Raw genomic sequence first — 57,671 nt, 5'->3', positions numbered from 1 at the left:
TAAAATACTCATTATTTTTTCTTTAATCATTATAATTCCTCCATTTGTTTTTTATATTAATATTCAAATAAAATTGATCCCCATGTTAATCCACCACCAAATCCAATTAAGAGTATTTTATCACCCTCTATTAGATTATCTTCTCCATACAAATCATCTAAGGCCATACCAATGCTTGCAGCAGAAGTATTCCCGTAATACTCAAGGTTCATGTAGAATTTTTCTAAAGGAATTTTCATATCTTTAGAAACTTTAGCAATAATCCTTTGATTTGCTTGATGTGGTACGATATATTTAATGTCTTCTATAGTCAGATTAGATTTGACTAAAATATGATCTATAGAATCCTTAATGGCGTAGGCTGCAAATTTGAATATTTCACTGCCATTCATTTTCAAGTAATTATTACTATGGCAATCCAGTTCTTTTAAGCTAAAAGGACTACCTAGGGATACTGCGGGTAATGTAAGTGATAGGTTATCATCTCCTGATGAGTTTGTGTAATCAGCCAAGATACCTTTATCACTTTGCTCTAGTATAACTGCGCCTGCACCATCTCCAAATAATACACAGGTGCCTCGATCTTCCCAATCGAGAACTTTAGAAAAAATTTCGGCTCCGACAACGAGGGCTTTTCTTACAGAACCTGATGCTATAAATTTATCGGCAATTTGAATACCATAAATTAAACCTGTACACGCTGCAGAGATGTCAAAACATGTTACGTGACTATCATTAAGACCTAATCTACTTTGTAAAAGTGAAGCAGTAGAAGGTATAAAGTAATCTGGCGTGGTAGTTGCGACGATGATTAAATCTATTGTAGATAAATCAATATTGTTTTTTTTTATAGCGTCTAGTGATGCTTTATATGTCAAATCCAGAGTGGATTCGTTTTGTGATATTCTTCTTTCTTTTATACCAGTTCTACTATATATCCATTCATCATTAGTGTCGATGACTTTTTCAAGATCAAAATTGGATACTGCCAGTTCAGGAGAGTATTTTCCTGTTGCAATAATCTTAGATTTATTCAAATGATTCTCCTTTCATGTTGTTTAAACACCTATGTTTCTGTACTTATTATACCTTTTTTTCATAATATTCTTCATGGGTGTTGATTTTAGACTTTTTACAGTTTGAATTAAACTAGCTTGCAGATGACTCATAGTTCTATCAGAATTTTTTTCTATATCTGATTCTTCTGGTATAATTTTATCTATTATTTTTAAGTCTAGTAAATCATATGATGTTAACTTCATCAATTCAGCGGCTGTTTTAGCCTTGGAACTATCTTTCCATAGAATAGTGGCAAAGCCTTCAGGAGACAAAATTGAATAGATAGAGTACTGCATCATCCAGATTTCATCAGCTATGGTGAGAGCTAAAGCACCACCACTACCGCCTTCGCCTATAACGATTGAGATAATAGGTGTTTGTAGGCTAGAAAGTTCAAATAGGTTCGTAGCTATTGCATGACCTTGACCTCTTTCTTCGGCGCCTATTCCACAAGCAGCTCCTGGAGTGTCGACAAAACATATGATGGGACGTTTAAATTTTTCCGCTTGTTTCATCAAACGCAAAGATTTACGATACCCTTCGGGATCAGCCATACCAAAATTTCGCTCAATATTTTCTTCGACATTTCTACCTTTTTGCTGTCCAATTACAGTTACGGGCATACCGTCTAATAATGCGATACCACCAACAATAGATTTATCGTCTCTGTAGTTTCTGTCACCATGAAATTCTATAAAATTTGTAAAGATACTATTTATATAATCAAGAGAAGTTGGTCTATTTACACTTCTTGACTTGGTTACATGTTCCCATATGTCATAAGTCGATGTTGAGTCTGTTTTTGATTCTTTTATATTCATGGTTTCACCTCATGGATTACTAGAATATTATGTAGCATTTCTTTCATTTTCTTTCTAGGTACTACAGCATCTACAAATCCATGTTCTTGAAGGAACTCAGAACTTTGAAATCCTTCAGGTAGCTCTTGTCTAATAGTCTGCTTGATAACTCTAGGACCGGCAAAGCCTATTAAAGCACCTGGCTCAGCAAGTATGATATCTCCAAGCATAGCAAAGCTTGCAGTAACGCCGCCAGTAGTAGGATGGGTAAGAACACTTACATATAATAAACCTTGATCATGATGTTTTTTTAATGTACTACTGACTTTTGCCATTTGCATTAGTGAAAAAATACCCTCTTGCATTCTTGCTCCACCAGAAGCTGTAAAGATAATCAGGGGTAATTTGTTCTTTATTGATCGTTCTACAGCTTGTGATATTTTTTCTCCAACTACAGTACCCATGCTACCCATGAAGAAATGACTATCCATAACTGCAACTACACATCTTTTACCATTGATTTCACCGTAGCCTGTAACAACAGCCTCACGAATATCAGTTTCTTTCATAACTTTATTTATTTTCTCACTGTACTTAGGAAACTTTAGTATGTTTTTAGTCTTCATTAGTTTATTAAATTCTCGAAATGTGCCAGGGTCAAGAGTGAAATCAAGCCTCTGCATTGCATTTAAACGAAAATGAAAATTACATTTTGGACAGATGTAATCATGGTTATTTAAATCTTCATGGTATACTAATGTAAGGCAACTTTCACATTTGGTATATAAGTTTTCGGGAATTTTTTTTTCCTCTTTATCAGTTACCTTAAATTTTTTATAATTATTTAAAAAGCTAAACATAGAATCAACCTATCTTATGATTTTATTTAAAAATTTAGTATCAATATTTCCAACTAAAAAGTCCGGATGTTCAATAATTTTTTGTAGTAATGATACATTTGTTTTAATATCTTCTATAATTACTTCACTTAAAGCCATGTTCATTTTGCTTATGGCTTCTTCTCTATTATCTCCCCAAGTAATTAGTTTACATATCATAGAGTCATAATACAAGGGTATTTTATAATTTTGGTAGATATGTGAATCGATTCTTACTCCTTTGCCGCCAGGTAAGTGTAGCTCCTTTATTAACCCAGCACAAGGTGTAAAGTTATTATCTGGGTCTTCAGCATTTATTCTGCATTCGATAGCATGACCATGTATTTTTATATCTTCTTGTATAAAAGGGAGATGCTCACCTTCCGCTATCTTGATTTGTTGTTTTATTAAATCGACGCCTGTTATCATCTCAGTTATAGGATGTTCAACTTGTATTCGAGTATTCATTTCCATAAAATAAAAATTATTATTTTCATCCACTAAGAATTCGATGGTACCGGCATTTATATAACCAATTGCCTTCGCAGCTTCTACAGCTGTGTGACCCATTCTAGCCCGTAGTTCATCATCAAGACACGAGGCAGGAGCTTCTTCTAAAACTTTTTGATTATTTCTCTGTATGGAGCACTCTCTATCATTTAAGTGAACCACATTTCCGTATTTATCAGCTAAAATCTGAAACTCTATATGTTTAGAAGTAGTTATATATTTTTCTATATAGATTGAAGCATCTCCAAAAGCATTTGATGCTTCGGCTCTAGCTTGATCTATAAATTTTTCCATTTCATCTGAGCTATTTATTATACGCATTCCTTTACCGCCACCACCAAGAGACGCTTTAACAATTACTGGAAAACCTATAATTTCAGCAATTTTATTTGCTTCTTCAGGAGTTTCTACTATACCATCGGATCCAGGAATTACCGGTACATTGTTAGCAGCCATAATCTCTCTTGCAGTAGATTTGTTTCCCATTAGTTTAATAGAATTAGATGCCGGTCCAATAAAAGCGATGTTACACTCTTCGCACATTTGAGCAAATTTGCTATTTTCTGAAAGAAATCCGTATCCAGGATGTATCGCGTCGACAGCTAGAGCTACAGCGGCACTCATAATTCGCTCTAAATTTAAATAACTATCTTGTACAGCACCTGGACCAACGCAAATTGAATAATCAGCAAGGGCAACGTGTAGACTTTCTTTATCAGCTGTAGAATAGATGCTAATGGTCTCTATGCCAAGTTCCTTACACCCTCGTATAATACGCACGGCAATTTCGCCTCTATTAGCAATGAGGATTCTCTTAATTTGTGCCATTATATATCTTCTCCTATAACAATAAGTGATTGATCATATTCTATTACTTCTAAGTTAGAAGGGAATATTTTCTTCACAATACCACTACATGGACTTTTAATTTCATTAAATATTTTCATAGCTTCTATAATACAGACAACATCTCCTGCATTAACCTTTTGACCTATGCTGACAAAGGGTTTTGCATCTACAGATGCAGCCTCATAATATATTCCTACTAAAGGTGATTTCACTATTATGTCTTTTTCATTAAAAGTTTCAATAGTCTGATCATTAGTAGATTTTTCTATAGTTAATTTAGGTGTGACAATCTCTGGCACATGTGATACAGAAGTGTTAGCTATGTTTTTAGAAATGTGAAGACTAAAGCTATTATCTGTTAAATTTAATTCATTTATGCTAGTCTCATTTAACTTATCTATTAATACTAATATTTCATTAATATTCAAATTAGGTACCTCCTACCATTATGCAAACAGTATTTGCATTAAATCCTTTGACAATCAAAGTATATTTGAAATATAATACAAATATTAATGTTTGTCAACAAAAAAAGTACACTGGGAGGCACAGGGAATGATAATAAAGCCCGTAATTAAAAACAACATTTGCATCCGGGTACATCCTTTAGGGTGTAAGGAAAATGTAAAGAGACAGATAGAATATGTAGAGAGCCAAGAAAGCTTTAAAGGACCTAAGAATGTACTTATTATAGGAGGATCATCAGGCTATGGCTTAGCAAGTAGAATAAGTTTAGGATTTGGATGCAAATCAAACACAATAAATGTTTCATTTGAAGTTGAACCTAAAAAGAATAAGACTGGTACTGCAGGTTGGTGGAATAATGTGTATTTCCAACACTATGCTAAAAAAGCAGGATTAAAGTATAAAGATTTTGTCGGAGATGCTTTTTCATTAGAGATGAAGGATCAAGTTATGACATATATTAAGAAGGAATACGGAAAAATTGATCTTCTTATATACTCCTTGGCATCAAATAGAAGAACTGATCCTTATACAGGCGAAACATATATTTCAACGCTAAAGAGCATTAATAAAGAAGTAAAAGGATACACAATCGATATAAACAATGAATTACTCAAAGAAGAAAAGATGGAAGCAGCTACTCCAGAAGAAATTCAAAACACAATAAAAGTTATGGGTGGAGAAGATTGGAAGATATGGATAGACATGCTTGATGAAGCAGATTTATTAAATGAAGGATTTAAAACTGTGGCTTATACTTATTTAGGATCACCTGCCACATATGAAATATATCATCATGGTACTATAGGTATGGCTAAGAATCACCTTGACGAAACAGCAGCTGTAATGAATCCTATTTTAAAGAAAAAATATAATGGTGAAGCATTAATCTCTGCTAGTAAAGCTATAGTTACGAAGGCTAGCGTTTATATACCTATATTTCCAGTATATGGTGCAATTCTCTATAAATTGATGAAAGAAGCAGGAACTCATGAAGGTGAGATAGAGCAAAAATATAGATTGTTTAAGGATATGATTTACGGAGAACAGCCAATTATAGATGAAGTCAACAGACTTAGACCAGATAATTTAGAACAAGATGAACAGCTACAAGAAAAAGTTAAAGAAATACTAGCAAACATAAATAATGAAAATTTACACGAATTATCAGATATAAAAGGTTTTATTAGCGATTTTATGAAGATAAATGGATTTGATTTTGAAAATGTAGATTACAATGAAGATGTAGATATGGATGCACTCAGTGAGATAGAACTTATTTAATAAATTAAGAGAGGAATAAGGGTGATATTTTTTACTCTTATTCCTTTTTTAAATAAAATTCAGATTCTAGCATCTCACCTCTCACTTCTTACCTCTCACTTCTCATTTATGATATAATTTCCGCACTAGCAGATTGGCTCGCAGAATTTAAATCATTTTATGTGCTTGCACAAGAAAAGGAAATGAATTCTATGAGCAAGTGCAAACGACGGTCACCCCAAAGGGGTTGAGGATAATCTGCGTAGGATAAAGCAGACTCTACGTACGTCCACCCAAAATATGATATAATGATATAGTATATTGTAAGCAAAAGCTTATATGGCGAGGTAAAGAATTTATGGTAAAAATTTATGGTTATGTTGACAAAATAATATTTTATAATGAGAGCAATCATTATACGGTTATGGAAATAGAGTGTAATAGTAAACTCGTTACTGTGGTTGGAAACTTTCCTATGTTAAAAAGAGGAGAATACCTATCTGTAACAGGGCAATGGGTAGAACATTCGAGTTTTGGCATGCAATTAAAAGCAAGTCATTTTGAAGTTGAGGTTCCTACCAGTACTCAGGGAATGGAGAGGTATCTCAGTTCTGGAATTATCACTGGAATAGGAGAAAAAAAAGCTAAATTATTAGTAGAACATTTTGGAGATCAGGTTATAGAAGTTATAAGGTATAATCCTTTAAAACTTGCAGACGTACCAGGGATTGGAGAAAAGACAGCACTCTCTATATCAGAATCTTTTAATGAAAATAGAGAAGTTATGGAAAGTATTGTTTACCTAGGTACATTTGGTATAACTTCGACATACGCAATGCGAATATACAAAGCATATAAAGAAAATACTATATCCACTATTAAGGAAAATCCATATAAAGTTATCGACGATGTACCGGGGATGGGTTTTAAGTCTGCTGATACAATTGCTATGAGTATAGGAATTGAGAGTGAAGACCCTTTTAGAATATCTGCAGGTATAAAGCACTCTTTGCAAATGTGTTATAGAGAAGGGCATATGTTTCTTTCAGAAGAAAGTCTAATTAGAAATGGTGCAAATCTTTTGATGGTAGACTTGGATTTAGTAGAGTATCATCTTAGAGAATTGACGTTACATGGAGAGGTCAAGCTTCAAATTATCGACGATCAAAGAGTTTATTATTCAATGCCACTTTTTAAGGCAGAAGAGAATGTTGCAAATTCTATTATTAGTTTAAGTAATTTTCCTTATGAAAAAGAAAGAATCGATATTGACAATATTATTTTAAAGTTTCAAGAAGAAAATAATATTGAATTAGATGAAATTCAGGTCGAGGCAATAAAATCAGCTGTTCTATATGGTGTTATTATTATTACGGGAGGTCCTGGAACAGGTAAGACAACTATTATAAATTGCATCCTAGATATATTCAAAAGGCTCAATTATCAGGTTGCTTTAGCTGCTCCAACAGGAAGAGCTGCAAAAAGAATGAGCGAAGCTACAGGATCAAAATCCACTACAATTCATAGGTTATTAGAATACGGATTTGCCATGGGAGAAGGTAATCAGAGTTTTGAGAAAAATGAAGAAAATCCATTGGAATATGACGTTATTATTATAGATGAAGCATCTATGATTGATATATTGCTAATGAATAGCTTATTAAAAGCAGTGACTTTAGGAACTAGAATTGTCTTTGTAGGGGATATTAACCAACTACCATCTGTTGGTCCTGGTAATGTATTAAAAGATTTAATAGATAGCAATGTATTAGAAGTCGTTAAATTAAACAAAATATTTAGACAAGCCCAAGAGAGTATGATTGTTGTGAATGCTCATAGGATAAATAATGGAGATCTTCCAATATTAAATGAAAAAGATAAAGATTTCTTTTTTATAGAGTCCTTTACTGGGGAAAAAATAAAAAGGAAAATATTAGAATTATGCACTCAAAGATTAACTAAGTTTAATTTTATGGAAGATATTCAGATTATTACACCTGTTAAAAAAGGTCCTGTAGGAGTGCATGAGTTAAACAGTGCCCTACAAAATAGCATTAATCCACCTGCTGAAGATAAAGCAGAAAAATCTATTGCTACCACAGTGTTTAGAGAAGGTGATAAGATTATGCAAATTAAAAATAATTATCAAAAGGAATGGGATTCCATAGAAGGTGGGGAAAAGGGCAAAGGAATATTTAATGGAGATATTGGATTTATAGATAAAATTAATACCGAAGGCAAAAAACTAACTGCGACATTTGACTACGATAAAAGAGTTATATATGATTTTGAAGAACTAGATGAAATTATGCATTCTTATGCTATTACGGTACACAAAAGTCAGGGAAGTGAATTTCCTGTAGTGATTATGCCTATATTTAGTGGGCCTAGTATTTTATTGAATAGAAATTTATTTTATACTGCTGTGACTAGAGCAAAGGATATGGTAATACTTGTTGGACGAAAACAGTTTTTACAGGGCTTAGTTCAGAATGCAAATAATATTAAAAGAAATACAGGGTTGAGACAAAGGATAGAAAACAATATTTTTATAGAGCAAGGCTATGATGATTGATAAATTTCTCGATATCATATTTATCCCAAATGGAAGATGTCCAATATGCAAGCGGGTAATTTTTTTTTCAGATGAGTTTATATGTCACCAATGCAAAAGTAGTCTAGACATGGTTGGTGATGAAAAGTGTAAGAAATGCGGGAAAGAAATAGATGATGGAAAAAATTATTGTAGCGGTTGTATTACATATAATTATAATTATCAAGAAGGGTTTGCTCTCTATAATTATGAAGGATCAATTAAAACAATAATACACAATATTAAATTTTCTAACTGCCCAGAGCTTGCAGTATACATGGGTAAAGTATTAGGTAAAAGCATGAAAAATTGCAGTTGGTTAGAAGAACTAGACTATATAATTCCTATTCCATTACATGAAAATAGATTTAAAACAAGAGGGTATAATCAAAGTGAAAAGATTTCCAATGGAATAATTAATGAATTTACTCAAATGGATAAGGCATTAGATATAAAACTATGTATAAATACACTTATTAGGCAAAAGGATACACCACATCAATTAAAACTTAGTAAGGAAGAAAGATTTTCTAATGTCAAGAATGCATTTAAAGTAACAAATAAGGATGTTATTAATGAGAAAACAATTTTGTTAGTAGATGATGTTTATACAACTGGTGCTACAATAGATGAATGCAGTGCAAAATTATTGGACAATGGAGCACTCAAGGTCTATTTCGCAGTACTTGCAAGCGGAAAAACAAATCAATTATAAAGTGATTTCACTCTATCTAAGACAGACGCAACTGATATCTAATTTTTCATAGATACACCATATAAGCTTAAATAGGCTAGGGTCGGCTCATCAATGAATAACCTATTCAAAAATAATTGACCCTATGATACTAAAATTCTCCTAGTTGTTTTACTTCTGTATCTAGCTTAACACCGAAATTCTCATATACTACTTTTTGCACATGATGAATTAGGTTAATTACGTCACTGGCAGTTGCATTATCTTTGTTGATTATAAATCCACAATGTTTTTGTGACACTTGAGCGCCTCCAAGTTGGAAACCTCTCAATCCTGAATCTTCTATAAGTTTTCCTGCAAAATAACCTTCAGGTCTTTTAAATGTACTGCCTGCACTTGGCCATTCAAGAGGTTGCTTGCTTTTTCGCTTATATTCTAAATCGTCCATTTTTTCTTTAATTTCATTATTAGAACACTCTGATAATTTCACTTTAGAAGATAAGATAATTAAGTCTTGCACTTGTATAGCACTAGTACGATAGCCTAATTGTAAATTGCCGTTAACAATCTCGAATATATTACCTTTTTTATCAATTACATGTGCACTGATTAGTATATCTTTCATTTCACCACCGTATGCACCTGCATTCATTGTTACAGCGCCACCTAAAGTTCCTGGAATTCCAGAGGCAAACTCAAATCCTCCTAGATTGTTTGACAGGGCGATTTGAGATAATTCACTAAGCAATATACCAGACTGAGCATTTAAAATTGAATCCTGTACCTCACAATTACTATAATTCTCGGATAGCTTAATTACGGCACCTCTAACTCCTTTATCAGATACTAATAAGTTTGAGCCATTACCCATTATGTAAAAGGGGAAGTTTTCGTTGTTTAATAGAATAAGAATATCCTTAATTTCTTTTTCCGTTTTAGGAATTAACAAAATATCTACAGGGCCACCTACTTTAAATGACGTGTGTCTTTTCATAGGTTCATCGATTAATATTGAGTTTTTATCTAAAAAAGTTTCTAATTTATTTAGTATATGTTTCATTACGATTTTCCTCCAATGATAAGTATTATTGCGCGCGACCATATGTAATTGCAAGGATATGATTGCAAGAATATGTATATTAGAGAACAATACTTACATTTTTATATATAGTTATATTATTGAGCAAAAAAATTATTCACCTAAGAATGTATTATACAAATTTTATAAGGAATTATCAAGTTTACTTTTTATTATCAACTGTTTGATTAGCACTTTGTTGAATATTATATAATGTTTCTGTAGTACTTTGGTTTTTTATAAACATATTTTTCAACTCGTCTTCTATTGAGTTATGTATGAGTTTACGATCCAAATAAAATGGCATAATGTGTAGAAAGTTGCTATCATCAATGGTTTTTAAGTGTGGATATGTTTCAAAGTCATAAGAGTATCCTTCCACTACAGGTAGTCTACCGATAGACTCGATGCTATTTTGAGATTCTTCATTTAACAAAAATTTCATAAAGTCGTATATAGCCTGATTTTTTTCTTCATTGCCTGTATCCATTATAGCATAGCTACCTACATTCTCAGCAAAAAAGACCGGCATATCAGTTTTGCCCTTCGGGTAAGGCATGATAATAAATTCAAAACCTTCTCCTTGATTAGATTTTCTTAATAGACTGTTTATATCGGTTAGATTTCCTGCTAAGATGGCTGTTTTTTTATTTAGAAAATCATTAACGACTTGGGCTTTAGGTCTAAGGCCATAATTGTCGGGTAAATTATTTATCTGTTTATGAATTGTATTTAATTTTTGTAGACCAGTAAGAACATCTTGGTTATAAAAATCGATACTTTTAGTATTGTCATTAGAAAAAATATTTCCGCCGTCACTTAATAGAAATGGCATGTAGGAATAGCTGTCGTCACCTAGATAGAAATCATAAGGGATAATTTCATTTTTAATATCTTTTTCATTAATGCTTTTCAATAAGGATATAAATTCTTCGAAATTTAAATCTTCAGGGACTTTAACCCCAAGAGAATCAAAAATATCCTTATTTATTATTAACACATTTACAGAGTAGTAAACAGGGATGCCCCATATTTTTTCATCTTTGTAGACTGTTCCGATCAATTCGTCTTTTATACTAATGATACTATCTTCTTCATCTAAAAAATTAATTGGTATAACATGATCGAGAGGTAGAGTTTCGTTGTCTATTGTAAGAGGCATTATGTCAGGATAATTGTTACTTAATGCGGCTTTAAATGCAATATCTTTATTGTCATTATAATGTAATTCCCGTAAAGAAATATGGATATTAGGATTAACTTCTTGATATGCGCTTATTCTACTCTTAATCCAAGCAAATTCGCTGCCATTAATAGTAAGCCTAGGTATATCCCACATGTTAATTACACCAGACCACTCAACTTTAGAAGTATCAGTAAGGTATTTTTTTGTATAAACATTATTCAAATAAAAGGGTGCTGACAATACATATACAAGTATAATGCCGTAACAAAAACTTTTAAGGATTTTTTTAAACATAATAACCTCCTTATACTATATATAAATTTATTCAAAAAGTAACATTTTAGAATTGAGAATTAAAATTTGAACTATATTCAATCGTAAAAATACTCTTACACTCCTCATATATATGAAACAAAATTCTATTCCATGTTTTCTAAGTTTTTTTATGCAATAGCCTCATGAGTTTTAGTGCCTATTAATGGGGGATAAAGTTCATTCTGATATTGTTAGAATAAGAATGCTAAATTAGCATAAGATCTTAAATATTATATAATTGTAAGTAAGTTTACTTATCACTTATTATTTGGCCACTGAATGAATAGCAACAAATCATAAGAATACATCATAAATTAATGTCAAATTTCTACAAAAGTAGCTATTGACATCTTTTGTCGAAAAGAATATTCTTATAACTAATATATGACAATAATATAAATAATTGATAAAGGCAAACCTAGCGAAAGATAGGCGCGAAAAGCATGAAGTCTAAAGTTATTAAAGAACAATGATAGTTCAGCTACAAAATACTATATTTCATATTTACTATTAATGAGTCAGGGATCATATTTCATAATAACATCTTAGATTACATCACAAAATTCATATAATCAACATAGTATTCCAACTTAATTAAAGACAAAACAAATCTACTTATCTATAAATGAACCTGCTCTATTTAAATAATAAATGAATTTTATTTGTTAAGAATAATTATCGTTTACTATAAAACCCAACATCTAATATATACAAGGGAGGATATATGAAATGTTTAGAATTGCAATATGCGATGACGAACATGTTATTTGTTCGCAGATTGAAAAGATTATTTTAGAAAATCAAAAGTACATTACCCAAGAAATTCAAATAGAGATATTTTATTCAGGTGAAAAACTTTGTTGTTTTATGGAAAATGAAAATGATTTTGATTTAATCTTTTTAGATATTGAGATGGAACTGTTAAACGGAGTTGAGGTAGGTAGAAAAATTCGTGAAGAAATGGACAATCAAATAACCCAGATTGTGTATGTATCAGGGAAGAATAGCTATTACAAAGATTTGTTTGAAGTAAGACCAATGCACTTCTTATCAAAACCAATAAAAGCAGATGATATAATAAAAAATATTGAACTGGGAATGAAATTATCTAATAAATTTGGAGGGGTGTTCAGCTACAAAAAATCATATGAAACATATAGGATTCATATTAAGAATATAATATATTTTCAAAGTGTAGATAGAGAAATAAAAATCGTTTCAATCAAGGGAGAAGAATTATTTTATGGTAAACTTGATGACATATTTCATCAAGTTGAAAAGTATCACTTTATGAACATTCACAAATCATATATTGTAAACTATGATCATATAGAAAAATTTAAGTATAATGAGGTAATAATGTCTAATTCTATTCATCTGCCAATAAGTCAATTGAGAAGAAAAGAAATAAGAGGACTACAGATTAAATATGAGAAAGAAAGGTTACTCTTATGAATATAAGTATTTATAATATGATATATATTATATCAAATATTTTTGGAACATATATTATTTGTAAATTTATGAGTGTTTTTTTTGAAAGAAAAGAAGCCAATAAAAAATTAGAATTATTTTCATATACAGTATATTATATTGTAATGACTATAATTTATTTTAAAATAAATATCCCTATAGTTACAATGCTATTTAATATAATTGCTTTTATGGGATTATCCATGCTTTACAAAGCTAACATAAAAAAAAGAATTTTGGCTATAGCCTTGATATACTTAATCTTAATATGTATTGAATTAATCGTTATCATGTTATTATCTGGAATGCATTTCACTATTTTTTCAAAAAATGAATATACATTATCTTATAGTCTTATCGTTTTAAAAATAGTTTCTTATTTGGTTGTTCTGATTTTAAATAAGTATAAAAATATTAAGATGGGTGAAAGGGTTCCATTTTCTTATTGGGTTTGTCTTTTATTAATACCATTGTCGTCTTTATATATTATATTAATACTTTTTCAGGCACAAGGACTTTTGATTGAGCAGGTGATTTTAGGTATTGTTTTTATATTACTAATTAATTTTGCAACATTTCATTTATATGATGCTATTTCATCAACTTTATCTGATAAAATGCATAAAAAACTTATTGCACAGCAAAACATGTACTATGACACTCAATTTAATCTAATGAAATCATCATTAAAAGCTACTAAAATATTTAAACACGATTTAATGAACCATCTTTCTGTAATATACACATTGGTTGCAAATGAAGAAAAAGAAGCATCTATAAAGCATATATGTAATATGATTGAAGTATGTAATGATGAAAATAAGTTTGCAGATTCAGGCAACATAAATATTGACAGTATTCTGAACTTCAAACTTCAAGAATCAAAACAAAAAAACATTCCGATATTTCTTGATTTGTATATACCTGAAAAAATGGATATTCCCTCTTTTGATTTGGCAGTTATATTGGGCAATTTATTGGATAATGCTATAAAAGCTGTTTCTGAATTAGAGGAAGAGCGATATATTAATATTAATATTAAATATGACAAGGGACGGTTTATAGTAAATGTGGAGAATCCATTTTGTGGAAAACTATTAAAAGATGGAAACGAATATCTTACTACAAAAAAAAATAAACATAATCATGGCATAGGACTGGACAGTATAAAAATCGTTTTACAAAAATATGATGGATTTATGGAGATTAAACATATTGAAAATATATTTTTTGTTACAGTATTGATGTTTATATAGAAATTTTAGAGCAATCTTTTAAAAAGATTGCTCTATTTTTTTAATAAGTAGCTATTGATCTTAGTTCACTACAAAAGTATATATGAATTTCAACAATAGTCCGCACAATTAAAGTTTTTATGGTAAATTTAAGTCATAAAAAGAAAATGAAGAAGAGGGAGGAACTACTTTGAAAAAAAATTCGTTGAAATGTTGTAAAGTGGTAGCTGATTTAGCATTGAAGGTAACAACATTTAATGTAAATTCAGCATGTATATTTATAGTTCATCAACCAAAGCTACCAAAGGGTGCGGAAAAACTCCGTAAGTTTAAGTAAGCGTGTCTGTTTGGGATAGAATTTCAGAAATATTTATAAATAATGAAATAATCATTGCAGAGGATAAAGAATTATATTCATATGGTTTGCAACAAGGAATTTTGATGATACTTAATGTTACTACAACCATAGTAATAGGAATTATCTGTGGAATGGTATGGCAAAGTATAATTTTTCTTCTTTCATATATTCCACTTAGAACTTATGTAGGAGGGTATCATGCAAAGACACAGTGGAGATGTTACATATTTTCTATACTAATAATTTCTGTAGCACTTTTAGGAATTAAGCTAATACCTTGGACAAACATTATTTATTTCACGTTAATGTTCTTTGCAGGAAGTATCATTTCGCTACTTGCACCAGTAGAGGACGGTAACAAACATTTAGACTCAATTGAAAAAACTATATACAAAAAACGTTCACGGGTTATATTAAGTGCTCTATGTGGAATAGGAACTTTATTATATATAATAGGTTATCCACAAATTTCAATCTGTATATTAGTGGCACTATTATTGCTTGGTATTATGCTAATATTGGGAAATTGTAAAAATAAATTAAGAAGATTAAATTATGTTTAATGTTGTTAATTTCCAATAATAAACTCTTAATAATGAAACCTTGATGAATTACCTAGTCCCCATACTAGGTGAGTTTGAGTAACAAAAAATTGCCATTTACCTCGACTCCACCGTATCGCAAATTTACTCCATTATCGAAAAAACAAAGGAATATATTATAGAATATAAATTTAACATTTATTTATCATAAAGAAGCAAGGTACTTAAAATTTTTTATATTAGATATATTATTGAAAAATTAATAAGGGGACGAAGTATTTATGAATAAAATTATGTATATATTTATAATATTTATATTTTTTTTTAATATAGAATATATTATTGATAATTTTACTAAAATTGAAAAACGTAAAATAAAATGGAAAAGGATGAAGGATAAAGGATTAGTGTTATATATAATAATCGGGGGAGTGTTCTATTATGGGTTTATTGGTAGCTTAATTGGAATGATAATAGTTCCCTGGATTAACTTTAATTTTAGTTTTGACTTTATTTATTATGAAACATATATAAGTTGGTGTTTTATTATAGGAACTATAATGTTATCATCTGGAATTATATCCAGATATCTTAAGTGGAAAGACTATCAAAAAAAATATGAATCTCTATGATCTTTAATCATTAGCAAATCTTACAATATTAACATATTAACTTTATTTATTCTTTTAGAACAAATGTTATCGTTGAACGTTAATTTATTGCTCTTTTATATGCTTAATTTATTAATGACCCAATTTAATTATAATCTAAATTTGTTATATAGTTGATATTTATATATAGGAGGTACATATGAAAAATAATGAAATTTTGTCGGCAAGAGCTTGGGGGATTATTATTGGTATTGTCGGTATTATAATCGGAGTGATTTTTGCTACTTACAATTGGAGTGCATATGCAGAAGCAAATTTGACTTTTCCTGCTAATACCCAAACGAGATATTCTGATTATTTAAATATTGGATCTAGTGTTGATGTAGCGGCTGCACAAGATTATGGAAGCACATCTTGTAAGTATAATGTTTATTACATGAAGAGAGGTGCTTCTCAATGGACTACCATAAAAAATGGGCTAAATTTTTCACGTAATGATAGTGCAAAGGTTATAGGTTCATATTCCGCTGGGAAGTTTAGAGACGTTAGAATAAAAGGTTATAAAACTTATGGAACTTCAAGCTCTTCTAAACTACTTGTGTATGTTGGATGGTAAATAATTATATAAATTAAAATAGTAAAAAATTTTAAATATCGACTATATATTCAATTTTTGTAAGTGGTGGAGGAATATTATGTTAGAATTTAATTTTAATACAATGACAATTAATGATAAGTTGCTATATAATGGCGGAGAATTAACAATCATTGGAAATGGAATAACACTACTTACTGGAGAAAATGGAACTGGAAAGAGTACACTTTTAAAGCAATTATATTTTACTAATAGATCAAATAGTGTCTATATTTCACAGGATAATGATGAGATGCTTCAAAAGTTATCAGTATTAGAAAATATAACAATGATTCAAGATATATACAGTGATAAAGATTTAATTAAATTACTTAATAGTATGGGAATAGGAGAGCTATCAAATAAAAATATAAATACTATGAGTGGTGGAGAAAAAAAAATCATATCAGTTTTACGTGGATTATTATCTAATGCTGAAATTTTATTTATAGATGAACCAACAAATGATTTAGATTATCGTATAGTTAATAAATTAATAGATATTATTAATGAATATAGAAATAAAAAAATAATTATAATTGTTACACATGATGAAAGAATGTATGAATCAAGTGAGCAAATTTATGAGATAAGAAATCAGTCAGTAGTAAAAATAATTGAGGAAAAAAAAACAAATGAAAAGCAAACATTAATTTTGTATGAAAGAGTAATAATTAATACTTCTTTAATATGCAAACGAATTTTTAACAAAGACTTGTTTGGGATTGTTCTACTACTTATGTTTGTAATGTCTACTCTTTATTTAATTATAGATACAAAAGCTAGTGTATATAATTATAATAGTATCATAAAACAAAATCAAATCAATATTTGTAATACTTTATATAAAAATCCAAAAGAATTAATAAGAGAAGGATATATCCCTACTTATCTTTTGCAATTTATAAAATCTGATTTACCAATAAGAGATATATCAAAAAAAGTAAAGGAGTATACTAATGAAATGATGGAGCAGTCATATAGTGTAAACCTAATATTACCTTATTCAAATACTTATGATGTTTATTATTTATTATTCTACAATACGCGAGAGAATATAGAGATTTCAACATTTGATGTTTTGTTAGAAAAAATTAATAATTATGATTCCAATGAAGTTAATATAGATACAAATGATTATTTTAAATTTAATTTTAATAATAAAAATAATACTACTAAAAATATAAAATTTGAAATTAAAAGCTATAAAGATTCAATTAATTACATATATGATAATTATAATAAAAATAATCTAGAGACAACATTTTGTTCAGTTATATTACAGGATACTACATCTTTCTATGATTTTATTTCTAATAATGAGCTAACTAATTTATGGGATGGAAATTATTATATACAGTCGAATGAAACAATTAATCTTCTTAACGAAGCAAATATTTATCTTACGTCGAAAAGTAACTATCAAAAATATTTTGTAATAATAACTGTATATATATTGTTTGAAATATTTAACAATTTTATTAATATATATATTATAAAAAAAAGAATAAGTATTTTCAGAAATTACGGATTTCATAAACATGAGATAACCTCTGAAATAATAAAAATATATAATCAAAAAAATGCGTGCATTTTTTGTAGCATCCTAGTTGTTCTTATTAATTTTTTTTCTTATTTTAAAGATAATCAGTGGAAGGTAATTAATAACAATATTTTTCCTTTAGTATTTATTGTAGTATTGGTATTAGTTTATAGGTATAAAAAGTTGATATTTAACAATTTAATTAAAGATGAGTTTAATTTTGGAGGAGTTTATGAAAACTAGTATTACATTAAAAAATACATCAGTTGATTTTCAAAATGAATCAATTGATTTTAGTTGTTTTGGCATTTACTTAGTTTCAGGAGATAATGGGGTAGGGAAAACAAGTATTATAAAACAATTAATATATGGTAAAAATGAAATTAAATTTAACACCAAAATACAAGAAGAAAAATATAGATCTGCAAAACATCAAATAATAACATATATAGAACAAGATCCTTTACCAGATAAGAGTACAGTAGAAAATTATTTATTTAGAAATAATAAATATATCGATTTAGAATTATTAGAGGAGCTAATTCATAGTCTTAAGATTAGTGATGCTGATATGAATACAAAGGTTGAAAAATTGAGTGGTGGGGAATTAATTAAGCTAAATATTATTTCTGGACTTATAAAGAAAACTCCATATATTTTTATTGATGAACCTACAAATAATTTAGATAATGAATCTGTTTGCGCATTTATTGAAATTATTAAAAAAATGTCTGTAAATCATACTTTTATAATTATATCCCATGATCCCAGATGTACATTTGAGAATGCTAATATAGTAAGAATAGAAAAAAATAAAATTAATTTTTTTATTAATAAAAATAATAAAAATAAAAATATAGCATTACCTAACAATATTAAAATACCAAAAGTTAAACTAGTAATGTCACACTTTAAAGATAGTTCTATAATTTCAAGTACAATTTTATTATCATGTTTAATCTTGATAAATTTTTTTGTCAGTAATGCATTTATATCAGGCTGGTATAATAATGAAGATTTACCTAATACAAAGGATATTATCGCTACATATATTGTAGATGGAGTTTATGGTAGTCTTAATCAAACATATGCGTCTGGAGCTAATTTGAATATAATCGAATCAGATTATTACAAACATATTACTTATAATGATATAAAAAATTTGGCTGATAGAGAAGAAATAGAAAAAATTATTATTTCGGATGAAAAATATATTAATCAAATGTCTGAATCATATGAAAGTGAGCAGTTACTAGACAAGCTGCATATTGCTTCAATTCCTTATAGTGTAATTAATGAATTTAATGGGATTGTTAATTATGATATAGATGTGCGATATCTAACCGCAGGAAGATTACCCTATGATAATAAAAATGAAGTAGCTTTATCTGGAAAGGTTTTGAAAACTTTTTTTAATTTTAATGATAATGATATTGCTAATGCTACTGGAAAAAGCATAGTAATAAATACTAATAAATATACAATCGTCGGCATCACGCATTACGATATATGTATAATATCATTCAATAATAATAGTGTTTATGGTTTCTTTACTTATAATAATTCAAATTACGATAATAAAATTTCGAATATAATGAATTATTTAACTTCTCTAGATGCGACTAATATTAATAATCCAAGAAATATAATTATATATACTAAAAAAGGTTACGAAAAAACAGTATTAGATTACTTAATCAAAGAATTTCCAGCTAATAATTATTATTCTCATGAGTATGCTGTAACCTTTTCTAAACAGTATAATTCTCAGTTAAGTAAAATTATGATAACCATAAATTTAATATTTTCTATAATAATAGCTATAGCTTTCTTTTTGTTATTTAATAAGCAGATGAAACTTTATCGTATTAAGATGAAAAACATTGACAATTATTATATATTAAATAACTTAACTAACAAAATGTATTTAGTAGCTCATTTATTACAATTTGCCATCACAGTTATTGGAATATTTGTTATAACATATCTCTGTTCTGATTATTTCAGTATAGTTATTAAATATCAACTATTATTTGTTGTTTTTATTACAATTCCAATACTAGTAAATTATTTAAGAAAAGAGGTTAAATAATTCTGTATATATTTTTATTAATCTATCTCGTAAATATAATAATAATTATTATACACGAATTAGCACATTATATAGTTGCAAAGATATTATGGAATGAAGTAGAAGAAATTGTGATTGGTTCTCGTATTTTGTCAATTAAATTATATAAAGTTTCATTATCTCCAATCATTTTTGGAGGACGTGTTGATGTTAAATGGAATAAAGTGGCTAATTCAAATATATATCAAATAATATTATTCTTTTTAAGCGGGGTATTTGCAAATTTTATTACGTTAATTATATGCTGGTTATATATAAAATCCATATATGGAAATTTATATATTATACTAAGCGGTTTTACAATAGTAATTAATTCAATTCCTATTTACAATACAGATATGTCTATTTTACTAAAGGTCATAAAAAAGTTAAAAAAATACAAATGAGAGGTACTATGTCTTCAACTAAATTTAAATTTTTGCGTTAATATTTATGATAATTGATTATATAGCACAATTCATTCCTTATATTCCAACATGGTTTCATTGGATTAGTCGGTTATCTGAACCTGTTTTTCTATGCATGGTATGGATAAAAAGAAAAGGCTTAAAATATTTCTTTTATATCTTTTATCCAGCAGACATAGTTGTATTATTTTTTTAGCAAAATTATTTTTATAATAATTTTTACCTAATTTAGTGCATAACCATTTATTATATATCATGTATAAAAGGAGGTATAAAGATTAAAAAATTATATATTAAAGGATGTATAGTAATTTTTACTTTAATACTATTTACTACATTTGCATCGGTATACGCTGGCAATAGTTATTCATCCTACGCTACTGTTACCGTTCCAGGTTTTGCTACTGTAGAACCTCACCCTATGAAACAGACTAAATCTCAAAGTGGGATTGCTGGTGATATAAAAGTAGATTATGTTTCTAATAATTATGAGATGTATACGTACATGGGAGGTAAACAAAATAATGAATTGATGACCTTTGGTAGTAAGATTGCAATTTCAACAGGTGATCAGCGAAAAATTCCCGCAACATCTAAAATGGTTAAAGATTCGAGTATGGGATGCTATTTTCGAAGTAAGTTAAATCAATATGTGAGAGTTAATTGTAGAACTAGTTGGAGATCTAACTAGAAGTACTTATTAAGTATTACAATAAATGGTTGTGCAATAATTTATATTTTAAGAGATATATTTAATTAGTCAGGGGAGTTTATATGTCATTAATTACGAAGAATATTTTGATTTTTTTTTCATTTAAGTTATTAGTACTAGTTGCAGTCGTCTCATGTGTTTCATTAACCTATTTGAATGAAATAGATGGAATTTTGACTGCTTATGAAGTTACAATAGCTGTAATAGCGAATCCATATTATGTTACTTTTATTTCATTACCATTTCTAATCTTTATGATTTATAAATTACAGAATGATTATTCAATTTATATGATAATAAGATTTAAAAAGATTAGAAATTACATATATATACAATTTATTTCGATATTTATAATAATTTCCATATATGTAATAATACAAATATTGGTAGTTATTATGATTACACGCGCTGTATTACCGCATCAAAATATTTTTTTGTTTATGAATCAAAGTGTGGATTTGACTCAAACAGTTTTCGATTCTCTTAAAATCTATTCATATTATAATGAAACACCACTAATTGCTTTATTTAAATTAGCTGGATATATGATTTTTGGGATGTATATCAGTAGTATTTTATTTTATATTGTTATAAATACTTTTTCTAAAAAAATAGTACTTATCATACAAATAATTGAATATATGGGTATGATCGTTGCAGTGCATTCAATAGATCAGTATAATAATATTATAGGATATTTATTTATTAACAACTATTTTATTTTACACTTTGGCTACAATTATAATATTAATCATATGTTGGAGATAATGCTGCTAACGATAATTATATTAGTCATTTATTTAAATACATACTTGAATAAAAATGTAAAGGTGGAGTATTAATTGTACTTAATTATCTCGGAAGTGAAAAAAATATTTAAATTTTCAATTATCACGACGATTATATCCAATATTTTATTTGTGATAATATGCTATATGATACAAAACCAGTATGCTTTATTTTATAATATGCAGCTATGGTCTATAGGAGGTGAATATTTAAGTCTATTTTATATAATAATTGCAGTAGTTCCTGTTTGTTGGATAATGGTTTATGAAAGAAAAAATAATTATCTTGCATATGTAGTCCCTAGGATCTCTAAATTAAAATATCTTTTATTGAAATGGTTGATATCGGCATTCTCCTCGGCATTAGTTATGTTTATAATTTCATTTACTGCACTTTTATTTATTCTATATATTTTTCCACAGGTTGATATAGTATTACCTTTATCGGAAAATGATATATCAATAAGAGTTTATAAAGGTTTACTTTATGTAAAATATCCACTTTTATATGGATTTTTACTAAGTGCTTGGAGAGGAATTCTAGCTTTTTTATTTTCAACCTTAGGATATGTATTGTCATTATTTATTAAAAATTTATTTATTGTATTAGCGACTCCTTTTTTATTTGGAATAATTGATTCATTTGTTCTTGGAACATTAGGATATTCGCAATATGAAATAATAACTAGTTTTGATCCAACACGTGTTAAAAGTGAAGTGATTTCTAAATATACATTTATTTTTAGTGCGTTAACTATAATAATTTTAATTGTAATTTTATTAGTATATTATTCATTAATTAAAAAAGAAAAAATATTTGAAATATAACATAAATATTAAATATAGTAAAGAAGGTTGAACTATGGATTACATTATCGAATTAATAAATGTGAAAAAATCCTTTAAGAAAAGAGTGGTTTTTAGTAATGTTAGTCTCCAAGTTATAAAGGGTGAGACAGTAGGTTTGGTGGGTGAAAATGGATGCGGTAAATCAGTTTTGTTTAAAATTATTGTGGGACTTATGCGACCTGATATGGGTGATGTTTTTGTAAGAAGTGAAAAGGTTGGATTGAATACAGATTTTCCGATAAATGTTGGTATCTTAATTAATTCTCCAGGCTACATAGATTTATATTCTGGTTATGAGAATTTAAAATTTCTTGCAAATATCACCAAAAAAGCTGACAAAAATGATATTTTGAATACAATGAAAAAAGTTGGATTGGATCCTTATGATAAAACTAAGGTCAAAAATTATTCTGTTGGTATGAAGCAAAAGTTAGGGATTGCTCAAGCAATTATGGAAGATCAAGATATATTAATATTAGATGAACCTTTTAATGGGTTAGACTATAAAACTAAAGATGATATTATTAATATAATCAGATTACTCCAAAATCAAAAAAAAACAATTTTAATTACAAGTCATAATTTTCAGGATATTCAAACTTTATGTAATAAAACATATATAATTGAAAACAAGAATATCAAACCAATGTCTGATGAAATGAAACTTAAGTATAAAAATTAATATATTAGAAAAGGAGATAAATAAACTGATTTTAGAATTATTGAGATATGAAATCAAGAAGTATTATCATTGTAAAACACTATTATATATATTTTTGTTAACCTTCATTGCATTATTATACTTACAAAGTTATGAAAATAATTTTAATTCATATGAATTCATTTTGTTTATTTTGTCAAACAAATATTTTATTACATGCATATTATTGCCAATATTTGTATTAGTTATAATTAGCACTATTGCTAATAAAAGTGTTTTAATCATATTTAAAAGTAAAAGCATTTCTAGGTTTTATATTATGAGAGTCATATTAATATTTATATTAGCCTGTTTATTTATTTTTCTTCATATATTGATATTAACAATAATAAGTCTGTTGTTAATTAATAATCACGTTTCTATATTTTCATGTAATGAAATAGCTAGTCAATATTCAATTATAAATATTACACACCCCATAATTGGTATAATTAAAACTTCTATATATCTAATTATCGGATTAACTTTTATAGGGATTATTATTATTACATTAACTCATTTTTTGCCTAAAAAATTGAGTTATTTTATTATATTATTTTCTTTAGCAATATCTTTCTTATTTAATAATATTGAAACAATGCCATTTATTTATAGATGTTTTGCTTTTGGGACATATGTTGTTATATGGTATAAAAATGTTCTTGTATTATTACTTATGTTTTTTAGTAGTATATTTTGTTTTTTATTATTAAAGAAGTTTTGGTGGTATAATATTCGAGATTTCAACCTAATTTCACATATAAAATTAGATAATAGTCGTTATTTTTATTCATTTTTATTTAAAAAAAAGTACATTTTACTTATTGTGATTTTAACTAGTGTGAGTGTGATTAGTATATATACAGAAAATATTAAAAGTAATTTTGATGAATTAATTGTATTAGAATTATATGGGTCAGGAACAGGAATATTTTCTATGCGCAGTTATATTTATATTATGTTATATAACATAATTCCTGTATATATATTATGTGGATTTTATGAATACTGTAAAACACATATAAACTTAGCAGTAAAAATAAGATTTGGAAGTCGAACTAAATGGTTGAATAAAATTAACAAAACAGCAATAAATTTTATTATATTATATATATTTGTTACAATTTTAGTTTATATAATTACAAGCTTTGTTTTTACAAGAGATATAGAACTTAATAAAAATAGTGTAGAATTACTAAAAGGAACGCCAATGGTAAATACTCCTATTATTAATATAATAATAAAATTTGTTATTTCTAAATTTTTGGAGATGTTGTTTATTTTTTTGTTTATTTTATTAATTGATACTTTTACTAAGTCAACAATAATTGATTTTATATTAATCGTAATAGGACATATAATAAATTTGTTTCCATTAAAATTTATGGTTTATAATCCTATGGGAATTTCATTTTTAGGAAGGCAGATATATAATGAAAATGCAAGAACTCTTACTTATTCAGAGATAATAATTACACTATTTATATATATTTTTTTTGTATTAGTTATTTTAAATTTAAGAAAAAGTATGATCTTTAACGATTGAATGTAAGCGCTCAATAACAGAGTGCCTTATATTTGGTGGGAATAGGCATTTGCGGAATGGATCCAAAAGATGCTATAAAATTTGAAGTTAATTTAATAGTTGTTTCTACTTAATACTAAGATATGAATTAGGAATGTAAACTATACTCATTAATCCATATATCCGTGTCTCTTATGTGCCATGATATATACGCTTATCACGACTGACTGTGCATTTACGGTTCTACTTTCTTTAGATGGAGCACAAGGATTCTTACAGTGGCACACAGGATTTGTTCCTTTATAATAAGTTTCTGGATTCACGAGACCAACCTTTAGGTTTGAAAATCTTAGAAGGATCAAGTGGGCAAACAGGCCAACCAAATTCATTGAAAGCTGGATCAGCTATATCATCTGACTTTGGACTTTTTCTAAGAGGTATGTATACTTTTTCTAAATGACAATCTTTTAATAAAAATGGATACGTTTTATAGGTATCAAAATCCGAACCACATAAAAATATTTTAGGATGGATAGTAGGGTGTGCATTTAGAAAGTTAGAAATTACAGGTTTTAAAGATTTACTGTCATCAACAGTTTTTCATCTTCAGGATCATCATAAAGAACTTCTAGTTCAAGTTCTGGATATTTTTCCTTGAAGTTGCGATAAAGGCAAGTAATTCTCTAACGATACCAAGTCCATTCGTAGCGTAACAAAACTTTCCATTGGCATACATTTTTCATATTTCATCATTAGCTGATGAGACTTTAGGCATCTTAGAATACGTAATATTATGGATGTGATCTGATGATTTGCCTTTGTTAATAGATTTCACACGCCGAATAATACTATTAAGAAAAGATTTAGTGAGAAAATCAGCAATGTATTGGTTGTTCCCAGTTGGGATAATCCAAAGCACGCTTATTACTATAGTAATTCGACATGATTGCCTAAAGTCATTTTTGGTTTGAAAAAAATAATAAAAATCTGAATTTATCAGGTTAAACTAATTAAAAAAGAAATCAAAAGATTAGATAAAGCATTAATCAGCAAAAGTCAATTTTTAAGTGAAAGCAGAGACTCCGAGCGTTTAAGCTATAAATATAAGACTTTGCGAGTTTACCGAGTTGAAAACCTAAAAAAGTACGCACTTTTCGAACACATAAAAAAGCTTGAATCCTCGTATTTCCAATAGGTTTCAAGCTTTTTACTATAACTGACAAAGACAGGATTATATTATGAAATACTGAAGTTCGTATTTGCAATAGATAAAATTAAAAAGGTTACAATATATTTATTAGATATATGTTATAAGCCATTATAATAAAGAAGAAGTGGATAACAGCATAAATACTTATCTACTTAAGATACTCCAATATAGGAGTGCAATAAAAGGTTAAAACATTATTCAAAAAGTAACATTTTAGAATTGAGAATTTAAATTTGAAAAATATTCAATCGATAATTGTTAATAACAGTAAAGCGATTATGATGTTGTTAGAATAAGTATAATAAATTAGGCATACTGTCTTAAGTAATTATATCTATAATAATATCTACTTTTGGGTAAATATTATATAATGATATTGATAAGAGATAGTATTATGTAAGCTCTTTAGTTACTACTGTTTAAATAGACTAATACAAACAAATATATAAATAAATATAGAAGGTGGAATTTATTCATGAGATTAACAGGAGATCTACACACACATACGACATATAGTCATGGCAAAGCGACTATTGAAGAAAATATTTTAAGGGCCATAGAAGTTGGACTTAAAAAAATAGTAATATCTGATCATGGAAGTGGTCATTTCTTATATGGTGTAAAAAGAAGACATTGGATAGAAATGAGAAATGCAGTTAATTCAATGAGAGAAAAATATCCTAATATAGAGATATTGCTTGGAATTGAAGCAAATGTTGTTGGATTAGATGGGAATATCGATATTCGTGACGAAGAGTTTAAAATGTACGATGTTGTCTATGTTGGATATCATTATGGAATAATACCTCATAGTATCAAAGATTTCGTTATGTTTTATTGTCTTAATGCATTGGCTAAAGTATTTCCTATATTAAGAAGAAAAGCTATGGAAGTCAATACAGACGCATTAATAAAAGTCATGGAAAAACATCCGATTTTTATGATAACTCATCCAGGCGCAAAAATTCCAATTAATATTGATGCTATAGCAAGAAAAGCAGCAGAGTTAAATATAGTCTTAGAGGTAAACGCAAGTCATGGACATCTTACGAAAGAGGAAATTATAGTAGCAAAAAAATATAATGTAAAATTTGCAGTAAATAGTGATTCGCACCTGCAAGAAAATATAGGCAGTGTAGACAGAGGATTAAAAGCTATAGAATATGCGTCTATACCAGTAGAAAATATAGTGAATGTTGAGGAGGATTAATATTATGAGATTTGTTATAGTAACTGGGTTATCTGGTGCGGGAAGAAGTTATACACTTAGAGCGTTTGAAGATTGGGGATATTTTTGTGTTGACAATCTACCACCAGAATTAATCCCAACTATTGCTGAATTATGTGGAAGGTCGAACACAAATATAGAAAAAGTAGCTCTAGTTGTTGATAGTAGAGGTGGGATATTCTTTGATCAACTTGAAAGTATATTAGAAGAAATGCGCCAAAGGAAATTTGATTTTGAAGTGCTATTTTTAGATGCTACAGATGAAGTGTTAATACAAAGATTTAAAGAGACTAGAAGAAAACACCCACTTGCAAATGAAGATAGAACATTAGTAGGGGTTTCATTAGAACGGGAAAAACTTGCTGAAATTAAAAAGATTTCAGATTACATCATTGATACATCAAATTTAACTGTAAAAGACTTAAAGGGAGAACTGTCTAATGTATTTAATAACGACATGAAATCTACAGGATTGCTTATAAATGTAGTTTCGTTTGGATTTAAATATGGAATTCCTTTAGATGCAGATTTAGTTTTTGATGTAAGATTTCTACCTAATCCTTTTTACGTAGAGGAACTGAGAAAACTTACTGGAAATGACAAAGCAGTACAAGACTATGTGTTGGAATACAAACTAACACATCAGTTTATTGATAAGATATTGGACTTACTAAAATTCTTAATTCCAAACTATACAGAAGAGGGAAAGACTCAGCTTATAATAGCCATAGGGTGTACAGGAGGACAACATAGATCGGTCACAATAGCAAATACTCTGTACTCTTTACTCCAAAAAGAAGGTAATTGGGTAGTAATTGATCATAGAGATATATATAAGCATATAGGAGATAATTAAATGAGTGATATATATACTCAAGGTGAATATTATAAAAAGTCAAATTCTCCTAAGGTTGTTATAATTGGAGGTGGAACAGGAGTATCAGTACTACTTAGAGGAATTAAAGAATATACAGAAGAGATTACAGCTATAATTACCGTAGCTGATGATGGTGGTGGATCAGGCGTTTTAAGAGAAGATTTAGGTATGTTACCGCCTGGAGATATTCGAAGTTGTATTTTAGCTTTAGCAGATGACGAGTCAATAATGCAAAACTTACTAAATTATAGATTTGAGGAAGGCAGATTAAGAGGACAAAGTTTTGGAAATTTATTTATTGCTGCAATGAATGCAATTAGCGATAACTTTGTAGAGGCTATAAAAAATGTAAGTGACGTTATGGCAGTTAAGGGTACAGTACTTCCAGTTACTACAGAGGATATTACACTAACTGCAGAATTAGTAAATGGTCAAATAGTAAACGGAGAATCATATATTGCAAAATCAGTCCAGGAAATGAAGAGCAATATAAAAAAAATGAGGATCAATCCATGTACAGTAAAAGCTTTGCCATATTGTTTAGATGCTATAGAACAAGCAGATATAATTATATTAGGTCCAGGGAGTTTATATACAAGTATTATTCCAAATTTATTAGTAGAAAATATAGAGATTGCCTTGCACAACTCAAAGGGAAAGAAATTTTATATTTCTAATGTTATGACACAACCTGGGGAAACACAAGGATATGATTTGTTTGACCATATAGAAGCTATAGAGAATCATTTAGCTAATGGAAGTAAAGTGGTAGATTACATAATAGCAAACTCTGGTATAGTAGAGAGAAAATATTTAAAACAGTATCAACTAGAGGGGTCAGATATGGTTCGAATCAATTTGTCAAAATTTAGAGAAGGTTATTACAAGTTTATATTAGATGATTTTGTAGAAGTTAAAAACGGATATATTAGGCATAATGCAAAAAAAATAATTGAGACGATATTAAATGTAAAAGAGGATTAGAATATGAGCTTTTCATCTGAAACTAAAAGTGAAATTTGTGCTTTATCTTACGATGATAATTGCTGTATGCTAGCAGAATTATCAAGTTTGTTTCATATGTGTGGAACTATAAGTTTTGAAGGAAATAACAAAGTCAGTTTTAATATTAGAACTGAAAATGCAGCTATTGCAAGAAGAGGATTCAAAATACTAAAAGCAAACTATAAAGTGAATGCAAAAGTTAGTGTTTCAAAAAATAGGCAATTCATTAATAGGAATGTATACACTGTAAAGGTTCCATCACAAGAAGAAACACTACACATCCTTTTGGAATTACATATATTAAAAAACAATGATGGTTTTATTACTTTAGATTATGATATTCCGAAGAAATTTACAAGTCGTTCATGTTGTAAAAGAGCAGCAATAAGAGGAGCTTTTTTAGGAGGTGGTTCTATATCTAATCCAGATAAGGCATATCACTTAGAATTTACTTGTCATAATAAAGAATATGCGGAACAACTATTGAAATTGATTAATAGTTACAATTTAACAGCAAAGTGTATACAAAGAAAAAATAACTATATTGTGTATTTAAAAGAAGGAGAACAAATTGTTACCTTATTAAATATCATCGGTGCACATAAGACCTTATTAAATATAGAAAATATCAGGATCATGAAAGAAATGAGAAATAATGTAAATAGAATTGTCAACTGTGAAACTGCTAACTTGACCAAAACTGTAGATGCGGCATATAGGCAAATAGAGTCGATTGAATATATAAAAGAACATATGGGGCTAGAGAAATTACCTCAAAAGCTTAAAGAAGTAGCAGAATTAAGGTTAAACTATGAGGATGCATCCCTAAAGGAATTAGGAGAGCTACTAGAACCTCCAGTAGGCAAATCAGGTATTAATCATAGATTTAAGAAAATAGAGGAAATAGCAAAATCTATAGGATTGAATTAATAAGAACTCAATACTTTTGTCATAATTCTCAAACTTAAATATAATGTATGCACATAGGGTCAAATTTGACCCGGAGGGACAAGTTGTTGACGTAAGCGATATATACATTTATAATATTATATAAGTAGTATATAATCTTATATAGCAAGACAAACTTGTAGTTAAGATAAGTTGAAGGGATTTTTTAGGATGAAAAATTTTACCCATTTACATGTACATACTGAATTTAGTTTATTAGATGGTTTTAGTCGCATTAAGGATGTAATTCTTAGAGCTAAGGAACTCGGCATGGAAAGCTTGGCTATAACTGACCATGGAGTCATGTTTGGGATTATAGATTTTTATAAAGAGTGTATCGTGCAAGGCATAAAACCAATAATAGGGTGCGAAGTATATACGGCACCAAGAAGCCTGCATGATAAAGATTCCAAGCAAGATTCAAACCCTGGTCATTTGGTTTTACTCGCAAAAAACAATGAAGGTTATAAAAATCTAATGAAGATCGTATCTACGGGTTTTATAGACGGATTTTATTATAAACCTAGAATAGATATGGAGTTTTTAGAAGCTCATAAAGAAGGGCTTATTTGTTTAAGTGCTTGTTTAGCAGGAGATATACCTAGAGCAATAATGAATAATGACAATAAAAGAGCCAAAGAATTGACTTTGCGATATAAAGAGTTATTTGAAGATGATTTTTACTTAGAAGTTCAAAATCATAATATGGCAGAACAAATAAAAGTTAATGAAATATTAGTTCAAATATCTAAAGAAACCAATGTACAGTTAGTTGCAACAAATGACGTTCACTATGTCAAAAAAGAAGATGCTCAGAGTCATGACGTATTGCTATGTATACAGACTGCTAGTAATGTAGCGCAAACAGATAGGATGAAGTTTCCAAGTGATGAATTCTACCTAAAGTCTTATGATGAAATGTATTCGCTTTTTAATCACATACCGCAGGCTATTGAAAATAGCAATTTGATAGCTGCAAAATGCGATCTATCTATTAGCTTTGATAATATGCATTTGCCAACTTATCCTCTTCCAGAAGGTATTTGCGAGAGAAATTACTTACGGGAATTATGCTATGAGGGTCTGCAAAATAAATATGATGATATTACTGAAGGACTCAAGCAAAGAATGGAATATGAATTATCTGTTATTGATTCCATGGGATATAATGAATACTTTTTAATTGTATGGGATTTTATTAAGTATGCAAAGGATAATTATATTATGGTGGGACCAGGCAGGGGTAGTGCCGCTGGTAGTTTAGTATCGTATACCTTAGATATAACAACAGTAGACCCAATAAAATACGATCTTTTGTTTGAACGATTCTTGAATCCTGATAGGGTTACAATGCCGGATATAGATATAGATTTTTGCTATGAGAGAAGGCAAGAAGTAATAGATTATGTGGTAGATAAATATGGTAGTGACCGTGTAGCACAGATTATTACATTTGGAACTATGGCAGCAAGAGCAGCCATTAGAGATGTTGGAAGATCTCTAGATATGTCATATAGTGTAGTTGATAGAGTAGCAAAGGAAATTCCAATGGAAATAGGGATGAATATTGAAAAGGCTATAAAAGGAAATCCTAATATATCTAAGATGATGGATGAAGATAGTGAAGTCAATCGTCTAATCGAATTATCCAGATCTTTAGAGGGGCTATCTAGGCATGCATCAACTCATGCTGCAGGTGTGGTAATATCAAATAAGCCTTTAGTAGAATATGTGCCCCTTTATAAAAACAATGAAATTATAACAACACAATTTCCCATGACATTATTAGAAGAACTAGGCTTATTAAAAATGGATTTCTTAGGACTTAGGACTTTGACTGTTATACGTGATACATTAGATAATATAGCATTGAGCAAGAATATAAATATTTCTCTAGAAAATATAGATCTTGAGGATAAATTAGTCTATGAATTGATATCAAGTGGAGATACATTAGGAGTATTCCAATTAGAAAGCAGTGGAATGCAAAAATTTATGAATAATTTAAAACCTGATTCATTTGAGGATATAATTGCAGGAATTTCTCTGTATCGGCCAGGCCCAATGGACTCTATACCGACGTATATTGAAAATAAAAAGAAACCGGAAAAAATACAGTATATACATGAGGTGCTTGAACAGACACTAAAAGTAACATATGGTTGTATGGTTTATCAAGAGCAAGTTATGAAAATAGTAAGAGATGTAGCAGGTTACTCAATGGCTAGAAGTGATTTAGTAAGAAGAGCTATGTCAAAGAAAAAAATGCAAGTTATGGAAGAAGAGAGACACGTGTTTATCAATGGGGAAGTTGATGAACAAGGTAATATCGTAGTTGAAGGTGCACTTCGAAGAGGAGTAAGTTCAAAACAAGCTAATAAAATATTTGACCAGATGATCGACTTTGCAAATTATGCATTTAATAAATCTCATGCTGCTGCCTATGCTGTTATTGCTTACCAAACTGCTTGGCTTAAAAAGTATTATCCTATTGAATTTATGGCTGCTTTGTTAACAAGTGTGATGGGTAATGATGGTAAAATAGCTCTTTATATAATGAATTGTAGAAATATGGGCATAAATGTATTGCCTCCTGATGTAAATGAAAGCCATGAAAAATTTACTGTAGTAGGTGAAAATATAAGATTTGGCTTAGCTGCGGTTAAGAATGTAGGTGATAACCCTATAAAATCTATTATCTCTAGTAGACAAAAAGATAAATACAAATCATTTACAGATTTTTGCCAAAAAAATAATAGTAAAGTATTAAATAAAAGAGCAGTAGAAAGTCTAATAAAATGTGGCGCCTTTGATTCTTTATCGGTATATAGATCACAATTAATGAATGTATATGAAAAGATTATCGATAATATAAATATGGACAAGAAAACTAATATTGAGGGACAAATATCATTATTTCAAAATATACAACAACACAATATGGTTCATGAATCCTTGCCTCAAATTCAAGAATTTGAAGAAGATATGAAGTTAGCAATGGAAAAAGAGATGTTGGGCTTATATATAACAGGACACCCACTTAGAAAGTATGAAAAAATTCTTTTAAGTAGAGTTTCACTAAATAGTAGCACTATTAATAATTATGATGAACTTGTTGCATCAGGAGTAAAGGATGGAAACATAGTTACAGTTGGTGGCATGATAACTAATAAAAAGAATTTACTAACCAAAAAGAATAATATGATGTGCTTTTTAACATTAGAGGATTTATTCGGTAGTATAGATATCGTTGTTTTCCCAAAAATTTATTCAAAATATGAAAAATTGATTATTCTTGATAAGTCCGTACTAATTAAGGGTAAAATAAACTTTAACGAAGAACAATCACCCAGTATTCTCTGTGAGAGCATGGTTGAACTCGAACAACCAGGAGAATATCAAGAAAAACAAGAACATAAAAATATAGAAATTATGATCCCAGAAATGTCTAATGGGACTATAAATAGAGTTAAGGATGTACTAGTAAAGTATCCAGGTAGTACACCTGTTATATTATCGATAAAAAATACTGATAAAAAATTTAAATCAAACAAAGAATTATGGGTTAACTTAAATGAAGATTTAATTGGTGAACTATCAAAGATGTTTGGCAGTGACAATATTCATGTAAATTAAGTAATATAAATAACAAAGGGAGAGGTTAATATGAAGAGAATCGGAGTTTTAACTAGTGGTGGAGATGCACCAGGGATGAATGCAGCCATAAGAGCTATTGTAAGAACTGCTATGTATAATAAAGTAGAAGTGTTCGGAATCAAAAGAGGATATACTGGCTTATTAGAACAAGACATAGAACCAATGAATATATATTCTGTTGCAGATATTATTCATAGAGGAGGAACTATCTTAAGATCTTCACGATCTGAATATTTCAAAACAGAAGCAGGACAAAAAAAAGGAGTTAAGATACTAAATGATTATAATATAGAGAGCCTTATTGTTATTGGTGGAGATGGATCATTCAAAGGTGCCCAAGCTTTAAGTAATAGAGGTGTAAATACTATAGGGATTCCAGGAACAATTGATAATGATATTGGATGTACTGATTATTCTATCGGATTTGACACTGCACTTAATACTGCATTAGATGCTATAGGAAAAATTAGAGATACAACAAGTTCACATAATAGAGTTAATGTCGTGGAAGTTATGGGGCGAGATTGTGGTGATATTGCCTTATTTGCTGGTTTAGCAGGAGGAGCTGAATCTATAATCGTTCCTGAGCAAGAGTATAATCTAGATATAATATGCGAAAAATTGCTAAAAGGAAAAGATAGAGGAAAACTACACAGTATTATAATACTATCTGAAGGGGCAGGAAGCTTTGATGATTTATGCAAGGGAATTGAAGAAAGAACAGGAGTAGTTACAAGGGGGACAAACCTAGGATATATACAAAGAGGTGGTAGTCCATCTTCCTTTGATAGAATATTAGCTAGTAGGATGGGAAATATGGCTGTAAACTTACTTATCGAAGGACAAAGTAGTAGAGTAACGTGTATCAGAGATAATAAATATATTGATATGGGTATTAATGAAGCATTAGAAATAGAAAAGAAATTTGATGTAGAAGCATATAAAATATCAGATATACTATCAATCTAGGAGGAATTTTATGAAAAAAACTAAAGTCGTTTGTACACTAGGGCCTTCAAGTGATTCAGAAGAGTTAATAACTAAGCTTATTGAAAGTGGTATGAATGTTGCGAGAATTAACTTTTCACATGGGATTCACAGTGAACATAAGAAAAAAATTGATTTAATTAAAAAAGTCAGAAAAAAATTGAATGTGCCTATAGCTATTATGTTAGATACTAAAGGCCCAGAAGTCAGGATTAAGCAGTTTGAAAATGGAGTAATAAATCTAGAAAAAAATGATCAATTTATTTTAACTACAGAAGAAATAATTGGAAATGAAAAGAAAGTAGCAATAACCTATGATAAGTTACCCCAAGAACTAAAAATAGGTGATGCAATACTTGCAGATGATGGCCTATTACAATTTGTGGTAGATGATATTAATGGAAATGATATAATATGTAATGTTGAAAATGGTGGGGAGTTAAAGAACAATAAGAGTCTAAATTTCCCAGATACGGCAATTAAGCTACCTGCTATAACGGAAAAAGATATTGATGATATAGTGTTTGGTATAAAAGAAGATATTGATTATATTGCAGCATCATTTATCAGAAAAACAGATGATGTTATAGAAATAAGAAGAATTTTAGAAGAAAATAATGGTGAACATATTCAAATAATATCAAAAATAGAGAATAGAGAAGGTGTCGACAATATAGACTCTATTATCGATATTTCTGATGGTATAATGGTGGCTAGAGGAGATTTAGGAGTAGAAATTTCTCCTGAAGAAGTACCATTAGTTCAAAAGGAAATAATAAAAAAATGTAATGTATTAGGTAAACCTGTTATTACAGCTACGCAGATGTTAGATTCTATGATTAGAAATCCAAGACCTACAAGAGCAGAAGTTACAGATGTAGCAAATGCGATATTTGATGGTACTGATGCAATTATGCTATCAGGAGAGACTGCAGCAGGGAAATACGCTATAGAATCTGTAGAGACTATGGTGCGAATAGCTATTAAAACAGAAACCTCTTCAGAATATAGAAGATTAATGACACATCATTTTTCTGGAGATACTTCAGTAACAAATGTAATAAGCCATGCAACTTGTTCTACTGCAGAACAGCTCAAAGCGTCTGCTATTATAACTGTTACATCATCAGGTTATACAGCGAGAATGGCATCTAAATTCAGACCTACATCACCAATTATTGCATTAACAGATGACGAAAGAGTAGTTAGACTACTATCATTAGTATGGGGTATTCAATGTGTAGAAACTGACTGTTTTAACGATACAGATAGTATGTTTAAAAAATCAATTTTAACAGTAGTAAATCAAGGCTTAGTAAATTTAGGTGATTTAGTAGTAATAAGTGCAGGTCTGCCATTAGGTGTAAAGGGAGCAACTAATATGATTAAAGTACAAACAATAGGAGATGTAATTATCCGGGGTGCTGGTATTGGAAAACAAGCAGCAACAGGAGTAGCGAGGATAATTGATCAAAATAAGAATGACAAATTCGAAAAAGGTGATATTGTTGTAACCTACGGCGTAGATAGAGACAATATATCTTATGTGAAAGAAGCCTCGGGAGTTATCACTGAAGAAGCTGGTTTAACATCTCAAGGTGCAATTGCAGCACTTCAATTTGGAATTCCAATAGTAGTAGGAGCTAAAGAATGTTTAAAGCTAATAGAAGATGGAACTATAGTAACGATAGATCCTCAAAGAGGTCTGATATACAATGGTAAGGCAACTGTAATGTAAGGTAGTGTAAAAATAAGAACTTCTAGAATAAACTAGAAGTTCTTATTTTTAGTATTTATATGAGTATTCGATATTATATACCTTATAATTTAAGGTGTTAGATTCTTTGCTTTCTAGCTGAAATACTGAAAAGAATATAGAATCATTATTTGAGTTAAAAATAATTCTATCACCGGCTATTCTCAAATTAGAAGCTAATTGGGTACTTTGAGTTCCATCTGAATTCATTATCCAAATATTTTGGTTATTGGATGAATCATCTATCTTCTCACCATAGATGATTTTATTTTCATCAGGAGTAAAATAAAACATCGATATGGGACCTTCATAAACAACAGTATTATTATAGTACATATCAACACTTATTAACTGATTAGACTTTTCGCCTTTTGCATTATACAAAACACTGGCATTCTCAGTAGAAATATTAAAGTCAGTAACATTTTTGTGAATTAAACGTGGAACAACCTCTGTCTGAGCTAAATTAGCATAATACAAGTCCATGTCCTTTGTTTTAGGATTTAGGGCTAAGAAAAAGGCTAAATTGTAATCTTCATAATAGTCAACTTTATATATATTTAAGTTTTCAGTTAAATTATAAGTTTTTCTATATATACTTTGACGAGAGATGCTACGAAGCTCCACTATCTTTATTTGACCTTTTGTATTACCGTATATGACTAATTCATTATTTACCATAGAAAATTTAGGTGAAACACTTTCGTCAGATGTAGATAAATTTTTTGTTTGGCTACCTTCATTATTTGTCCAGTTTAACCGGTATGAATCTTCGATTGCTTTTCCATCTGGATCTCTATTGTATTCGACATAAATCATACCTTTGTGTTTTTTATCAAATAAGGCATTTACTTGTTCTTTTGAAGACAAGAGCACTTGCTTTAATTGATTGTTCTTTATATTGTAAGTGTGTAGATTCGAGTAAATACCAGCAGACTCTATATTCCCGCTTATTGAGCTAGAGGGGCTACCTAATAAGAGCGTTTTACCATCACTTGATATATCATAAACTAATCCATCTATTAAATTGCTATTGATACTTTTAATCAAAACTTCCTGATTAGATTCTAAGGAGCTTTGCAATAAGGTTTCACTATCGGTTAGACCAGTAGCATTATTTAATATTTTGGGTTCGCTATCTCTTAAAAATAAAGGGGTACATCCTGCTAATATGATAGAAAGAAGTACTATAATGATTAATTTTATTTTATGCACTTTCACATCTCCTTAGGAGGTTATTTTACTATTCTATTTTACAAGGTTCATATAATGAAATGAACAACATAATGTAAAAATGGTGTAAAATTAATTTTCCTTTAAAAGTTTAACCACAACCATAGTGCCTTCTCTATCTTTACTTTCCATGTATACTTTTCCATTGTGCCTGTCTACAATGCTTTTAACTATAGATAATCCTAAGCCTGTACCTCCAAATTCCCGAGATCTTGCCTCATCTACTCTGTAGAAAGCATCGAAAATTCTTTCTAAATATTCTTCGGGCACACCAGGACCGTAGTCCCTTACAGATATTTCTACGTAATTATCATAATGTGTAGCGACTACATTAATTACATCACCTGAATTAGAATATTTAATTGCATTGTCTAAAATATTGATAAACACTTGTTTTAGTCTGTCGTTATCACCTCTTACACGAGGAAGTTCTGATGTGTTGTAAAGTATATCTATATTGTACTTCTGACTTTTTACTTTCATTTGATAGATAACATCTTCTAGAAGCATATTGATATCAACACTCGTAAAAATAATATCGAAATCAATCTGATCGTATTTAGACAGTGATAGTAAATCATTAACTAATCTAAGCAGTCTTTTACCTTCTCTATTTATGTTGTCTATACTCTTGTTAGTTAATTCAACATTATCTGTTCCTCTACGCTGTAATAAATCCGTGTATCCTATAATAGTAGTTAATGGAGTCCTAAGTTCATGAGAAACATTACTTAAAAATTTCTTTTGTTGTTTTTCTACTTCGTATAACTTAGTGTTATCTCTTATAACAATTAATACACCAAGAGTGTTTTGATTATGCATAATAGAACTTGCAAGTAGTAGAAGGTGCTTATTAGAGAAGTTCACTTCTGTTACTATATCATTTTCTTCTCGCAATACAGCTTCCACCATATCTTTTAAAAATGGGGTATTGTCTAAAATAGAGCTTTCAAATTCATTTTCACTTGTATTTAAAATCTCCTTTGCTTTTTCATTAACCATCAAGATATCAAAATTTTGACTTATTGCAAATATTCCATCATCGATAGATGAAATAATTGCAGATAACTTGTATTTTTCTTCTTCAATTTCAGTTATTTTATCTGAAATATTTAGAGTCATATTATTGAAATTACTTGTTAATTCGCCTACCTCATCTTTTACATCGTACTTAATTAATTCAGAATAGTATCCTTGAGATACTTTCTTAGTGGAGTCAACCAATAACCTTATAGGTTTTAGAATAGACTTAGCCATGTAATTACTAAGGATAATAAGAATTATCATACTAAATAAAGACGAAAAAATAAATAAAGTAATTATCTGTTGAATAGTAGTATCCATAAATTCTAGAGAATATATTAAAGCAACAACGCCAATTTTATGATCATCGATATATATCGGGGCTGCAGAGTAAATTCTACTTCGATCTTCAACTTTTTTATATAGGGACACAGATTTGCCACTATCCAAGGAGAGTGCAGTTGATACCTCATTATCTAAAGAAACATTACTAATAAGTTCCACATTAGCAGAATCACTTAAAAGATTTCCGTCTAGATCATATAACAATGTTCTTGTGGTATAAAGATTTGATAGACTCTCAACTAATGATAAACTTTTATTAAGAAATATTGTGTCATAATCTGAAGTAGATTGATCCGCTCTAACCTCTTGTTGAATATATAAGACAGCTTCATTTGAATACTGAGATAATCTCCTTTGAGAAGAGCCTATACTATTATGAATTAATCCTTGTATTACTATGACGGCTATTAAAATCATAGTTAAAAGCACAAGGGCTAAGTTAATAAATACAAATTTAGAGCGAAAAGTAAACTTCATTAAAATCTCCTCATTTTATATCCTACACCAAAAACAGTTTGTATATAATTGTGTTTAGCAAACTCACCAATTTTTTTTCTAATCCTTTGAATATGCATGTCCACTGTTCGAGTATCACCAAAATAGTCATAACCCCATACTCTTTCTAAAAGAAGTTCTCTTGAGAAGACTTGTTCTGGGTTAGATACTAGAAGGTGTAACAACTCAAACTCTTTTGGAGTCAAGTGTATTTCGGTGCTATTAACTAACACCTTTCTTTCATTACCAATTATTTTTATTTCATCATTATATAAAATATCATCTTCATCCTTAGGAGTAGTGTTTTGACTTCTTCTAAGTAAAGCTTTAATTCTAGCCATTAATTCCCTGCTATCAAATGGTTTTGTTATATAATCATCAGCACCTAATTCTAAACCTAGGACTCTATCAATAATATCGGTTTTAGCAGTTAGCATTATTATTGGTATACCTTTATCGGCATTAACCTTTTTACAAACATCATAACCGTTCATTTTAGGAAGCATTAAATCTAGGATCATTATATCAGGGTTAAAAGTTTCTACTTTCTGTAAAGCCTCTTGTCCATCATTCGCAGTTTCTACGATATATCCTTCAAACTCTAAATCTAGCTTTAGAAGTTCACATATAGACACCTCATCGTCTACTACAAGTACTCTTTCGTTCATGAAACCTCACCACCTTATGAAATATTTGTAATTATTATAGTATTTTATCATAAAAAAAATGAATTTAATAGATTGTCGAAAAAAAATAAATGCAAACAATGTAGAAAAATGTTGCACTTTAATAAAAAACATGTTAATCTTTAATAAAGAAATTGCTTTTCAGATACTAGCAAACTATTCGAAAGAATAGGACGCAAAGCTATAGGGCCTTCCCTTCACCGGATGGTAGCCAGTTACCAAAGAGAAGATTTTTTTATGCTAAATAATGATAATTTGATGGGATGCGTAATGCATCCCCTTTTTTTATTATCGCCAAGTAAGGAGCCAAGTGGCTGCTTACAGACATTTGGTTACGTAGGAAAGTGCTACTTTTTTACTCAATAAAAATAGAAAGGTTTATAGGGTAATTATTCCCTATGGTATTTTGTAAGTTACCCAGGCTGTAAGGCTGTCTAAGTCTAAACTTACCTACCTTAACCAGTCTAAGCGTTACTATGATGCTTGAATAAACCGAAGACACGGTTACTATAGTAACGCTAGAGTTTTATTGATTTTAGGGATACAAAGATGTCTAAGGCTTATAATATATTTTAAATCATGTAAATAGTCACTTAACAGTGACAAGAAAATAATCGTTTAACTCTATTTCCATTTTAGAAAACATCTTTTCTGTTTCACTTAAGATCTCATTAACCCTTTCAGGAGTAACACCCATCAAACTAAACATAGATTTTATTCTGAAATTAAAAATTACTGAAGTATCACAGTTAAAAAATCCTTCTACATTTCTTTTTGTAATGCCTATTCCAGAACCAACTACAGCAGTTTGAATAAGTTTTATTTCATCCTCACTAAGGTTTAAGTTGTATTCATCTACGTGTAATTTGTAGAAATGGTAGACAACTTCAATATCGTATTCAATTCCTTCATTGCAAATATCATAATAAAAATTTTTAAGCATCGGATTATTATCTAAAAGATAAGTGAAAACGCGCAACTCTAAAGTTGTACCGTATTGCAAATCATAACAATTGTAAGTTTCTAACATGTATTTTTTCACAGCATCTTTTATATGGACAAAAAAGTCACCGTAAATCAAACCAGCTATATTTTTTTTTGTTTTGAAGTAATAGTTAATCAATCCAGGGTTGCTATTTGCTTTGTTGCATATATCTACATAAGTTGTCTTTTTGTATCCTTGAAGATAGAACAATTCCTTACATGTATCAATTATCTTATTTTTAGAAATTTTACTGGTTTTATACTCTGCCATCCAAGTACCCCTTTTATAAAATATTTGCCTTAATTATATACTATCATCAATAAGTTATCAAATTAAATAATATTATAGTTTTACAAAATCTACACTAATTAAGTTTATTTTACTCTAATAACCCCATTTTTCTACTTGTTGAAATGAGTTCTGTATAGAAGAAATTTGTTTAAAAAGTAAAAAAAGTGTTACAATGAAAAAGAAAATGAGCAATCTTTGTACAAGAGCTTACTTTCACAATTTACTTAGTCAAGAGAGGAAAGTATGCTAATGGATCGATTATACAAAAAAGGCGAGATAGTAACTTTAAATATAGAAGATATAAGCTCAAAGGGTGAAGGTATAGGTAAATACAATGGTTATACTATATTTGTTGAAGGAGTATTACCAGATGAAAAGATTAGAGCTAAAATTACTAAAGTAAAAAGTAATTATGCCATAGGAAGTTTAGACAAAATAATTGAACAGAGTAAAAATAGACGTACACCTCCATGTGTTTTTTTTGAAGACTGTGGAGGATGTCAAATACAAAATTTAGAATACAAAGAACAGTTGAAGATAAAAAGGAAAATAATTGTAGATGCACTAGAGAGGATAGGAAATTTAAAAAATATTCAAGACAAGGTGAAATCTACGTTAGGGATGAAAGAACCATATGAGTATAGAAACAAAGCACAGTATAAAGTATCTCAAGACGCTACATTAGGGTTTTATAAAAAGAAGAGCCATGAAATTATACCGATTAATCATTGTAAGATACAAAGCGGACAAAGCGAAAGTACAATGAAATATATAAATGAGTTTATACAAAAGAATAATATATCGATATATAATGAAGAAACACATCAAGGAATTTTTCGTGGTGTAGTGGAACGAGTATCAAATTTTAATAATGAAGTGATGCTAATATTCGTAGTTAACGTGAAGAAAATTAAATTTTCTAAAGAGTTAATTGAACACATTAAGAAATACTTGCCTAATGTAGTAAGCATCTACATTAACATTAACATGAACAAAACCAATGTAGTTTTATCAAAAACTAATAAACTCATTTATGGAAAAGAAAAAATAACTGACAGCATAGGAACTTTAAAATACGAAATTTCACCATTATCATTTTTTCAAGTAAACCCAATACAGACAAAGGTGTTGTACGATAAAGTAGTTGAATTTGCAGAGCTAACAGGAGTCGAAACAGTCTTTGACTTATACTGTGGTATAGGAACAATATCTCTATATCTAGCAAAAAATTCAGGAAGAGTTTATGGCGTAGAAGTAGTAGAAGAAGCAATAAAAGATGCACAAGATAACATGAAGTTAAATAATGTAGATAATGTTGAGTTTACATTAGGTAAATCAGAAGAAAAAATCGTAGAGTTACTTAAACAAGGAATAAAAGCAGATATAGTAATAGTAGACCCCCCTAGAAAAGGCTGTGACGAAAAACTATTAGATGCCATAATCACCATGTCCCCTCAAAAAGTCATATATATTTCTTGTAATCCAGCAACATTAGCAAGAGATCTAAAAGTGCTAAATGTAGGAGGATATAATATAGAAGAAGTCCAACCAGTAGATATGTTTGCTCATACGATGCATGTGGAGACTATAGTAGCACTATACAAAAAAGACTAATCATATTTGCCCATATATCGCTTAAAGCTAAGCTTTTCAGGTTTAATACGGATATTGTAAATTATCGCAACAAGGAACTGAAAGATGAAATAGTTGTGAGACTTGGCTTTTGGATGTGAAATGTAGGGACATAAGAAATTAAATAATAAAGAATAAAATCCACTGATGAAATGTGAGCTGACCCTTATCAAGTAGAACAGATAATTAAATTAAAATTTATGCAATTAGTGCTTGGTTTCGATATTCAATTGGAACTAAGCACTTTAATCTTTTTTGTAGTTGTTATAGGTGTATGATATTGATTCATTATCATATACCTATAATCACATAGATTAAGAGTAAATGGATTAAAAGTAAATATATTAAGGCATGATAAAAGAGGAATGTAAAGCCAAATTGCGGTAAATACATTCCCCTTTATTATTTGTTTATATGTTATTCAATTACTTTTCTTTCGTAAGAATTATCTATAGCAGACTGTAAGAATTCGTTTCCAATACCAGGCAATTCAGGTACTGTAAAATATCCGTTTTCTGGTTGCAAGTTAAATTTAGTTAAGCCTTTAGAAGTATCCATACGATTAGCAACGTGATGTTCATGAATCGTAAAGTTTGGGATTGCTGCTTCAAGGTGTAATGCCACATTAGTGGCAAGTGGGCTGCCAGCCACATGAATTTGTATAGCGACATCATAGATATAGGCTAAATCACATATTTTTTTCACTTCAGTTATACCACCGCAATTCCCGATATCAGGTTGGGCTAATTGAATCAGATTTTTCTCAAAGTAGGGTGCATATTGCCAGCGTGAGAAAATGCGTTCTCCATTGGCAATGGGGATTGAAAGATTTTTGGCAATATACTCTGATGTTTTAACTGAGGGGGTATTAGGTTCTTCAAAAGCCCAAATATTATACTTTTCTGCGAGTTTTCCAAGTTGTACAGCACTTATAGCATCAGGATAAGAGTGATTTTCCATGATAATATCCACATCTGGACCTATTGCATCTCTTACAGCTTTAATCCGAGCTTCAACCATGTTCAGTTTTTTAGGTGAAAGTAAACCTGTTTGCTCAAGGGAGTTCAAACTTTTACCAGCTTCATCTCGATCAAAGAAATCCACTTTAATGGCATCATAACCTTCAGCCATGGCGAGAAGCGCATTGCTTGCATAATCCTCAAGAGACGTTGCCCAAACTTGGGGTTCATCTATTTTACCCCATCCAAATTGCAATTGACTGGCATAGCAACGTAAATTCTCTCTCATTTTTCCACCGAGTAGGGTATAGCAAGGTACTCCAAAATGCTTACCTTTAATATCCCATAAAGCAACATCAATAGCAGCAATACCTGAAAAGACCACTGGGCCACCATTTTGTCCCCAAAAGGTGCTCTTGTACATCTTTTCCCAAATCACTTCATTCTCAAGTGGGTTCATACCAATAATGAGTTCAGCAAGATCACATACCATACCGTAAGCAGCACTCCCACCAGTACCGTATGCCATGCCAGCTTCACCATCGCCATAGAGCCCTGTGTCGGTATAAATTCGGCAGCCTATGGGACTATTCATTTTATTATTGGCAGTATTCATGTGAAAAACTTCAATTTTTCTGATTTTCATCTACAATCATCCTTTCTTACAACTCATTTTTTAGTGTTCAATTTTTTAGCTTAATTCCAACATACCTTCTGTATCGACATGTGTTTTATGTGAATTATGGCGTGTAATGGCATAAATAAAGCAAAGCAATAGTGCTACAATATTAAATATAGCTAATGGGGTCGTTAGAGATTTAATGGAGTTCCATCCTATAAGCCCTTGAACGAAAATTGCTGCAATGATAATACCATAGTAGACAACATTATTTGTATGCATAGTTGCTTTTGCCCATTTCGTAGGCATTTTTTTAGGCACTTGCCATAATGAATAGAATAATAAGAAGTTATAAACTGAAGTGATTAACATCATATTGCTGACAATTTTAATAACAGAGAAATTTAGAAGTACTGGAACTAAGCCAACGATTAATTGGATGGTTAGTATAATATAAGCGCCACCACGTTTGTTCATTGAAGCCAGCTTTTCTGGAAACCAACCGTCTTGAGATGCCTTTACAAAAGGACCAACCATTGCACCATAACTTGAATTCATCGTTGTGAGTAATGCCATGATAGGACCACCGAACATGAATGCATAGAAAAGTGCATTTGGTAAAATAGTTTTTGCAGCAAGTGTTAAAGGTTGACCTGCGACAACTTCTAATGGCAATATAGCAGAGCCAATAAGTGCTGCACCGGTGTAGACAATCATCAATACAGGAATAACAGCGAGCATTGATATGGGTAAATTTTTTGTGGCATTCTTAGTTTGTCCACCATAATTAACATTGTATTTGTAACCTTGACAAGAGTAGACTAAGAGCATAACAGCCGCCCAAAATCCTTTGCTGCCATTTGAGAAAAATATTGAACTTGTAAAACTAAAAGATTGAGAAAAATCTGCTTTAGTAGCACCAACAATGATAAACATGAGCAAAGCGGCAACTAAGATAGCGCTCATGATTTTCTGAACTTTAGCCATATTAGCAAGCCCCATTAAATTGATGGCATAAAACAATATCAGGAATATAATACCAATAAGTTTACCATTAATAATTGGAAACATGGAGGTAATATACATGCCTAGAGCAGTTGCAAATAGAGATAAACCTAATGTTTGCAGAGAAAATCCCACAATATACATACCGCCTACTTTTTGACCACCTAACATCGTAATAATTGAATAATCACCACCAGAATACTTTGTTACAGATGAAAAAATAATAATGGGAAGATTGGTAATGGCACCGATGATAATAGCGATAAAGTAAGCGAGCCATACAGAATACCCTGTCAAGCCTATAGCAGGACCAATCAGAGTGATTACCCCAGCTCCGATTACCTGTCCAATCCCCAGTGCCCATAATTCAGTGAACCCTAAAACACCACTATCATTTAATGTAGACTCTTTTTTCATAAATTCCCTCCTAAATTTTTATGTATTGTCAACTAAACTTATTCAGTTTAGCTTTACACCTTTTATTTTTAAGGGTTTCACAAAAAAATATAGTGACCACCCTTTTTTGAAGTATAATTGAGTCAACATAACGCAGAATTTTCTATAAAGCATTTTTTCATAAGTTATTTGACACTACCAATTATTATTGTAATTAGCGCTTTACATGGACCAAAATACATCATCACCACTGATGGTGACTTTTGGTCCATTAAGTACAAAATCGGATAATTCATTACCTAAACCAGGACGATCAGGTACTTTAAATTTACCATTAACAGGTTGATAGTCGTACTTGCAAAGTTTTTTATTAAAATCACATAGATTTACAATATGATGCTCATGAATAATAAAATTTGGAATGACACACTCTATCTGCAATGCTGCCGCAGTGCAGATAGGGCTTCCACAAGCGTGAATTTGAACAGCCACATCATAAGTATAAGCCATGTCTGCGATCTTCTTTACTTCAGTAATACCACCACAAGTGCCTAAATCTGGTTGAATCACTTGAAGGGAAGCGTTTTCAAAATATTTAGCGTATTGCCATCGGGTATAAATACGTTCACCACTGGCAATAGGGAAGTTTAAACGTTCTGATATATATTTTGCGGTTGTGGGATCAGGTGTGTTGGGTTCTTCATAGTAAAAAATATTATACTTTTCAACAAGTCTGCCGAATTGAACAGCAGATTGTGAATCTAAGAAAGAATGATTTTCAATAATTAAATCGACTTTTGGTCCAATAGCTTCACGAACAGCAGCAACTCTAGCCACAATTTTATCAAGTGTGTCTGGAGAGAGTAGAGTTGTACGTTCGATATCGCTATAACTGCCTTCTTCAGCGGTTTCTTTGAAAGTGAAAAAATCGATTTTTATGCAGTCGTAGCCTTCTGAGACTGCCTGTTTTGCATGATTAATATAGTCTTCTAAGGTACGAGCTTGTTCCATAGAAGGTTGCCATCCAAATTGAAGTTGACTGGCGTAAGTTCTTAAATTATCTTGTCGCTTACCGCCTAAGAGTTTATACACAGGTACATTAAAGAACTTCCCTCGAATGTCCCATAGTGCTAAGTCAATAGCACTCATTCCAGCGGTAAAGACACACCCCCCATTTTGTCCCCAAAAGGTTTCTTTGTATAACTTGTTCCAAATGACTTCATTGTCAAGAGGGTCCATGCCAATGATCAATTTAGATAGATCTTGAACCATGCCATAAGCACCAGTAGAACCTATACCGTATGCCATAGCAGATTCCCCATCCCCATAGATACCTTCATCTGTATAAATACGACATAGAATAGGTTTCCAAATAGGATTTTGTGGGTCTTTCACTTGAAAAATATCCACTTTTGTAATAATCATTAATTCAACCTCCATTATTATATTTGTTCACTTGTTCGCTAAGTGAATTATATATTAAACGGAATTGCGAGTCAACGAAAAATTAATAATTGATTTTTAGGGACTATTATGTAAAAATAGATTGAGAAAAAGGAAAATAATAAATAATAAAGGTGCATCAAAAATGGATAATAAAAAAAATAAGAAAATCACACATATTTCTGCTGTAGATCAAGTTTGTTCCAATTTAAAAGAGGGGATTTTATCAGGTGAATGGACAACGGGAACAAAACTGCCTTCTGAGAGTGATTTGTCAGCTCTATACGGTGTAAACAGGTTAACTGTTCGTATGGCGTTACAGACACTGAGCACGATTGGTGTTGTTGAAACACGTGCAGGAGACGGTACTTATGTAAAATCTTTTTCTATTTCTCATATATTTCACCATGTATCTGATTTTTATTATGAAAAGAAGTCTTTTGAAGAAATATATGCACTTCGTAGATTAATAGAAGTTGAGTGTTGTAGATTAGCTATTTTAAATGCCACAAAAGAAGAAGAACTTGAATTGAAAACTAGCTTAGATCAATATTTAGTAGCCAAAGAAGAATTTCGTAAATGCCTTACAGATGAGTCTTTAAATACACTAGTTGACGAGGATTTGCTTTTTCACTATCAAATTTGTTTAATGAGTCATAATTCTGTATATGCTGATGTATTTATATTTACAAAAAACATCATTCGGCAGTATCTTTCGGGAATTATTTCTAAGAAAAATGATCTATGGCTTCAAAAAAAATACAATGATGATTTAGATGATCATGTGAGTGTTTATAAATCAATTTGTGAAAAAGATTTTGAAAGTTGTAAAAAATTTTACTATAAAACGCTCTCAATGGAGATGTTCTAATATAGAAATTTCAAAATTTGTGCGTATTTTTAAACGAGTAGGGACATGTCTCAACCATAAGTGTTAATTCAAATATAATTTCTTAAAATTACTGAGAAAAGAAAACAAAAAAATAATTAAGTTAGAAGGTGTTAAAGAAAGATATAGGCATGGTAATAAAACCATTTATTAATGGTATAAAAAGTAAGGAGAAGTTATTAACAAGGGTTGCTTAGGCAGCTCTTATTCGTTCTAACAATTGTGGTAATAAGTTCTGATATTTAGGATCAGCATTAATAAGAGTAAACCCTTTACCAGAGAGCTTGGCAACTTCTGAAAGAGTCAAGTTGCCAATCTCTTTACAAATGTCCTTATAAGAGTAATCACAAAGGCATCTCATTAAAAAAATAGAGATAGCTTTAAAACTAGAAACCTTGTGACTGTATTTGATCTTTATAAAGTCAGGACTACCAATATCAAATACTAAGTAAAGATGGTAATTCCATATTAATAACAACTATGGGTTCCGAATTACATCGCATCAGTAACAGCTGAAGGTGGTATTGTTTCTACAGCAGAGGAATCAATGATTTTTTTAAAAGAATTTTTTAAAGGACATTTTTTTCCTAAAGAGAATATAGAATACTTCAAAAAGTGGAATTTAATATTACCTCCACCTAGTCTTTTCTTCTATGGCATAGGGTTGGAAAAATTATTTATACCTAGAATTATCTCTCCGTTTAAACCGATCACAGAAGTTTTAGGGTTCTGGGGACAAACTGGTTCCTTTGCATGGTATAATCCTGATACTGATTTATACTTTACTGGTACTACAAATCAGATAAACGGTGCAGGTCATTCTGCTGTAGTAAAAGCTATTTTAAAAATTATTAAATCTGTATTATAAGATATGTTTATCCTTATTAAAACATGGTGTCCTGGTAAGTTGATTTTTTCCATAGGTTCTTATATGTATATGATCATACATTTTGTAGTACCCTCTCTCTAGGCATTCAAAATGATAGAGAAGAATCAGTATGATTTCAAGCTGCTTAATCTACATGCTAATATATTTAAGTTTATTCATCTGCCATATAGTGAAATGAGTAGCTTTAAGGGGGACTAGAAAATTGAAAAGAGAAATAACAAACATACTTTTTTTAATAGGATAACTATTCAAACACGACTGGAGGTTTTCATATGTATTCACCTTTTTCATTAAACATAAGCCACATTGAACGATTGTTCCTCATCAATTTTGAGAGGGATCCGGACGAAGTCTACATTGGTTTTGAGCCCCAGTGGTTTGATGATGCTTCCTACGGTACAGGCTTAAGAATTATAGCCTGGCGCAAGGACGGCTATATAGATGTGTACCAGCAACCTGGCCTGACCAAAGAGGATAGAATAGACGTAGCAGCAAAGGGGCTGGCTGATACCATTATAAGTCCCATGACCAATGCCCGTTTTAGCGTGACCACAAGCGGCGTTGACGTGGCCTTCGCCTTTAAGGACAAAGCTGGCCGTAAGGTGGAAGTTGAAATTGTGGAAAAAAGCCAGAAGCCAACCAACCCCTTTTCGCTATTAGCGCCTGTGGGAAGCTCTTCGGCTAATCCCTCGTCTCTACCTGTCTATCTGATGTTTAAGTTTGATTTTGTCCGCCGGGCGAATACTGACGTAACCATTAGCATTAACGGCCGGACTCATAAACCGGATACCTTTCCATTCCCACTTAATGGTTCTCGCGTGTACTTCATGCGCTACAGTTCTGATACATTTCTGGTGGACTGGTGCCCATCACAGTCACAGGCGCTTGAGCCACTTAGAAGGGAAGGAAACAAGCTTTACGGGCCGAATGACACTCTTTATGAGCTTTCAGAGCAACAGAATTGTCCCGCCTTTGCCCGCATTAGTTCAAGTCGCAAAAGCCATAGATTTGCATCCGAGTTTCATCCACCCTTCCCGGAAATCGCCTACATTGCGGATAATACTTCTTTTAGCGGTGAATTCGTACTTAGCGCGGATGAGTCTGCAGGGGTGGTGAGAGGTACTTATGAGGTTAGTCGCAGTGGTGACGAGGTGGAAGTAACACTTAACCCCAGCGGCGGGTGGGAGCCACGCCCCAGGACTCTTTTCTTAAAATTCCTTTTTAACGTCGCAAAGATCTTCCGTCAGTGGCCAAAAACCTACTTGTGGACGGCAAAGATCAATCTTAGTGAAGGCGTTCCACCTTTTATGGAGTCCAGGTGGACGAGGATCTAACCCCAGGTGGTTGGACATTAGACTTCAGACAATGCTGGGCCGGCTAACGCCTGTTTTTTTCTCGCGAGCCCATTGTATGGCAAGGGTATTTGACTCCGAAACTTGCAGCAGTAAAAACGAGAGATGAACGATTAACTTGAAAAATGACTACACGAGTAGGTTCACCTACTTGTGATCAGAAACTTTAAGAAATTTATGAAAGCTCTTTTATTGAAAATATATTTAGAATGTAGGTGGTAATGACGACTGTGCATAAAACTCCTGTACCAACTAAGCTAAGGAAAGTATTTATAAGAATCTTGATCGTTGTATGTGTATTTTTAGCCGTTGCGAAAGTTTTGTTTCCAGGCTTATCCGCTATCAAAACTACCGGCCCTTTTTCCTTTGATTCGGTCGTTGTGCAGATTAATGATAATTCTAGATTGGAGGCATTTCTTAACGATGGGAGCATTCGAAAATTATCCTTGAAAGTATACTATCCTACCGATAAAAGCATAGAAAGAAACAGCTGTCCATTAGTTGTTTTCTCACACGGGGGGATAAGTGTAAAGACAAGCAATGCTTCATTATTTGAGGAACTGGCAAGCCATGGGTTTGTTGTTGCGAGCATTGCCCATCCCTATCATGCATTATATGCTTCGATAGACGGAAAGAAAGTGTGGATAGATCGAGACTATTTCCAAGAATTAAATATGGAAGACTCAAATAAAGACATTGCCAATTCATATATGCTCTATAAAAAATGGATGGGTATCCGTATGGCAGATATCAACCAGGTAATTAACACAATCATTGCAGAAACAAGACAGCCCGGTAACAGTTTCTATTCATTGATAAATCCGCAAAATATAGGTCTTGCGGGTCACTCCCTAGGAGGTGCTGCAGTTCTTGGAACAGCACGAATGCGAGATGACATAAGTGCCGTGATTGCACTTGAAGCACCGTATATGTACGACATCACAGGATATTCCGAAGATGAGTTTACATGGAATACCGAGCCATATAAAAGTGCGGTTATGAATGTATACAGTGATACCGGATACATGCTAATAGGCAATGATAATAAATATGCTCAAAACGCAAATTATTTGTATAATAATGGAAAAGCTATAAACTATCACATCCCTGGCAGTAATCACTTTACTTTAACAGACCTTGTGAGAACTTCGCCCGCGTTATGCAAGATGCTTGGAGGCAATTATTCAAAACCAGGTTATGAAACATTAGAATTCATCAATGAAATATCATTGGAATTCTTATCACAATATATGTTCCCTCAAACGTAATGCTACAAAATCTGATTAAGACATCAATGACATCAACTCGAGCCATGTGGAATCAATCTGTGACCTTATCATAGTGAAATAGAAGATATGACGTCAAGGTGGAACTAGAAACTAATACATGATGAGCGACATGTCTTGAGTTTATGGTTTGCCTTAATCGGATCAGATTGATTTGGAAAATATCGTGCAAATAAAATCGATTAAAAGTAGCACGTGTAGAAAAAGGAATTTCTCAAAGCGAACTTGCTGAAATGGTGGGTGTATCGAGAAACACAATCAGCTCTATTGAAACGGGTCAGTTTAACCCAACTTCTAAATTGGCACTTATTCTTTGTATCGCTCTTGAAAAAAAGTTTGAGGATTTATTTTATTTTGAGTAGAGTAGCAGACAAAGGGTAGGAATAAAAAACTTGACAAAACAAGTACCTTGCAATACAAAATAGACGTATCATGCATTGCAAGGTACTAGAATGAGTAGCTAATAGGGACATATCTCAACTATAAGCATTTATTCAAATATAATTTCTTAAATTTACTATCATTTTTTAAAAGAGTCACTTCGGTAATACTTCTGCACATAACATAGTATGGGATTTTGAGATTTCTCTTTGATATCACGTAAACTCATCTCTTTTTTGTATAATAATGGGAATATTTTAATAAAACATGTATAATAAAAGAAAGTGTGCAACGAGTATGAGTATGAATATGAACTCTGAAATTATAATGTACCAGATCGAAGATGGTTTGACAAAAATAGAACTACTATTGACTGTCTATTGACCAAATGGTTGAATTATTTCAGCGAGATAGAAGTGTGATTGGTAAACATATAAGAAATATTTTTAGAGAAGGTGAACTTGAAAAAAGTTTAGTGTGGGTAAAATTTGCCTACACTGCTTCTGATGGAAGAGATTATGTAAAAGCGTTGGAAGATATGGAAATAGAGTTGCTTGGTGAAGGAAAATAGGACTATTCTCACTGAGTGACCTATGTAAAAAAATGAAGTATATGGAGGAGATAGAAATGGCTATAGAGAAGAAATATATTTCAGATGTTGAAGCTATATTATCGCATAGGTATGATAATGGCGCAGACTATTGGACTACACCTGACAAACGATTAATAAAAGGATCCCCTTTCTCCACGCTGGATAGCATACTATATCTGTTGGAATTAGGAATGGAATCCAACGAGCCTTTACTTAAAGAATGCGCCATCATAATATTCAGTGCATGGAGGGAAGATGGAAGTTTTAAGGTGTACCCGCAAGGTTCAATTTACCCATGCCATACTGCCAATGCTGTCAATGTGCTTTGCCACATGGGTTATACCTGTGATTCCAAACTGCAAAAAACCTTTCTACACCTTTTGGATACACAATATAACGATGGCGGCTGGCGTTGCAACAAGTATAGCTTTGGACGAGGTCCGGAAACTGAGTATTCAAACCCCTTCCCAACACTTACTGTTTTGGATGCATTCCGATTTAGTGATTATCTCAATAAAGAACCAGCGCTTGATAGGGCTGTAGATTTCTTGCTTGAGCATTGGACAATCCGGAAACCGATTGGCCCATGCCATTATGGAATGGGCACACTGTTTATGCAGATCGAATATCCCTTCCGCAACTACAATATTTTTGTTTATGTATATGTTTTATCCTTTTATAACCGTGCAAAGGAGGATAAACGATTTCTGGAGGCCTTGAAAGCGTTGGAATCTAAGATGGTGGATGGACAGATTATTGTTGAGCGTGTTGTTCCGAAGTTGGCCAAGTTTTCTTTCTGTAAAAAAGGTAAACCAAGTGCATTGGCAACAATACGCTATCACGAAATTTTAAAAAATCTTGGTGAAAAGAGGTAGCCAGTATTTGTATCTAACTCAAAAATAAAGTTGGTTTAAGAAGTTTTAGAGATTTCAAAGTTGGTTATAATTTTTATTCCGATAAAAGCTATTATGATTAACTTAACGAAAAAAGCATTACCATAGTTTTGTGGGCTACAAAATACTATGTGATGGAGAATAATACTAATATCTTAGATATGATTTAATCAATAGGACTGAAACCTTATCTTGACAAGTTGCGAACCGAACTGCATTTAGGTTTTTCAAATGATGTTTTCGAAGGAATCAAAGTGGACTACCTGGCTCAGTCTGATAATAGAGCCTTGTTCACATTTGAACGTTTATTTGTGATCGTCTATCATGAGTAAATAGTTTAATTATATGGAGGAATTTATAATGTACGATGTAATTGTAATTGGTGCTGGCCCTACTGGCAGTAGTGCTGCTAAGGAATTAGCCAGTAATGGATATAGAGTTTTATTATTAGAAAAGTTCAAAATGCCTAGAAACAAATCTTGTTCCGGTATTTTAATAAAGAAATCAATGAATTTGGTTGAGCAATATTTTGGAGAAGCAACGCCATTTTTTACTCAATGCACACCTACAGATAATAGGGGAATGATTTTTACAAATGATAAAGGAAAAGAATATCGATACGAACAGGAATGCTTAAATATTTGGAGAAGCTCGTTTGATTATTGGTTGACACAAAAAGCAGTTGAAGCTGGTGCAGAGTTTCGTGACGAAACCGTGGCAATATCTTGTGACGATTATCCAGATGGTGTAGAAGTACAATTAAAAGGTGCAATTGAATATACCGAATATGCAAAATATGTAGTTGTCTGTGATGGTGTGGTCAGCTCAATAAAGCGAAAACTGACTAATACTCCCAAAAATTATATTACAACTTATCAAACCTTTAACAAAGGTTCAATAGATTTAGATTATCATTACTTTTATGCTTATTTGCAACCACAATTATCAGAGTATGATGCGTGGTTTAATGTAAAGGATAATTATTTAATACTTGGAGTATCTGTCAAAGACATAAGAAAAATTGAGTATTATTATTCTCAGTTTCTATCTTATATGAAACAACATCATAATCTGAAAATTGAGAAACAAGAACGAGAAGAAAAATGGTTGATGCCGCATATTATGCCAGGATGTCAAGTTGAATACGGAAAAGGAAAAGTTTTGTTTGCAGGAGAAACAGCAGGTTTTTTAAATCCGATGGGAGAAGGTATTTCTGCCGGAATAGAAAGTGGATACGCTGCAGCTAAAGCTATTGAACAGTGTGGTTTAATAAGTTCAGAATTAGATTTAGATAGAATATATACAGCATATCAATTCAATACAGTTAATTTAAAAAACTATATGGTAAGGCAATGGAACTTTGTCGCAAGTATCGCAAGTACTTTTGACCATATGCGCTTATGAACTGTCCCTTATTACAAAATGTGATATTAATAAATCTAAAGGCACGATGAAAAGTGTATCAATATGGGCTATATGACGATAAAAGAAACCTGAGAAAAATGGAGTATCACTGCTCAAATGGTGAATTATATTGTTTTAATGGGCGAATTAAGGGTGTGATTAAAATGGTAATATTTGGATTATACCAAAGGATACAAAGAAGACAGAGGACGGAAGATATCAAAAATCAACCTATAAATTGAGAAAGTTGAGAAAATCTTGAGATTTGTATGTAATGATAAAAGGGATCCTACAAAAGGAGGCCGGAACAGTGAACAAAAAAATCTTATTGGTTGACGATGAAAAAGGTATTATTACCATGATGAAAAATTACTTTGAAATGATAAACTATCAGGTGTATGTTGTAACCCAGTTACTGTTCTAAAAGGCTCGGCACAAATACTGCAAAAGGGTCTTGAAAATGGTAATCTGACAGCAGCAAGAGAGCGTGATACCATTTCTTTGATTGAGCAATATACCGGACGAATTGAGACTTATGTGGAAGCCATGACTAGCGCACAAAAGTTGGAAGAAATTTACTGCAATCCGATACCGCTTGAATGGGAAGCCTTTTCCACGGAACTAAGCGACAGCATTTCTATCTTGGGTAAAAGTGCTGGTTTTGCTATTGAGTTTCATAGCAGTGCCACGGAGAAAAGTGTTTGGTTAGACAAAGATACTGTGTATAATGTTGCTGAAAATTTGATATCCAACGCTATGCGTTATGCGGATAAACTGATACGGGTTGATTTGACCAGCGGACGATTGGAATGAGCTCCGCCAGCCTCTATAAGACATTTTTGTGGGAGGGTGCCTATTACGGCATGATTGCAGCTGTTGTTGGTCCGGTAACAGGTTACATCTGTACAGTTTTTGTTGGAGCCGCTACCACGGACAGTCTAGAGCTGGTAGCAATACCTATTGTGCCGATTTTAGAAGCAACTGTTATTTCCATCCTAGTCTGTTTGATAGCAACGTGTATCCCACTCAAAAAGATTGCAAGAATGAGCATCGTGGAATCCATAGAAACAGTCGAGTAACACCAGCCTTATCAGACCGTTAATTGGTATGAAAAGTTTAGAATGAGAAAAGGGGGGTGAAATAACAATCGAAGCCGAATTATATTAATTAATTAAATAGTTGAGACATGTCCAAAAAGGTTTGCAGCTGATAATTTAATATAATTTTTTTAAAAATAGGTATTGTAAAGCATTTTTAATGGATATATCATTAATTTCAAGGATATCCTCTAAAATTTAAAGGAGGAAATTAATTGCATGAATCTGAAAAAAATTAGAGAACTTGAAAAGATTATAATCCATGACTATAGCAATATTGCGTGCATGGTTGTATTAAAGGACGGCAAAATACTATACGAAAACTACTTTAGCGGCTGCACGGCTGCTAGCACTATCCATGTTTATTCCGTAGCTAAAAGTATTGTTTCTATATTAATTGGGATTGCCATGGACAAAGGCTATATCAAAAGTATCAATCAGAAAGTATTGGAGTTTTTCCCTGATTACACCGTTAAAAGAGGAGAAAAAACGATACAGAAGGTTACACTCGAAAATCTGCTAACAATGACAGCTCCGTATAAATATCGGTTTGCGCCCTACAACTATATAAAGTACTTTACTAGTGATGACTCGGTAAAATTTACCCTTGATTTATTAGGAGGTACGGAACATATCGGGAAATTTAGATACGCGCCACTCATAGGACCTGATATTTTGTCGGGCATTATCATAAAAGTGACTGGACAATCTGTGTTTGATTTTGCAACAGAAAATTTATTCTCACCACTTGGAATTACTGTAGAGGGTAGTGTAATTTTTCGTACTGCAAAGGAATATAAATGTCAAGTTTATAATGCATGTTTTTGATCATTTAAGAATGTAGGTTTTATTATGATTCTTGTTTAATATGATCCTTTAATCTGTAGGATTTTCCACTAATTGATATAAC

Annotated in this window: 52 protein-coding genes, 1 pseudogene and 2 riboswitches (1 of these 55 running past the window's edge); of the genes and pseudogenes, 37 read left to right on the top strand and 16 right to left on the bottom strand. The window is 30.8% G+C overall.

The genetic code is table 11. The annotated features are described in order from the left end of the window. The 6 genes in view from acpP to accB are tightly spaced (at most 26 nt apart) and all read right to left on the bottom strand, a layout consistent with a single transcriptional unit that may run on beyond the window. On the bottom strand, positions 1-30 hold the beginning of the coding sequence (acpP, locus tag GC105_RS11350) for an acyl carrier protein (protein WP_152804838.1). It extends 201 nt beyond the left edge of the window; only the first 30 of its 231 coding nucleotides appear in the window; it begins with the start codon at positions 28-30; its stop codon lies off the left edge, out of view. A gap of 26 nt (positions 31-56) precedes the next feature. Next, positions 57-1,037, bottom strand: a complete 981-nt coding sequence (locus GC105_RS11345) for a beta-ketoacyl-ACP synthase III (RefSeq protein ID WP_152804836.1) — start codon at positions 1,035-1,037, stop codon at positions 57-59. A 21-nt stretch (positions 1,038-1,058) separates the two neighbouring features. After that, the gene (locus GC105_RS11340; protein ID WP_152804834.1) at positions 1,059-1,880 is read right to left on the bottom strand and encodes an acetyl-CoA carboxylase carboxyltransferase subunit alpha; all 822 of its coding nucleotides are present in this window, start codon (positions 1,878-1,880) and stop codon (positions 1,059-1,061) included. Further along, entirely contained in the window at positions 1,877-2,719 is an 843-nt protein-coding gene (gene accD / locus GC105_RS11335; protein WP_152804832.1) for an acetyl-CoA carboxylase, carboxyltransferase subunit beta, read from the bottom strand. The genes GC105_RS11340 and accD overlap by 4 nt, the downstream gene beginning before the upstream one ends. A 9-nt stretch (positions 2,720-2,728) precedes the next feature. After that, the gene (gene accC, locus GC105_RS11330) at positions 2,729-4,075 is read right to left on the bottom strand and encodes an acetyl-CoA carboxylase biotin carboxylase subunit (protein ID WP_152804830.1); all 1,347 of its coding nucleotides are present in this window, start codon (positions 4,073-4,075) and stop codon (positions 2,729-2,731) included. Continuing rightward, positions 4,075-4,524, bottom strand: a complete 450-nt coding sequence (gene accB, locus GC105_RS11325; protein ID WP_152804828.1) for an acetyl-CoA carboxylase biotin carboxyl carrier protein — start codon at positions 4,522-4,524, stop codon at positions 4,075-4,077. The genes accC and accB overlap by 1 nt, the downstream gene beginning before the upstream one ends. 127 nt (positions 4,525-4,651) lie before the next feature. Here accB and fabV point away from each other — a divergent pair, with 127 nt between their 5' ends. The 3 genes from fabV to GC105_RS11310 all read left to right on the top strand — a co-directional run bounded on the left by fabV (position 4,652) and on the right by GC105_RS11310 (position 9,132). Further along, positions 4,652-5,845: an enoyl-ACP reductase FabV gene (fabV, locus tag GC105_RS11320; protein ID WP_152804826.1), complete on the top strand. Its 1,194-nt coding sequence runs from the start codon at positions 4,652-4,654 to the stop codon at positions 5,843-5,845. A 337-nt stretch (positions 5,846-6,182) separates the two neighbouring features. Continuing rightward, a complete protein-coding gene (gene recD2, locus GC105_RS11315) occupies positions 6,183-8,399 on the top strand; it encodes an SF1B family DNA helicase RecD2 (RefSeq protein ID WP_152804824.1) in 2,217 nt (738 codons plus the stop codon). Beyond that, the gene (locus GC105_RS11310; RefSeq protein ID WP_152804822.1) at positions 8,389-9,132 is read left to right on the top strand and encodes a ComF family protein; all 744 of its coding nucleotides are present in this window, start codon (positions 8,389-8,391) and stop codon (positions 9,130-9,132) included. Before recD2 ends, GC105_RS11310 begins: the two co-directional genes overlap by 11 nt. 130 nt (positions 9,133-9,262) lie before the next feature. Here the strand turns inward: GC105_RS11310 and murB are convergent, their stop codons facing one another. Together murB and GC105_RS11300 are read right to left on the bottom strand one after the other, a co-directional pair. Next, entirely contained in the window at positions 9,263-10,171 is a 909-nt protein-coding gene (gene murB / locus GC105_RS11305; RefSeq protein ID WP_152804820.1) for a UDP-N-acetylmuramate dehydrogenase, read from the bottom strand. Between the two features lie 181 nt (positions 10,172-10,352). Continuing rightward, positions 10,353-11,669, bottom strand: coding sequence for an ABC transporter substrate-binding protein (locus GC105_RS11300; protein WP_152804818.1), 1,317 nt, complete (start codon positions 11,667-11,669; stop codon positions 10,353-10,355). A gap of 422 nt (positions 11,670-12,091) precedes the next feature. After that, a riboswitch (cyclic di-GMP riboswitch) is annotated at positions 12,092-12,179 on the top strand. A 240-nt stretch (positions 12,180-12,419) separates the two neighbouring features. Here GC105_RS11300 and GC105_RS11295 point away from each other — a divergent pair. From GC105_RS11295 to GC105_RS16930, 15 genes are all read left to right on the top strand, one after another. Further along, positions 12,420-13,145, top strand: a complete 726-nt coding sequence (locus GC105_RS11295) for a LytR/AlgR family response regulator transcription factor (protein WP_152804817.1) — start codon at positions 12,420-12,422, stop codon at positions 13,143-13,145. Then, positions 13,142-14,419 carry a sensor histidine kinase gene (locus GC105_RS11290; protein ID WP_152804815.1) on the top strand — a complete coding sequence of 426 codons (1,278 nt, stop codon included), beginning with the start codon at positions 13,142-13,144 and terminating at the stop codon, positions 14,417-14,419. Before GC105_RS11295 ends, GC105_RS11290 begins: the two co-directional genes overlap by 4 nt. Before the next feature lie 169 nt (positions 14,420-14,588). Beyond that, entirely contained in the window at positions 14,589-14,735 is a 147-nt protein-coding gene (locus tag GC105_RS11285) for a cyclic lactone autoinducer peptide (RefSeq protein WP_152804813.1), read from the top strand. Between the two features lie 2 nt (positions 14,736-14,737). Then, the gene (locus GC105_RS11280; RefSeq protein WP_343030019.1) at positions 14,738-15,319 is read left to right on the top strand and encodes an accessory gene regulator ArgB-like protein; all 582 of its coding nucleotides are present in this window, start codon (positions 14,738-14,740) and stop codon (positions 15,317-15,319) included. A 260-nt stretch (positions 15,320-15,579) separates the two neighbouring features. Continuing rightward, positions 15,580-15,930: a hypothetical protein gene (locus GC105_RS11275; RefSeq protein ID WP_152804811.1), complete on the top strand. Its 351-nt coding sequence runs from the start codon at positions 15,580-15,582 to the stop codon at positions 15,928-15,930. Between the two features lie 178 nt (positions 15,931-16,108). Further along, positions 16,109-16,525, top strand: a complete 417-nt coding sequence (locus GC105_RS11270; protein WP_152804809.1) for a hypothetical protein — start codon at positions 16,109-16,111, stop codon at positions 16,523-16,525. 79 nt (positions 16,526-16,604) lie between these two features. Further along, on the top strand, positions 16,605-18,329 hold the full coding sequence (locus tag GC105_RS11265) for an ATP-binding cassette domain-containing protein (protein WP_152804807.1): 1,725 nt from the start codon (positions 16,605-16,607) through the stop codon (positions 18,327-18,329). After that, the gene (locus tag GC105_RS11260) at positions 18,319-20,178 is read left to right on the top strand and encodes an ATP-binding cassette domain-containing protein (RefSeq protein WP_193708397.1); all 1,860 of its coding nucleotides are present in this window, start codon (positions 18,319-18,321) and stop codon (positions 20,176-20,178) included. Before GC105_RS11265 ends, GC105_RS11260 begins: the two co-directional genes overlap by 11 nt. After that, positions 20,175-20,603: a site-2 protease family protein gene (locus GC105_RS17725; RefSeq protein WP_425481532.1), complete on the top strand. Its 429-nt coding sequence runs from the start codon at positions 20,175-20,177 to the stop codon at positions 20,601-20,603. The genes GC105_RS11260 and GC105_RS17725 overlap by 4 nt, the downstream gene beginning before the upstream one ends. 442 nt (positions 20,604-21,045) lie before the next feature. Continuing rightward, positions 21,046-21,315, top strand: a complete 270-nt coding sequence (locus GC105_RS11250) for a hypothetical protein (RefSeq protein ID WP_152804803.1) — start codon at positions 21,046-21,048, stop codon at positions 21,313-21,315. Between the two features lie 83 nt (positions 21,316-21,398). Beyond that, a complete protein-coding gene (locus GC105_RS11245; RefSeq protein WP_152804801.1) occupies positions 21,399-22,178 on the top strand; it encodes a hypothetical protein in 780 nt (259 codons plus the stop codon). After that, positions 22,179-22,952 carry a hypothetical protein gene (locus GC105_RS11240; RefSeq protein ID WP_152804799.1) on the top strand — a complete coding sequence of 258 codons (774 nt, stop codon included), beginning with the start codon at positions 22,179-22,181 and terminating at the stop codon, positions 22,950-22,952. A 34-nt stretch (positions 22,953-22,986) separates the two neighbouring features. Beyond that, positions 22,987-23,655 (top strand): ABC transporter ATP-binding protein, encoded by a 669-nt coding sequence (locus GC105_RS11235; RefSeq protein ID WP_152804797.1) that lies wholly within the window; start codon positions 22,987-22,989, stop codon positions 23,653-23,655. Between the two features lie 859 nt (positions 23,656-24,514). Further along, positions 24,515-25,219: a hypothetical protein gene (locus GC105_RS11230; RefSeq protein ID WP_193708396.1), complete on the top strand. Its 705-nt coding sequence runs from the start codon at positions 24,515-24,517 to the stop codon at positions 25,217-25,219. 235 nt (positions 25,220-25,454) lie between these two features. Then, a complete protein-coding gene (locus tag GC105_RS16930; protein WP_193708395.1) occupies positions 25,455-25,658 on the top strand; it encodes a hypothetical protein in 204 nt (67 codons plus the stop codon). Positions 25,659-25,937: 279 nt separating this feature from the next. Here GC105_RS16930 and GC105_RS16925 read toward each other — a convergent pair whose 3' ends face one another. Further along, positions 25,938-26,117 carry a hypothetical protein gene (locus GC105_RS16925; protein WP_193708394.1) on the bottom strand — a complete coding sequence of 60 codons (180 nt, stop codon included), beginning with the start codon at positions 26,115-26,117 and terminating at the stop codon, positions 25,938-25,940. A gap of 766 nt (positions 26,118-26,883) precedes the next feature. On the opposite strand from GC105_RS16925, the gene GC105_RS11225 reads away from it, so the two are divergent. The 7 genes from GC105_RS11225 (at position 26,884) to pyk (ending at position 36,848) form a co-directional block, all read left to right on the top strand. Then, entirely contained in the window at positions 26,884-27,618 is a 735-nt protein-coding gene (locus GC105_RS11225; protein WP_152804793.1) for a PHP domain-containing protein, read from the top strand. Positions 27,619-27,622: 4 nt separating this feature from the next. Then, positions 27,623-28,492 (top strand): RNase adapter RapZ, encoded by an 870-nt coding sequence (gene rapZ, locus GC105_RS11220; RefSeq protein WP_152804791.1) that lies wholly within the window; start codon positions 27,623-27,625, stop codon positions 28,490-28,492. After that, positions 28,493-29,497: a gluconeogenesis factor YvcK family protein gene (locus tag GC105_RS11215; RefSeq protein ID WP_152804789.1), complete on the top strand. Its 1,005-nt coding sequence runs from the start codon at positions 28,493-28,495 to the stop codon at positions 29,495-29,497. 3 nt (positions 29,498-29,500) lie between these two features. Next, a complete protein-coding gene (gene whiA, locus GC105_RS11210) occupies positions 29,501-30,448 on the top strand; it encodes a DNA-binding protein WhiA (RefSeq protein WP_152804788.1) in 948 nt (315 codons plus the stop codon). Positions 30,449-30,637: 189 nt separating this feature from the next. Continuing rightward, complete coding sequence (locus tag GC105_RS11205; protein WP_152804785.1) at positions 30,638-34,102, top strand: DNA polymerase III subunit alpha; 3,465 nt, start codon at positions 30,638-30,640, stop codon at positions 34,100-34,102. Between the two features lie 30 nt (positions 34,103-34,132). Next, positions 34,133-35,092: a 6-phosphofructokinase gene (gene pfkA, locus GC105_RS11200; protein WP_152804784.1), complete on the top strand. Its 960-nt coding sequence runs from the start codon at positions 34,133-34,135 to the stop codon at positions 35,090-35,092. 10 nt (positions 35,093-35,102) lie between these two features. Next, on the top strand, positions 35,103-36,848 hold the full coding sequence (pyk, locus tag GC105_RS11195) for a pyruvate kinase (RefSeq protein ID WP_152804782.1): 1,746 nt from the start codon (positions 35,103-35,105) through the stop codon (positions 36,846-36,848). Between the two features lie 48 nt (positions 36,849-36,896). On the opposite strand, the gene GC105_RS11190 is transcribed toward pyk, so the two are convergent. The 4 genes from GC105_RS11190 to GC105_RS11175 all read right to left on the bottom strand — a co-directional run bounded on the left by GC105_RS11190 (position 36,897) and on the right by GC105_RS11175 (position 41,903). Beyond that, positions 36,897-38,081, bottom strand: a complete 1,185-nt coding sequence (locus tag GC105_RS11190; protein ID WP_152804780.1) for a TolB-like translocation protein — start codon at positions 38,079-38,081, stop codon at positions 36,897-36,899. A 90-nt stretch (positions 38,082-38,171) separates the two neighbouring features. Further along, positions 38,172-39,944: an ATP-binding protein gene (locus GC105_RS11185; RefSeq protein WP_152804778.1), complete on the bottom strand. Its 1,773-nt coding sequence runs from the start codon at positions 39,942-39,944 to the stop codon at positions 38,172-38,174. Beyond that, complete coding sequence (locus GC105_RS11180; RefSeq protein WP_152804776.1) at positions 39,944-40,630, bottom strand: response regulator transcription factor; 687 nt, start codon at positions 40,628-40,630, stop codon at positions 39,944-39,946. The genes GC105_RS11185 and GC105_RS11180 overlap by 1 nt, the downstream gene beginning before the upstream one ends. A 158-nt stretch (positions 40,631-40,788) precedes the next feature. After that, positions 40,789-40,871, top strand: a riboswitch (cyclic di-GMP riboswitch). 366 nt (positions 40,872-41,237) lie between these two features. Then, positions 41,238-41,903, bottom strand: coding sequence for a TetR/AcrR family transcriptional regulator (locus GC105_RS11175; RefSeq protein ID WP_152804774.1), 666 nt, complete (start codon positions 41,901-41,903; stop codon positions 41,238-41,240). 270 nt (positions 41,904-42,173) lie between these two features. Here GC105_RS11175 and rlmD point away from each other — a divergent pair, with 270 nt between their 5' ends. Further along, positions 42,174-43,538, top strand: coding sequence for a 23S rRNA (uracil(1939)-C(5))-methyltransferase RlmD (gene rlmD / locus GC105_RS11170; protein WP_152804773.1), 1,365 nt, complete (start codon positions 42,174-42,176; stop codon positions 43,536-43,538). A gap of 435 nt (positions 43,539-43,973) precedes the next feature. Here the strand turns inward: rlmD and GC105_RS11165 are convergent, their stop codons facing one another. The 3 genes from GC105_RS11165 to GC105_RS11155 all read right to left on the bottom strand — a co-directional run bounded on the left by GC105_RS11165 (position 43,974) and on the right by GC105_RS11155 (position 47,960). Beyond that, entirely contained in the window at positions 43,974-45,161 is a 1,188-nt protein-coding gene (locus GC105_RS11165; protein ID WP_152804771.1) for a mandelate racemase/muconate lactonizing enzyme family protein, read from the bottom strand. A 45-nt stretch (positions 45,162-45,206) separates the two neighbouring features. Beyond that, complete coding sequence (locus tag GC105_RS11160; RefSeq protein ID WP_152804769.1) at positions 45,207-46,556, bottom strand: APC family permease; 1,350 nt, start codon at positions 46,554-46,556, stop codon at positions 45,207-45,209. A gap of 201 nt (positions 46,557-46,757) precedes the next feature. Further along, positions 46,758-47,960 (bottom strand): mandelate racemase/muconate lactonizing enzyme family protein, encoded by a 1,203-nt coding sequence (locus GC105_RS11155; RefSeq protein WP_152804767.1) that lies wholly within the window; start codon positions 47,958-47,960, stop codon positions 46,758-46,760. Positions 47,961-48,081: 121 nt separating this feature from the next. On the opposite strand from GC105_RS11155, the gene GC105_RS11150 reads away from it, so the two are divergent. The 11 genes and pseudogenes from GC105_RS11150 (at position 48,082) to GC105_RS11105 (ending at position 57,589) form a co-directional block, all read left to right on the top strand. Then, positions 48,082-48,849, top strand: coding sequence for a FadR/GntR family transcriptional regulator (locus tag GC105_RS11150; RefSeq protein WP_193708393.1), 768 nt, complete (start codon positions 48,082-48,084; stop codon positions 48,847-48,849). A 565-nt stretch (positions 48,850-49,414) separates the two neighbouring features. After that, on the top strand, positions 49,415-49,735 hold the full coding sequence (locus tag GC105_RS11145) for a hypothetical protein (RefSeq protein ID WP_193708392.1): 321 nt from the start codon (positions 49,415-49,417) through the stop codon (positions 49,733-49,735). 293 nt (positions 49,736-50,028) lie between these two features. Next, entirely contained in the window at positions 50,029-51,090 is a 1,062-nt protein-coding gene (locus GC105_RS11140; protein WP_152804763.1) for a hypothetical protein, read from the top strand. A 239-nt stretch (positions 51,091-51,329) separates the two neighbouring features. Beyond that, positions 51,330-52,376 carry an alpha/beta hydrolase family protein gene (locus tag GC105_RS11135; RefSeq protein ID WP_152804761.1) on the top strand — a complete coding sequence of 349 codons (1,047 nt, stop codon included), beginning with the start codon at positions 51,330-51,332 and terminating at the stop codon, positions 52,374-52,376. A 194-nt stretch (positions 52,377-52,570) separates the two neighbouring features. Then, positions 52,571-52,756, top strand: a pseudogene (locus GC105_RS11130) (helix-turn-helix transcriptional regulator); the annotation flags it as partial. 407 nt (positions 52,757-53,163) lie between these two features. Further along, entirely contained in the window at positions 53,164-53,346 is a 183-nt protein-coding gene (locus tag GC105_RS16920) for a virulence RhuM family protein (RefSeq protein ID WP_193708391.1), read from the top strand. Between the two features lie 56 nt (positions 53,347-53,402). Continuing rightward, the gene (locus GC105_RS11125) at positions 53,403-54,242 is read left to right on the top strand and encodes a prenyltransferase/squalene oxidase repeat-containing protein (RefSeq protein ID WP_152804759.1); all 840 of its coding nucleotides are present in this window, start codon (positions 53,403-53,405) and stop codon (positions 54,240-54,242) included. A 378-nt stretch (positions 54,243-54,620) separates the two neighbouring features. Continuing rightward, the gene (locus GC105_RS11120; protein WP_152804757.1) at positions 54,621-55,664 is read left to right on the top strand and encodes an NAD(P)/FAD-dependent oxidoreductase; all 1,044 of its coding nucleotides are present in this window, start codon (positions 54,621-54,623) and stop codon (positions 55,662-55,664) included. Positions 55,665-56,165: 501 nt separating this feature from the next. Beyond that, complete coding sequence (locus GC105_RS11115; protein ID WP_193708390.1) at positions 56,166-56,477, top strand: HAMP domain-containing histidine kinase; 312 nt, start codon at positions 56,166-56,168, stop codon at positions 56,475-56,477. Beyond that, positions 56,474-56,743 carry an FtsX-like permease family protein gene (locus tag GC105_RS11110; protein ID WP_152804754.1) on the top strand — a complete coding sequence of 90 codons (270 nt, stop codon included), beginning with the start codon at positions 56,474-56,476 and terminating at the stop codon, positions 56,741-56,743. Before GC105_RS11115 ends, GC105_RS11110 begins: the two co-directional genes overlap by 4 nt. 237 nt (positions 56,744-56,980) lie before the next feature. Beyond that, positions 56,981-57,589: a serine hydrolase gene (locus tag GC105_RS11105; protein WP_152804752.1), complete on the top strand. Its 609-nt coding sequence runs from the start codon at positions 56,981-56,983 to the stop codon at positions 57,587-57,589. The last annotated feature ends 82 nt before the right edge of the window (positions 57,590-57,671 follow it).

This window comes from Alkalibaculum sporogenes (assembly GCF_009362815.1).
In the GTDB taxonomy this organism is placed as follows: domain Bacteria; phylum Bacillota; class Clostridia; order Eubacteriales; family Alkalibacteraceae; genus Alkalibaculum_A; species Alkalibaculum_A sporogenes.
The sequence above is the reverse complement of the archived record's forward strand: the minus strand, read 5'-3'. Positions and strand labels throughout refer to the sequence as shown.

What these genes read in the sequence shown, in the direction of transcription:
- GC105_RS11225 (WP_152804793.1), top strand. Translation starts at nt 26,884, where the DNA reads ATGAGATTAACAGGAGATCTACACACACATACGACATATAGTCATGGC.
- GC105_RS16920 (WP_193708391.1), top strand. Translation starts at nt 53,164, where the DNA reads ATGGTTGAATTATTTCAGCGAGATAGAAGTGTGATTGGTAAACATATA.
- GC105_RS11120 (WP_152804757.1), top strand. Translation starts at nt 54,621, where the DNA reads ATGTACGATGTAATTGTAATTGGTGCTGGCCCTACTGGCAGTAGTGCT.
- GC105_RS11125 (WP_152804759.1), top strand. Translation starts at nt 53,403, where the DNA reads ATGGCTATAGAGAAGAAATATATTTCAGATGTTGAAGCTATATTATCG.
- GC105_RS11300 (WP_152804818.1), bottom strand. Translation starts at nt 11,669, where the DNA reads ATGTTTAAAAAAATCCTTAAAAGTTTTTGTTACGGCATTATACTTGTA.
- GC105_RS11185 (WP_152804778.1), bottom strand. Translation starts at nt 39,944, where the DNA reads ATGAAGTTTACTTTTCGCTCTAAATTTGTATTTATTAACTTAGCCCTT.
- whiA (WP_152804788.1), top strand. Translation starts at nt 29,501, where the DNA reads ATGAGCTTTTCATCTGAAACTAAAAGTGAAATTTGTGCTTTATCTTAC.
- accC (WP_152804830.1), bottom strand. Translation starts at nt 4,075, where the DNA reads ATGGCACAAATTAAGAGAATCCTCATTGCTAATAGAGGCGAAATTGCC.
- GC105_RS11135 (WP_152804761.1), top strand. Translation starts at nt 51,330, where the DNA reads ATGACGACTGTGCATAAAACTCCTGTACCAACTAAGCTAAGGAAAGTA.
- pyk (WP_152804782.1), top strand. Translation starts at nt 35,103, where the DNA reads ATGAAAAAAACTAAAGTCGTTTGTACACTAGGGCCTTCAAGTGATTCA.
- GC105_RS11290 (WP_152804815.1), top strand. Translation starts at nt 13,142, where the DNA reads ATGAATATAAGTATTTATAATATGATATATATTATATCAAATATTTTT.
- rlmD (WP_152804773.1), top strand. Translation starts at nt 42,174, where the DNA reads ATGGATCGATTATACAAAAAAGGCGAGATAGTAACTTTAAATATAGAA.
- GC105_RS11265 (WP_152804807.1), top strand. Translation starts at nt 16,605, where the DNA reads ATGTTAGAATTTAATTTTAATACAATGACAATTAATGATAAGTTGCTA.
- accD (WP_152804832.1), bottom strand. Translation starts at nt 2,719, where the DNA reads ATGTTTAGCTTTTTAAATAATTATAAAAAATTTAAGGTAACTGATAAA.
- GC105_RS11270 (WP_152804809.1), top strand. Translation starts at nt 16,109, where the DNA reads ATGAAAAATAATGAAATTTTGTCGGCAAGAGCTTGGGGGATTATTATT.
- GC105_RS11160 (WP_152804769.1), bottom strand. Translation starts at nt 46,556, where the DNA reads ATGAAAAAAGAGTCTACATTAAATGATAGTGGTGTTTTAGGGTTCACT.
- GC105_RS11155 (WP_152804767.1), bottom strand. Translation starts at nt 47,960, where the DNA reads ATGATTATTACAAAAGTGGATATTTTTCAAGTGAAAGACCCACAAAAT.
- GC105_RS11105 (WP_152804752.1), top strand. Translation starts at nt 56,981, where the DNA reads ATGAATCTGAAAAAAATTAGAGAACTTGAAAAGATTATAATCCATGAC.
- GC105_RS11235 (WP_152804797.1), top strand. Translation starts at nt 22,987, where the DNA reads ATGGATTACATTATCGAATTAATAAATGTGAAAAAATCCTTTAAGAAA.
- GC105_RS16930 (WP_193708395.1), top strand. Translation starts at nt 25,455, where the DNA reads ATGGAGCACAAGGATTCTTACAGTGGCACACAGGATTTGTTCCTTTAT.
- pfkA (WP_152804784.1), top strand. Translation starts at nt 34,133, where the DNA reads ATGAAGAGAATCGGAGTTTTAACTAGTGGTGGAGATGCACCAGGGATG.
- GC105_RS11340 (WP_152804834.1), bottom strand. Translation starts at nt 1,880, where the DNA reads ATGAATATAAAAGAATCAAAAACAGACTCAACATCGACTTATGACATA.
- fabV (WP_152804826.1), top strand. Translation starts at nt 4,652, where the DNA reads ATGATAATAAAGCCCGTAATTAAAAACAACATTTGCATCCGGGTACAT.
- GC105_RS11215 (WP_152804789.1), top strand. Translation starts at nt 28,493, where the DNA reads ATGAGTGATATATATACTCAAGGTGAATATTATAAAAAGTCAAATTCT.
- GC105_RS11250 (WP_152804803.1), top strand. Translation starts at nt 21,046, where the DNA reads ATGAAACAGACTAAATCTCAAAGTGGGATTGCTGGTGATATAAAAGTA.
- GC105_RS11205 (WP_152804785.1), top strand. Translation starts at nt 30,638, where the DNA reads ATGAAAAATTTTACCCATTTACATGTACATACTGAATTTAGTTTATTA.
- GC105_RS11275 (WP_152804811.1), top strand. Translation starts at nt 15,580, where the DNA reads ATGAATAAAATTATGTATATATTTATAATATTTATATTTTTTTTTAAT.
- GC105_RS11245 (WP_152804801.1), top strand. Translation starts at nt 21,399, where the DNA reads ATGTCATTAATTACGAAGAATATTTTGATTTTTTTTTCATTTAAGTTA.
- GC105_RS11110 (WP_152804754.1), top strand. Translation starts at nt 56,474, where the DNA reads ATGAGCTCCGCCAGCCTCTATAAGACATTTTTGTGGGAGGGTGCCTAT.
- murB (WP_152804820.1), bottom strand. Translation starts at nt 10,171, where the DNA reads ATGAAACATATACTAAATAAATTAGAAACTTTTTTAGATAAAAACTCA.
- GC105_RS11165 (WP_152804771.1), bottom strand. Translation starts at nt 45,161, where the DNA reads ATGAAAATCAGAAAAATTGAAGTTTTTCACATGAATACTGCCAATAAT.
- GC105_RS11260 (WP_193708397.1), top strand. Translation starts at nt 18,319, where the DNA reads ATGAAAACTAGTATTACATTAAAAAATACATCAGTTGATTTTCAAAAT.
- recD2 (WP_152804824.1), top strand. Translation starts at nt 6,183, where the DNA reads ATGGTAAAAATTTATGGTTATGTTGACAAAATAATATTTTATAATGAG.
- GC105_RS11310 (WP_152804822.1), top strand. Translation starts at nt 8,389, where the DNA reads ATGATGATTGATAAATTTCTCGATATCATATTTATCCCAAATGGAAGA.
- GC105_RS11295 (WP_152804817.1), top strand. Translation starts at nt 12,420, where the DNA reads ATGTTTAGAATTGCAATATGCGATGACGAACATGTTATTTGTTCGCAG.
- rapZ (WP_152804791.1), top strand. Translation starts at nt 27,623, where the DNA reads ATGAGATTTGTTATAGTAACTGGGTTATCTGGTGCGGGAAGAAGTTAT.
- GC105_RS11145 (WP_193708392.1), top strand. Translation starts at nt 49,415, where the DNA reads ATGATTTTTTTAAAAGAATTTTTTAAAGGACATTTTTTTCCTAAAGAG.
- GC105_RS11180 (WP_152804776.1), bottom strand. Translation starts at nt 40,630, where the DNA reads ATGAACGAAAGAGTACTTGTAGTAGACGATGAGGTGTCTATATGTGAA.
- GC105_RS11175 (WP_152804774.1), bottom strand. Translation starts at nt 41,903, where the DNA reads ATGGCAGAGTATAAAACCAGTAAAATTTCTAAAAATAAGATAATTGAT.
- GC105_RS11140 (WP_152804763.1), top strand. Translation starts at nt 50,029, where the DNA reads ATGTATTCACCTTTTTCATTAAACATAAGCCACATTGAACGATTGTTC.